Source organism: Aeromonas sp. DSM 116730, assembly GCF_046581335.1.
In the GTDB taxonomy this organism is placed as follows: Bacteria; Pseudomonadota; Gammaproteobacteria; order Enterobacterales; family Aeromonadaceae; genus Aeromonas; species Aeromonas rivipollensis.
In genome coordinates this window covers 632,926-689,245 of record NZ_CP144265.1, presented here as the reverse complement: position 1 = coordinate 689,245, position 56,320 = coordinate 632,926, and the positions used below count along the sequence as shown (strand labels likewise).

Below are 56,320 nucleotides of genomic sequence, written 5' to 3'. Positions count from 1 at the left end.
AGCACTACCAGGATTGCGGGGATCAGATCCTGCGCAACTTCCTCATCGGCCTCACCGCCAAGTACAGGTCAGAGCCATGAGCCCGCGCGCGCACGTCACCCTCAGACAGCGCGCCTGAGCCATGGGCCAGCGCACCTGCCCCCCGTCATTCCGCCTGGGCGGCAGGCCGCGCTGGCCATCCCTTGTTTCCCCCTGGCCAAACAGATGCCGCACCATACTGCTGTCACTCTGCCTGCTGCTGGGGCTCGGCGCCTGCCAACCGGCGCCTTATCAGCTCTCCACCCGCCATGTCAGCGCCAACCAGAATGAGCGCATCGCTTTTCTGATCCTCCACTACACAGACGAGGACGACGCCCGCTCCCTGCGTCTGCTGACCGAACCCGAACACAAGGTGAGTGCCCACTACCTGATCCCCCGCGACACCGAGCAACGCCCGCTCCCCGTTTACCAGCTGGTTCCCGACAGCCAACGCGCCTGGCACGCCGGTCGCAGCCGCTGGCATCAGTATGCCGGGCTCAACGCCAGCTCGCTGGGCATTGAGATAGTCAATCTGGGTTATCCCACGGAAGACGAATCCCTGCCTGCCCACCTGAGGCGCTGGCAACCCTATACCCGGGCCCAGATCGCCGCCCTCGGCGCTCTCACCCGGGATCTGGTCGATCGCTACCACATTCCCCCCACCCAGGTGCTGGCCCACAGCGACATAGCCCCCGAACGCAAGCAGGATCCCGGCCCCCACTTCCCCTGGCGCGAGCTGGCCCTTCACCATGGCGTCGGCGCCTGGCCAGACGAGGCCAGAGTGGCCGAACTACGCCAAGCGCCACTCCCCGTCTGGGATGCGCAGCAATGGCAGCAACAGCTCGCCCGCTACGGCTATGGGGTAGCGCCAAGCGGCGCCTGGGATGAGCAGAGCCGCGCCGCCATGCGCGCATTCCAGCTCCATTTCCGCCCCGCCTTGATCACCGGGGAGCCGGATGCCGAGTGCCAGGCCATCCTCATGGCCCTGCTGGAGCGCTATTTCCCCGAGCCGGGCTGAGCCCCCTTCCCCGAAAACAACAAGGGACGCCGAGGCGTCCCTTGTTTATGCGATGCAGGCAGACCGGCATCAGATCCCCTGACGGGCTTCCTGCATCAGCAGGCGCATGTCACTGACCGCCTTGGCCAGACCGTCGAAGGCGGCACGGCCTATGATGGCGTGGCCGATATTGAGCTCATAGAGCTCGGGAATGGCGGCGATGGCCTTGACGTTGTGGTAGTGCAGGCCGTGGCCGGCATTGACCTTGAGTCCCTTGCCAGCGGCATAGGAGGCGCCGGCGGCGATGCGCTTGAACTCGGCATTGCGCTCCGCATCCGTGGTGGCATCGGCATAGCGACCGGTGTGGATCTCGATGAAGGGGGCACCACTCTCGGCGGCCGCATCTATCTGGATGGGGTCGGCGTCGATGAAGAGCGACACCTGGGCGCCGACGGCGGCGAGGCGGGTCACCGCATCGGTGATCTTGTCGAGCTGACCGGCCACATCCAGGCCGCCCTCTGTGGTCACCTCGGTACGCTTCTCCGGTACCAGGCAGACGAACTGGGGCTGGATGCGGCAGGCGATGCCGATCATCTCCTCTGTTACCGCCATCTCCAGGTTCATCCTGGTCTGGATGGTCTGGCGCAGTATCTCGACGTCGCGGTCGGTGATGTGGCGGCGATCTTCGCGCAGGTGAACCGTGATGCCATCGGCACCGGCCTGCTCGGCCACGAAGGCGGCCTGGACAGGATCGGGATACTGGGTGCCGCGGGCGTTGCGCAGAGTGGCGATATGGTCGATGTTCACACCCAGATAGATTTCACTCATTGAGGACTCCTTGAAACTCTTCATCTGTTGACTGCGCGGCTACCGCGCGAATATCCGTATATCAGCTCGTAGGTTCGATTAGCGCAGCGTAATCGGACGTCGGTAACATTCTTACCGTGTCGGGTAACGCCGCAGAGCGGTTAACCCAAGCTATTCCGGCGTTTTAAAAACAACTCCCGGCTCTTTAACTGGCGTTTACCCAGATAGGGTTGCAGCGCCAGCCTGCTGAAACGCTTGGCCGCCTGCAGCAAGGGAGGGGTATCGAAGCGCCCCTCGGCAAAGGCCAGCAAGTGGGCGCCGAGGAACAGGGTACGGGGATCCGGCGCCCGCTCGCAAGCGACAAAGCCGAGCTCCCGCTCGAAGCCGTAGAGCAGCTCGGGCTGGATCGGGGAGTCGTCGTCGGCGGTATATTCGAAGTCCACCGCATAGCCGAGCGCCTGCAGCAGCAGGAACTCGAAGCGGCGCAGGGGCAGCTCTGGCGTCTCGCCGTCCGCCAGCGCCATCAGGGCACGGGCATAGGCATCAAACACCTCGGGAAAGGGGGTATGGGCTTCGAGCAGGTAGTAGACCAGCTCGTTGAGATAGAGACCGTAGAAGAGGCGATCGCCACCGAGTCGCAGGGAGTGATCCGGGCATTCGACCTGGGCGAGGTTCTTGAGATCCCCCTTGCCACGCCAGCTCATGGTGAGCAGGGTGAAGGGTTGCAGCAGCCCCTTCAGAGGGGAGCGTGGCCCGCGAGAACCGCGAGCCACCAGGGTAAATCGGCCGCTATCCTGGGTGAAGACCTCGACCAGCTGACTGGTCTCCCGATAGGGCCGACTGTGGATGACGAAAGCCGGGTTCAGCAATCAGTCAGCGCCACTTAATCGTCACCGTAGCCAAGACTGCGCAGGGCGCGCTCGTCATCGGCCCAGCCGGACTTGACCTTGACCCAGAGCTCCAGGTGCACCTTGTTCTGGAACAGGCGTTCCATGTCGAGGCGAGCTTCGGTACCTATGGTCTTGATCTTCTCGCCCTTGTTGCCGATGACCATCTTCTTCTGGCCATCGCGCTCCACCAGGATGAGGCCGTGGATGTGGTAGAGGCCGTTCTCTTCCACCTTGAAGCGCTCGATCTCCACCGTCACCGAGTAGGGCAGCTCCTCGCCGGTGAAACGCATCAGCTTCTCACGGATGATCTCGGAGGCCATGAAGCGGGACGAGCGGTCGGTCACGTAATCTTCCGGGAAGAAGAAGTTGTTCTCCGGCAGCAGATCCTTGGCCCACTCGCGGATCTTCTCCACATTGGTGCCCTTCTCGGCACTGATGGGCAGTATGTGGGCAAAGTTCATCTGCTGACCCAGCCACTCCAGGTGGGGCAGCAAGTCTTCTTTCTCTTTGACGTTGTCTACCTTGTTGACCGCCAGCACCACGGGGCAAGGCAGGTGGCGCAACTTGCCGAGCACCATCTCGTCGTCCTTGGTCCAGTGGGTACCGTCGACCATGAAGACCACCATGGCCACATCACCCAGGGAACTGGTGGCGGCGCGGTTCATCAGGCGGTTGATGGCCCGCTTCTCTTCGATGTGCAGACCCGGGGTATCCACATAGATGGTCTGGTAGTTCTCCTCGGTGTCTATCCCCAAAATCCGGTGACGGGTGGTCTGGGGTTTCTTCGAGGTGATGCTGACCTTCTGGCCAAGCAGCTTGTTGAGCAGGGTAGACTTGCCCACGTTGGGGCGGCCCACTATGGCGACAAAGCCGCAATAGGTAGTATCTGTATCCGTCATGACAGTTTTTCCAGTGCCTGTTGTGTTGAAAGACCGCGGCCTCTTGCATCAATAGCAGTCATGACAGTCTTTCCAGTGCTTGCTGCGCCGCTGCCTGTTCGGCCTTGCGGCGGCTGGTGCCGACCCCGACCAGCGGACCATCCAGGCCATCCACGTCACACTGGACGGTGAACTCCTGGTTGTGGGCTTCGCCCTTGACGTTGGTCACTGTGTAGGTCGGCAGGGATTTGCGGCTTCCCTGCAAAATTTCCTGCAGCCGGGTCTTGGGATCCTTCTGCTCTATGCCTGGTTTGATCTCGTCCAGGCGGCTGGCGTACCAACCGAGCAACAGAGTCCGCACCCGCTCCAGATCGGTATCCAGATAGACGGCGCCGATCACCGCCTCGACAGTGTCGGCCAGGATAGACTCGCGACGGAACCCGCCGCTTTTCAGCTCGCCGGGCCCCAGGATCAGGTGATCCCCGAGGTCGAACTCCCGGCCGAGTTCGGCCAGGGTCTTCTCCCGCACCAGGGTGGCGCGCATTCGGCTGAGATCCCCTTCCGCCGCTTGCGGGAAGCGGTGGAAGAGGTCATCGGCAATCACCAGACTCAGGATGGAGTCCCCCAGAAATTCCAGTCGCTCGTTGTGACGGGAACCGGCGCTGCGGTGGGTCAGCGCCCGGGTCAGCAGCTCTTGATCCTGAAAGACATGCCCGAGACGGGACTGCAGTCTGTTCATCTTGATATTCATTTACTTGATTCCGCCAATGCGGTTGAAGCGCACACCGGTCGGCACCCAGCTTGGCAAGCTGGATCCTTCCTCGCGCTCAAATTCGAAACTGATCCAGATGGCAACCGCCTTGCCCACCAGGTTCTGCTCGGGCACGAAGCCCCAGAAACGACTGTCGGTACTGTTGTCGCGGTTGTCACCCATCACGAAATAGTGGCCTTCCGGCACCACCCACTCATCCGGGTAGGTCCCCGGCTGGCGGTAATAACGGTCGACCAGGTCCGGCATCAGGGGGTTACGCAGGGTCTCGTGAGAAACTGTGCCCAGCTGCTCGGTGTAGCGATCCAGCGGGATCCCCATCTGGCTGAACTCCCCCCGTTGCTCGAACTTGACCTCGAGCTTCTTGAAGCCCGGGCACGTTTTCCCTTCCTGCTCCTCGCACTTGGGCCGGATCATCAGCTCCTTGTTGCGATAGATCACCCGATCGCCGGGCATGCCGACCACCCGCTTGATGTAGTCCACCCGGGTATCCAGCGGATACTTGAACACCACCACATCGCCACGCTCGGGAGAACCCGTCTCGAGGAACTTGGTGTTGGTCACGGGATCACGCAGGCCGTAGGCGAACTTCTCCACCAGGATGAAGTCGCCCACCAGCAGGGTGGGCATCATGGAACCAGAGGGGATCTGGAACGGCTCGAAGATGAAGGAACGCAGGATCAGCACCAGCGCTATGACCGGGAAGACACCACCGGTCTGCTCGATCCAGACCGGCATGGGAGCCACCTTGGCCAGCGTCTTCTCATCGATGTTCGGGCCAGCGTTGGCACGGGCAGCCGCAATCTTGGCCGCCCGCTGCTTGGACCAGACCAGCTTGTCGACTGTCCAGATGATGCCGGTCAGCAGGGTGACTATGGCCAGGATCAGGGAAAAGGTGCTTGCCATCTATTAATCCTTTCCGACGTGGAGAATGGCGAGGAAGGCCTCTTGCGGCACGTCGACACGGCCCAGGGACTTCATCCGCTTCTTGCCTTCTTTCTGCTTGTTCAGCAGCTTTTTCTTACGGCTCACGTCACCGCCGTAGCACTTGGCGGTTACGTCCTTGCGCAGGGCCTTGACCGTGCTGCGGGCGATGATCTGGTTGCCGATGGACGCCTGAATGGCGATGTCGAACATCTGGCGCGGGATCAGCTCGCGCATCTTCTCCACCACCTGGCGACCGCGATACTGGGCGTTCTCCTTGTGGGTGATGATGGCCAGGGCATCGACGCGCTCACCGTTGATCATGATGTCGAGGCGGACCATCTCGGAGGTTTCGAAGCGCTTGAAGCCGTAATCCAGGGAGGCGTAGCCGCGACTGGTGGATTTGAGGCGGTCGAAGAAGTCGAGCACCACTTCCGCCATCGGGATCTCGTAGGTCAGCGCCACCTGCTTGCCGTGATAGACCATGTTGGTCTGCACACCACGCTTTTCGATACAGAGGGTGATCACGTTGCCCATGTACTCCTGCGGCAACAAGATGTTGCACTCGGCGATGGGCTCGCGCATCTCTTTGATATTGTTGACCGGAGGCATAGCCGCCGGGCTGTCGATGTGGATGGTCTCGCCGTTGTTCAGCTCGATTTCATACACTACGGTCGGTGCCGTGGTGATGAGATCCAGATCGTATTCCCGCTCCAGACGCTCCTGGATGATCTCCATGTGCAGCATGCCGAGGAAGCCACAACGGAAGCCGAAGCCCAGTGCGGTGGAGCTTTCCGGCTCGAAGAACAGGGAGGCATCGTTCAGGGAGAGCTTGTCCAGCGCATCGCGGAACGACTCGTAGTCATCGCTGGAGATGGGGAACAGACCCGCATAGACCTGCGGCTTCACCTTCTTGAAGCCAGCCAGCGCCTTGTCGGCACCGTTCTTGGCTTGCGTCAGGGTATCGCCCACAGGGGCGCCGTGGATGTCCTTGATGCCGCAGACGACCCAACCTACCTCGCCACAACCCAGGCCCATGGTGTCCACTTGCTTGGGGGTGAAGATACCGATGCGATCCACGCCCCACACCTGACCGGTGCTCATCACCTTGATCTTGTCGTTCTTCTTGAGCGAACCGTTCTTGATGCGCACCAGGGAGACGACGCCCAGGTAGGAGTCGAACCAGGAGTCGATGATCAGCGCCTGCAGCGGGGCATCCGGATCACCTTCCGGTGACGGGATACGGGCCACTATCTCTTCCAGCACCAGATCGACACCCAGGCCGGTCTTGGCGGAGCAACGCACCGCATCGATGGCGTCTATGCCGACTATGTCCTCGATCTCTTCCGCAACCCGCTCGGGTTCTGCGGCAGGCAGATCGATCTTGTTCAGGATGGGCACCACTTCCAGCTCCATCTCCATGGCGGTGTAGCAGTTGGCCAGAGTCTGTGCCTCAACCCCCTGACCGGCATCCACCACCAGCAGAGCCCCTTCACAGGCCGCCAGGGAGCGAGAAACCTCGTAGGAGAAATCCACGTGGCCCGGGGTGTCGATAAAGTTCAGCTGATAGGTGTTACCGTCTTGTGCCTGGTAGTTCAGGGTCACACTCTGTGCTTTGATGGTAATGCCGCGCTCGCGCTCCAGATCCATGGAGTCAAGCACCTGAGCCTGCATCTCGCGGTCGGACAGGCCGCCACAAGTCTGGATCAGACGGTCCGACAGGGTCGATTTACCGTGGTCGATGTGCGCAATAATCGAAAAGTTACGAATGTGTTTCATCGAGCAAGAATCACTCAAAATTAAGTTAGGGTCGGATATGAGGGCAGGATTTTACTGGATAACCAGGTCGACGGCCAATCTTTAGTCGGCGGGCACCAGAAATAGCGCCTTGTCTGGCGGGCCCTCGGCACCAAAACGGCGGCGACGGGGCCAGAAAAGGGTAGCGCCGCTCAGGAGAGGTGGCGGGTATTGAGTACCACACCGAGCATGCGGGGACCATATTCCCCTTGCTCGAGCCGGGCAGAAAAGTAACGAACCAGTAAAAATCCGACTGTGCCCCCCAGCAGGCAGCTGAGGATGGTGACGCCCTCCCCCGCCGACAGCTGCGGCGCCAGCCAGAGCTGACCGAGCAGGGCACCGAGCAGCAGGCAGAACAGCGGCAGCACATAGACCAGGGCAGCACCGCGCAGGATACTCGCCTGGGGAATACCGAGCCTGATTTGCTGGCCAACCAGGACCTCGGCGGTCAGCGCCACCCGCAGTCGCTGCGACTTCAGGGGAAAGGCCTTGGCGACTGTGCCGGTACCGCAGTTGGACTGCTGATGGCAGCCGCTGCAGGCGGAGCGCCGTTCGCACTCCACCCAGGCATAAGCCCCCTCGACAGCCACCACTGTTGCCAGCTCTTCGCTCATGTTACTCACAGGATGACTCCAGACGAACGGCTATGGATTTACCTGATCTCAGCACGGTCGTCCCGGTTCGGCAAGTGGCAGCATGCCGCCTCACTGTACCGCCTCGTTGCGGGCCAGCGGCTGCACCGACTCGGCGATGCGCTTGGCCGTCTCGGTGGGGACTTCCCCAACCACGGTGATCTCCACCCCGACCTCGTTGACGAAACTCACCAGCGAGGTGGCTCCCTGGCGGATCAACTGCTGGCGCACCGCCTGCTTGGGATCGACCCGGGAGACATAGACGGAGAGATCCACCACACCGTCCGACAACATCATGTAGTCCACCGGCAGACTGGTGCTGACCAGCTGATGCCTGTCCTGAGAGAGTACCTTGAATCCACCCGGCAGCCAGGTCAGGTGCCAGCTCAGGGTCTGCTGGGGGGCGGGATAGGCGTCTTCCAATGCCAGCGCATCGGGCAGCTTGCTGCGGGCCAGGGTGACAAGCCAGGGCGCCGGCGCCGGCTGCCTGTCCAGATCCACCCCCAGCACCTGTTCGACCAGGTTGCCTTCCTTGTCCACCATGTCCACCCGCAACAGCAGATGACTCTGCTCGTCGACCCAGAGCACAAAGCCGTACTTGTCCGCCTCCTTGGGCACCAGTCTCACGACCTGAGCCACCAGGCCGGCCACCCGGCTGCGACCGGCCAGCACGGGATCATAGCTCTCCAGCACCCGGGGCAGCGGCATCTTCACCAGGCTCGACCAGACGCCCGGGAAACGCGCTCCCTTGAGGGTGTAAGGTTCGTGAGTGTTTTCAAAGAAGGTGTATTCGTTCTGGCGTTGCAGGTACTCCACCGCCTTACCGTCGAGATAACTCAGATGAGCGACCTCTTTGCCATCGATCACCCCGTGGCTGAAGCGAATGGGCTCGAGGCGTCCCTGACGGGCCTTGACCATGGACAACTCAAAATTTTGTTGCGAAACGGCACTCTGCATCTGCTGCAACAAGGCCTCGGCCGACAGATCGTCGGCCGAGGCCTTGGCACAAATCAGCAGGAGAGAGGCCAGCAGAATGAGGCTGGACTGGCGCACGGTCTGATCCCTAAAGATGCGTTATTCCTGAATCTGCTTGTCTTGCAGCAGACGCTGTTGCAATTGATGGTCTCGCAGGAAGGCGTTGATACGCTCGCGCTGCTCCTGCATCTGTTGCTCGTTCAAGCCTTGCTGGCGAGGAGTGGCACGGTTGCCCTCCTGGGGATAGTGCACGCTCACTGGCGTCGCACTGCCACCGACCGGTATGGTGTTGAGCACAGGGTTGGCCGGCATGCCGTCGTTGCCCTGATACTGCTGCACCCCGAAGATGACGGCGGCAGCCACAGAGGCAGCAATGGCATACTGCCCCATTTGCTGGCCAAAGCGACGGATCAGAGGCACCACCTTGCCAGCAGGCTTCACCTGGGGCGCAACAGGTTGCACCGGCTTGGGCGCCAGTATGACGGGTTCGTCTTCCAGTGCCAGCATGATGCTGTCACTGAGATCCAGTTGCAGATTGACCGGCAGGTCTCCCCGCATGGCATCACCGATCAGATGGTAACGAGCCCAGGTATCTTGCAGAGCGGGATCCGTTCCCAGCTCGTTCAGAACCTCCATGTCGCTGAGGTCACCATCCATCAGGGCTGAAAGTTGCTCTTTATTTGCCATAAGTTTGCCTGTCTTTCCCCAGTTTAATTCTCGATCAGAGGTTGCAGCTTTTTGTCGATTGCTTCCCTCGCCCGAAAGATACGGGATCTCACCGTACCCACAGGGCAATCCATGATCTCCGCAATCTCTTCGTAGCTCAGCCCTTCCATTTCACGAAGGGTGATCGCTGTTCTCAAGTCTTCTGGCAAGGCTTCTATGGCGGCAAACACAGTGCGCTTGATCTCGTCGGTCAGCGCCAGGTTTTCGGGGGTGGCCACTTCTTGCAGGGCTTCACCACCACCATAATATTCAGCCTCGTCCGCTTCGACATCACTGCTGGGCGGTCTGCGCCCCTGTGAGGTCAGGTAATTTTTGGCCGTGTTCACGGCGATCCGATACAACCAGGTGTAAAACGCGCTCTCGCCACGGAATGTCGGCAACGCACGGTAAGCCTTGATAAAGGCCTCCTGCGCCACATCCGGCACATCGCCCGGATTGTTGACATACCTGGCCACCAGGTTGACCACCTTATGCTGGTATTTTTTTACCAACAGGTTGAATGCATTTTTATCGCCACGCTGGACCCGTTCAACCAGCTGTTCGTCCAGTAGATTCTGGTCGCTCATCAGAGCCGTAAAACCCCCATCAGGTTATCGTTCTTCTTTTCCGGCCCCTTCTAAGCGCACAAGTTCAGACAGGGAGAATCAGAGAAAGTTCGCTTGCATTGAAAAAAATGTGATGCGGGCTGCATCACAACCCCCCTTGGGCTACCATGGGGCCAGTTCTTAATCCAGGCCAATGATACTTATGAAAGCAAGTGTTGAATACCTTTGCGACGTACTGATCATTGGCAGCGGTGCCGCCGGTCTGTCCCTCGCGTTGCGATTGGCAGACCAGGCCAAAGTCCTGGTTCTGAGCAAGGGGCCCATCAGTGAGGGGGCCACTCTCTATGCGCAAGGAGGCATCGCTGCCGTGTTCGACGAGACCGACAGCATCGAATCCCATGTGAGCGACACGCTCAACGCCGGCGCCGGGTTGTGTGACCCGGCGGTGGTGGAGTTCACCGCTCGCAACGCCCGCGACTCCATCCAGTGGCTGATCCAGCAGGGCGTTCCCTTCGATCAGGAAGAGGATGCCGAGGGGGAATCCCACTATCACCTGACCCGGGAAGGGGGTCACAGCCATCGCCGCATCTTCCACGCGGCGGACGCCACCGGCAAGGCGGTGCAGCTCACCCTGATCGATCAGGTCCGCTCCCACCCCAATATCCAGCTGATGGAGCGCTTCAACGCGGTCGACCTCATCACCACCCGCAAGCTGGATCTGCCGGGCAACAGGGTGCTCGGCGCCTACGTCTGGAACCGCAATGTCGAGCAGGTCGAGGTGATCCGCGCCCGCTTCGTGGCGCTGGCCACCGGCGGTGCCTCCAAGGTGTATCAGTACACCTCCAACCCGGACGTGAGCTCGGGGGACGGCATCGCCATGGCGTGGCGTGCCGGCTGCAGGGTGGCAAACCTGGAGTTCAACCAGTTCCACCCCACCAGCCTGTTCCACCCCGATGACCCCAACTTCCTGCTGACCGAAGCCCTGCGTGGCGAGGGTGCCTATCTGCGCCGTCCCGACGGCAGCCGCTTCATGCCAGACTTCGACGAGCGGGCCGAACTGGCGCCGCGGGATATAGTCGCCCGCGCCATCGACCACGAGATGAAACGCCTCGGCGCCGACTGCATGTATCTGGACATCAGCCACAAGCCGGCGGATTTCATCATCAAGCACTTCCCGACCATCTTTGAGCGCTGCCTCGCGGTCGGCATCGACATCACCAAGGAGGCCATGCCCATCGTCCCGGCGGCGCACTACACCTGTGGCGGCGTGATGATAGACAACAACGGCCAGACCGACATCCCGGGTCTCTACGCCATCGGCGAGGTGACCTACACCGGGCTGCACGGCGCCAACCGCATGGCGTCCAACTCCCTGCTCGAATGCGTGGTCTATGCCCATCAGGCGGGGGCCGACATCCTGGCCAAGCTGCCCATGAGCGTGGAGCCGCCGAGCCTGCCCGCCTGGGACGAGAGCCAGGTGGATGACTCGGACGAACAGGTGGTGATCCAGCACAACTGGCACGAGCTGCGGCTGATGATGTGGGATTACGTGGGGATAGTGCGCACCAACAAGCGCCTGGCCCGCGCCAAGCGCCGCATCGACCTGCTCAAGCAGGAGGTCCAGGAGTACTATGCGAACTTCCGCGTCTCCAACAACCTGCTGGAGCTGCGCAACCTGTTGCAGGTGGCCGAGCTCATCGTCAACTGTGCCCTGGAGCGCAAGGAGTCCCGCGGACTGCACTATAACCTCGACTACCCGGACATGCAGCCGAACCCCAAGCCGACAGTGCTGACACCGGATCGGGAGTGATCCGGCACAAGCCAGAGGCGTGCTGCGGATTGCACTGCCTGCACCCGGACTACCCGGACAAGCAGCCGAACCTCAGGCAGACAGTGCTGACACCGGATCGGGAATGATCCGGCACAAGCCAGCGGCGTGCTGCGGATTGCACTGCCTGCCCCCGGACTACCCGGACAGGCAGCCGAACCTCAGGCAGACAGTGCTGACGCCGGATCGGGAGTAAACGACGCCCACCGCCGTCCCTCAGATGACCCCGCCCCGGCGGGGTCATCTGTTATGGGGTGAAGCAGAAGGTTTGGACGGGGCCAGGTGGATGGCGCGAGCCAGGGCGCGGTAGTGCTCGGGTGCCAGGGCGTCGGAGAAGAGCCAGAGGTGGCGCTCGACCCCCTCTTCTGTCACCAGCCTCAGCCAGAGCACCCCGGGCAGGATCCGGCTGCGGTCATCCAGTCGATGACGTCGCCCTTGCCACTCCAGCCACTCTCCGTCCCAGAGCAGCGGGTCACGCCCCTGGGTGACGGGGCGCCAGGCCAGCCAGAGCCCCAGCAACCAGCAGGGGAGAAACAGCCCCCATTGCCAGCCATGGATCAAGGCGGCAACCGGCCAGAGCAACAGCAGAAACAGGGCAAGCAGCAGTACGCGCTGCCGCCGGGAGGGGATGACGGGCATCAGGACCCGCATCGGGGATCAGCTCAGACGATCGTGACGGGCCTGATTGCGCTCCAGGATCAGGGGGATCATGGCGGCGAAATCGGGGTCGCTCGGCACACCGTGGCCCATGCTCCAGCGGAACAGCTCGGGATCCTCGCACGCCAGCAGACGGATGAATGTCTGCTGCTCGGCCTCGCTCAGGGAGTCGAACTCGTGCTCGAAAAAGGGCATAAAGATCACATCCAGCTCGAGCATGCCGCGACGGCAGGCCCACTTCAGGCGGGACTTTTCAATTGGGCTCAACATGGAACTCTCCTTACAAAGACCCGAGGATGGTAGCAGCTGGATTTTCCGGCTGACAAACATTCCTTACGTCTTTACCATGCAGGTCACATACTTTCTGTCTCTGGAATACCATCGTGAGCCTGCCGACCCCTGTTCTTCCTGCCGAGCCAACCCTGTTTCCCCTGACCGATCTGGCCATCACCCGCCTCACCGGCAACGATCGCGTGAAATATCTGCAAGGCCAGGTCACCTGCGACGTCAACGCCCTGCAACCTGGTCAGAGCACCCTCGGCGGCCACTGTGATCCCAAGGGCAAGCTGTGGAGCGATTTTCGCCTGCTCTGCCTCGACGAGAGTCTGCTGCTGCTGACCAAGCCGTCGGTGCTGGCGCGCCAGTTGCCCGAACTCAAGAAGTTTGCGGTGTTCGCCAAGGTGGAGATCGGCGAATTCCAGGGCCAGGTGGTCGGTCTGGCCGGTCAGGGCACTGATGCCTGGATCGCAAGGCAATACGGCCTTCAGGAAACCGGCCTTGTCGAGGGCGGCATGGCGGTCAGGGTGGAAGCCAATCGCTGGCTGCTAGCAAGCGAGTCGCCGCTGGCACCGGATCTGCCTGCCGGCGACGAAGCGCTCTGGTGGGGTCTGGACATCAAGGCGGGGATCCCGCACCTGGAGACGGTCCATCAGGGTGAGTACATTCCCCAGATGCTGAACCTGCAGGCCCTGGATGGCATCAGCTTCACCAAGGGCTGCTACATGGGGCAGGAGATAGTGGCCCGCGCCAAGTACCGCGGCGCCAACAACCGCGCCCTCTTCGTGCTGGCCGGGCAGGCCAGTGGCCCCGTTGCCAGCGGCGATACCCTGGAGATCCAGCTCGGTGACAACTGGCGGCGCAGCGGCATGGTGCTGAACGCCTGGCAGCAGGATGGCCAGCTGTGGCTCACCGCCGTGCTGCCAAAAGACACCGAGGCCGACGCCAGCTTCCGCCTCAAGCAGGAGGAAGGCTCCCGCCTCGCCCTGCAGCCTCTGCCCTACTCCCTGACCGAGTAAGGTCGGCTAACGAGGCACCCGCGCCAGCAGGGCCTCCTTCAGCCAGCGCCCCGCCTGCCCGAGCGGGCGGGCGCGATACCACTGCAACTCCAGCTCCAGCTCGGCCTGGGGAATGAAATCCGGCTTGAGCACCACCAGCTCACCCCGCGCCAGCGGCCGGTGCAGCAGAAACTCGGGCACCGCAGACCACCCCAGCCCCAGCTTGACCAGCTCCAGGATCCCGAGATCCCCCTCGACCCACCACACCTGGGACGAGAGGCGGAAGCGATGGCGCTCAGTCCCCTCCCGCCGTCCCGTCACCATCAGCTGGCGGGCCCCTTGCAGATCGCTCTCGTGCAGCGGCGTCTTGTGGGCCAGGGGGTGATCCGGGGAGACCACCAGGGGCATGGCGACGCTCCCCAGGGAGCGGGAGACCAGCTCCCGCTCCGGATGCGCCTTCTGATAGCTGATGCCGAGCTGGGCCCGCCCGCTCTTGAGCAGCTCGGTCACATCCTCCATCAGCGGGAACAGCAGCTCCAGCTCCACAGTCGGATAGCGGCCGGCGAACTCCTCCAGCAGGGCACCGAGCCAGGGCAGATGGGAGTCATCGTCGATGGCCAGGGTGAGGCGCGACTCTATGCCGCTGGCCAGCTCCCCGGCGATGGCCTGCAGCCGCTCGCTCTGGGCCAACAGCACCCCCGCCTCCTGACTGATGCGGGCCCCCGCCTCGGTCAGCACAGGGTAGCGGCCGCTGCGATCAAACAGCTCGAGGCCAAGATCTATCTCCAGGTTGGCGATGGCGGTGCTCACCACCGACTGCGCCTTGCCCAGGCGGCGCGCCGCCGCCGAGAAGGATCCCGTCTCGGCCGCCGCCAGCAACGCCTTGAATTGTTCCAGTGAAGGGGTCATCCGCCTGCTCCTGCCCTGTTATTGCACCCAAATCCATCTATTTTAGCGATAGATACCAACGTGAACCTATCGAAAAATAGCGATAAATTGGCCGCCATACACACCCGAAAAGAGAAATAGAGAGACAGACCATGCGTAATACCCGTGATCGCCTGCGCCACGCCATCGGCTTCGAATTGATTGGCCTGCTGATCGCCGCCCCCCTGGCAAGCTGGGTCACCGGCGTCGGTCTCAACCACATGGGCCCCCTGGCCCTGTTCTTCTCGGTGGTCGCCACCGTCTGGAACTATGTCTACAACATAGGGGTGGACAGGCTGCTGCTGCGGCTGCAGGGCCACACCCACAAGACCCTGTGGCAACGGGTACTGCATACTTTCGGTTTCGAGGGGGGCTTGCTGATCGTCGCCCTGCCGGTAATGTCCTGGTGGCTCGACATCGGCCTGCTGGAGGCGCTGGTGCTGGATCTGGGCTTCGTGCTGTTCTACCTGGTCTATGCCTTCGTCTACAACTGGAGCTATGACAAGGTGTTCCCCATCCCGGGCCAGGGGGCGCAGCGGGTCACGGGTTGACAAGAGAAGGGATAAAACGAGGCACCATCATGCGACTGGCATGATGGTGCTGATCTGGATCCTCGAGGGCTCGAGGGGCAGGTATTCAGGCTTGCGCCTTCACCTCGTCGGCAGGGGCCTCGGTCTGGGCCGCTTCCTGGTTCAGCATGGCCTCGAGGTCGCTCTGATACTGGTTCAGCATGCGCTGGGCCGCGACCATGTCTCCCTTGTGCAGACGCTCGAACAGATGGTGTTGCACCACGCCGTTGAGGTACTCCACAGTGATGGGTTGCTCCAGGGCAGACAGCAACTCTTCTTTTTCCAGCTCCGCATTGATTTCATCGACACTGGTACGCAGCAGACCGGCCAGTTGCACCAACATGCGGCGCTCGCCTTCACGCAACAGGCTCAACATGCGGTTTCTCTGCTGCTCATTCTGTTGGGTCATACATTTCCTTACGTAGAGTGGGAACAAGCCCGCTCATTCTGCCCTGTCCTTTTCACAGCGTCTATCTCGGGCGCATCACTAATTGAGCGCCCCGCCAGCCGGGCGCGGGCCGGGTGCTATTTGCCCCTTTGCCCGGTATAGTAACCGCTGTTCCAGAGGGCCTTTGCGCCCCCGCTGACGAGACTGCCAACCCCATGACCGACGCCATTCTGGTGCTCTGCACCTGCCCGGATGAAGCCAGTGCCGACCTCCTCTGCGAGCAACTGCTCAACCAGCGCCTCGCCGCCTGCATCAATCAGTTGCCGGGGCTCACCTCCGTCTATCGCTGGCAGGGGAAGATGGAGCGGGCAAGGGAGATCCAGCTCATCATCAAATCCCGCCAGCCGCTCTTTGCCGAGCTAGAGCGGTGCATCCTGGCTCACCACCCCTACCAGGTGCCGGAGATCCTGGCGATCCCCGCCAGCCAGGGTCATCAAGCCTACCTCGACTGGTTGACACAGGAGACCTCATGACTCTGCGATCCCTGCTTTCCCCCCTGTTACTCCTGCTGAGCCTGCTCGCGGCCCCCGCCCAGGCCAGCAGCCAGGATCTGCTAAGCAGCCTCGGCATCGAGGCCAGTGCCCAGCCCAAGTTTCTGAAAGTGGACGAGGCCTTCGTCCTCGAGAGCGAGCAGCAGGGAAACAAGCTGCTGCTGACCCTGCGCCTCGCCGACGGTTACTACCTCTATCGCCACAGCATCAGCGTCAAGGGGGAGAACCTCGTCTTCGAGCCCCCAGTGCTGCCTGCGGGCACAGAGCATGAGGATGACTTCTTCGGCAAGACCCGGGTCTTCTATCAGGAGCTGCAGATCCCCGTCACCTTGACCCAGGTGGGGGACTCCGCCAGCCTGCAGATAAGCTATCAGGGGTGCACCGAGGGCCTCTGCTATCCCCCCACCGACAAGCGGATCCCGGTGCAGCTCCTCGCGGCCACTGGCGACGCCGGGCAAACAGACCCCGCAGATGCCACAGAGGCGCCGACCGGCAGTCAGCAGGATAGGCTGGCGGCCGCCCTCGGCAGCCAGGGCTTCTGGCTCAGCATCGCCGCCTTCTTTGCGCTGGGACTGGGGCTCGCCTTCACCCCCTGCGTCTTCCCCATGTACCCCATTTTGACCGGCATCATCGCCGGTGCCGGCCAGCATCTCTCCACCCGCCGCGCCTTCCTGCTCTCCTTCGTCTATGTGCAGGGGATGGCGGTCACCTACACCCTGCTCGGGCTGGTGGTCGCCTCGGCTGGCTTGAAGTTCCAGGCGGCGCTGCAGCACCCCTATGTGCTGATCGGCCTCTCCGTGATGTTCGTGCTGCTGGCCCTCTCCATGTTCGGGCTCTATACCCTGCAACTGCCGAGCAGCCTGCAAACCCGGCTGTCCGGCCTCTCCAACCGCCAGCAGGGCGGCTCCGTGGTCGGGGTCGCCATCATGGGGATGATCTCCGGCCTGGTCTGCTCCCCCTGCACCACGGCGCCGCTCTCCGGGGCGCTCATCTACGTGGCCCAGAGCGGCGATCTCTGGCTCGGCGGGGCGGCCCTCTATGCCCTGTCGCTGGGCATGGGGCTGCCGCTGCTGCTGCTCGGCACCTCGGGGGGCAAGTTGCTGCCCAAGGCGGGCGCCTGGATGGATGTGATCAAGCAACTCTTTGGCTTTGCGCTGCTGGCGGTGCCGATCCTGCTGCTGTCACGGCTCTTGAGCGACCAGGTCGCCACCCTGCTCTGGCTCGGCTGGGCACTGCTGCTGTGTGGCTATCTCTATCATCACAACCAGCATCGCCCCCACTCGGTGGGCAAGAGCCTCGGCGGCTTCGTTCTTCTGCTGGCGATGATGAGCCTGGTGGTGGTGAGCAAGGATCTGCTGCTGCCCGAACCCGGCGTCAAGGCCAGCGCCGGGACCCAGGCCCCCCAGTTTATCCGCATCAAGACCCTGGATGACCTCAAGACCCGGCTCGAGGCCGCTCGTGGCAAGCCGGTGCTGCTGGACCTCTACGCCGACTGGTGCGTGGCCTGCAAGGAGTTCGAACACAAGACCTTCAGCGATCCCGCCGTGCGGGCGCGCTTCAATGACATGGTGCTGCTGCAGGCGGACGTCACCGCCAACGACGATGCCGACGTGGATCTGCTCAACGGCCTGAACGTGCTGGGGCTGCCGACCCTGATCTTCTTCGATGCCGCAGGCAACGAGGTGAGCGGGCAGCGGGTGACCGGCTTCATGGGACCCGCCGAGTTCCTCGGTCAGCTGGACAAGCTGCGCTGAACCATGGCGGCCCGCCTTGCCGCGCGGGCCGCCCTCTCCTCTGCGCGCTGATTTTTCTGGCCATCCCTTGTATATGACAGGCGCCATGGCAGAATTTGCCCTTTCCCGTCTCGCATCGTCCGGAGTTTTGATGAAAAAGTGGTTCATCCCCCTGCTGGCCTGCTGGCTCTATGGCTGCAACTCAGGTCCAGGTGAAGAGGCGATCCAGAGCCAGGTCACCGCCAGGCTGCAGGCCGACACGGATCCCGCCCTGTTCGAGATCAGCGACTTCGCCGTGCTCGGCAAGGAGGAGCGGATGGAGGGGGTCTATCTGGTCAAGGTGAGCTATCGGCTCCACTTCAAGCAGGGGCTGGATCAGTTGCAGGTGCTGCACGATGAGGATCTGGTCTATGACAGGGTCGGCCCCTTCCAGCAGGAGATGGCCCTGATGGAGCTGGAGCGCAAATACGGCGAGTTCGAGGCAGGCCAGGCACTGGCGCAGGAGAGCCAGGTCTGGATGATGAAGACAGAACAGGGCTGGCGCCTGGCAGAGCCGGATCCGGCGCAGCAGGGATGAGCCTTCTCCTCCCTGCCGCCAGCCACCGAAATACCCCTTAGAGCAGATCCTTCATTCTGTGCCACAGCATCCCGAGCGCCAGCAAGGGAGAGCGCAGGGCAGGCCCGCCTGGGAAGGTCATGTGAGGCACGCGACTGAAGAGAGCGAAGCCACGGCTCTCCCCCCTGATCGCCTCGGCCACCAGCTTGCCCGCCATATGAGTGGCGTTGAGGCCGTGCCCCGAGTAAGCCTGGGCATAGAACACGTTGGGGTACTCTTTGAGGCGCCCTATCTGCGGCAGCCGGTTGGCGCCTATGCCTATCATGCCCCCCCACTGAAACTCGATGGCAGTACCCGCCAGCTCAGGGAAGACCCGCAGCAGCTTGGGCAGCATAAACGCCTTGATGTCCTTGGGATCGCGCCCCGAGTAGTTGCAGGCCCCGCCAAACAGCAGACGGCCATCGGCCGATAGCCGGTAGTAGTCGAGCGCCACGTTCTGATCGCACACCGCCATGTTTTTCGGCAGCAGCCGCTGGCGCAGCCGTTTCTCCAGCACCTGGGTGGCGAGTATGTAGGAACCCGCCGGCAGCACCTTGCCCCCGAGTTCGGGATTGAGCTCGTTGAGGTAGGCGTTGCAGCCGATCACCAGGTAGCTGGCGCGGCAACGGCCGTGGGCCGTGGTCACCTCGACCCGATCGCCATACTCGATGTGAGTCACCCTGGACTGCTCGAACAGGGCGACGCCCAGGCTGGCCGCCGCGCGTGCCTCACCCAGGGCCAGGTTGAGGGGATGCAGGTGGCCTGAGCCCATGTCGATCATGCCGCCGATATAGCGATCCGACCCCACCACTGACCTTATCTCCCCCTTGGGGACCAGCTTGAGTTCATGGCTGTAGCCCAGGCTGGCCAAGTGCTCGGCATCCTCCTCAAATCCCTTGAGGTGGCGCGGCTTGGTGGCGAGATCGCAGTAGCCCCAGGTCAGGTCGCAGTCGATGTTGAAGCGCGCGACCCGCTCGCGTACCAGCTGCACCGCCTCCAGCCCCAGCAGATCCAGCTCACGTACCCCTTGCTCGCCAATCCAGCGGGCAAACTGGCTGGTGTCGTGACCTATGCCACGAATGAGCTGGCCGCCGTTGCGGCCCGAGGCCCCCCAACCGATGCGGTTGGCCTCAAGCAAGACCACCTTGTAACCGGCCTCGGCCAGATTGATGGCGGTGTTGAGGCCGGTGAAGCCGCCGCCTATGATGCAGACGTCGGCATCCAGCTCACCGCTGAGCTCGGGCCACTGCTGATGGTCGTTGCGGGTGGCCGCGTAATAGGAGGCCACGTGCTCCTGGTGTCCGTTGTGTCTTCCTGTCTGCATGCTCAGCGTCCTGCCTTGGTTGCACTTGTTTACTAAATTAAACGGAGTGTCATCGATAATACCCAGCCCAGGGTCACCAATCCAGCCTGTCAGGATCACAGAAATGCAAAAGGTGTCCCGAAGGACACCTTTTGAGGGGCCAGCCAAGGCGGCCACAATGAAAGAGGCGCCCCGCAGGGCGCCTCTTCAGCAATCAAGATACGGTAACGAATTACAGTACGTTGATGGCGTTCAGGTCGGAGAAGGCTTTCTCCAGACGGGCGATCATGGAAGTCTGACCGGCACGCAGCCATACGCGCGGATCGTAGAACTTCTTGTTCGGCTTGTCAGCGCCTTCCGGGTTGCCCAGCTGGCCTTGCAGGTAGGCTTCGTTGGTCTTGTAGAAGTTCAACAGACCTTCCCAGGTAGCCCACTGGGTGTCGGTGTCGATGTTCATCTTCACGACGCCGTAGGAGATGGATTCGCGGATCTCTTCCAGGGTGGAACCTGAGCCACCGTGGAACACGAAGTCCAGGGACTTGGCAGGCAGACCAAACTTCTCGGAAACGAACTTCTGGGAAGCGTCCAGGATGGACGGGGTCAGCTTGACGTTACCCGGCTTGTAGACACCGTGCACGTTGCCGAAGGAGGCAGCGATGGTGAAACGCGGGCTGATCTTGGACAGACGCTCGTAGGCGTAAGCCACGTCTTCCGGCTGGGTGTACAGGGCGGATTGATCCATGTGGCTGTTGTCCACACCGTCTTCTTCGCCACCGGTGCAACCCAGTTCCAGCTCCAGAGTCATGTTCATCTTGGCCATGCGGGTCAGGTACTCGCAGCAGATGTCGATGTTCTCTTCCAGAGACTCTTCGGACAGATCCAGCATGTGGGAGGAGAACAGCGGCTTGCCGGTTTCAGCGAAGTGCTTCTCGCCCGCTTCCAGCAGACCGTCGATCCACGGCAGCAGCTTCTTGGCGGCGTGGTCGGTGTGCAGGATCACGGGAACACCGTAAGCTTCGGCAACGGCGTGCACGTGCTTGGCACCGGAGATGGCACCGATGATGGCAGCCTGCTGGCCTTCCAGCTTCAGACCCTTGCCGGCGGTGAACACGGCACCACCGTTGGAGAACTGAACGATGACCGGGGCTTTGACCTTGGCGGCAGCTTCCAGCACGGCGTTGACGGAGTCGGTACCCACGCAGTTCACGGCAGGCAGAGCGAAGCCGTTCTCTTTAGCGATGGCGAACACTTTCTGAACGTCATCACCAGTGATCACGCCGGGTTTTACGAAGTCGAAAATTTTCTTAGACATGTTTAATCGTCCTGTTCTCGTATGCCGTTAATAAAAAATGGGGGGTTCATCATGAACCGGCACAGCGGCCACATGATAAACGAAACGGGAGGCTTTTGCCCCCCGTCCCGGGTCAATTAGGCTTTGGCGCGTTCTTCAAGAATCGCGACAGCCGGCAGTACCTTGCCTTCTACGAACTCCAGGAAGGCGCCGCCGCCGGTGGAGATGTAGGAGACCTTGTCGGCGATGCCGAACTTGTCGATGGCAGCCAGGGTGTCACCACCGCCAGCGATGGAGAAGGCCGGGGAAGCGGCGATGGCTTCGGCGATCACCTTGGTGCCTTCGGCGAACTGGTCGAACTCGAACACGCCGACCGGGCCGTTCCACAGTATGGTCTTGGCGTTCATGATGATGTCGGCCAGGGCCTTGGCAGAGTCAGGGCCGATGTCGAAGATCATGTCACCGTCGGTCACGTCAGCGACGGACTTGATGGTGGCCGGAGTGGACTCGGAGAACTCGGTACCCACGACCACATCTGTGGTCACCGGAATGTTGGTCTCGGCAGCCAGCTTCTTGGCGGTGTCGATCAGGTCGTGCTCGCACAGGGACTTGCCGACGTTGTGACCGGCAGCGGCGATGAAGGTGTTGGCGATGCCACCACCGACCACCAGCTGGTCAGCGATCTTGGAGAGGGATTCCAGCACGGTCAGCTTGGTGGAGACCTTGGAGCCGCCAACGATGGCAACCATGGGGCGCTCGGGCTTCAGCATGGCCTTGCCCAGGGCATCCAGTTCACCGGCCAGCAGGGGACCTGCACAGGCAACGGGGGCGAACTGGGCCACACCGTAGGTGGAACCTTCGGCGCGGTGAGCAGTACCGAACGCATCCATTACAAAGACGTCACACAGGGCGGCGTATTTTTTGGCCAGCTCTTCGGTGTTCTTCTTCTCGCCTTTGTTGAAACGGCAGTTTTCCAGCACAACCAGCTCACCGGCGGCGACATCTACGCCATCCAGGTAATCCTTGGCCAGGCGCACCGGGCAGGACAGAGCGTCTTTCAGATAGTTGACTACCGGGGCCAGGGAGAATTCTTCGTTGTATTCACCCTCGGTCGGACGACCCAGGTGGGAGGTGATCATCAGCTTGGCGCCCTTTTCCAGAGCCAGCTTGATGGTCGGCAGGGTAGCCACGATACGTGCGTCGGAGGTGACCTTGCCGTCTTTTACCGGCACGTTCAGGTCAGCACGGATCAGAACGCGTTTACCCGCCAGATCCAGGTCGGTCATCTTGATAACAGACATATTCAGTCCTCTATATATTTTCAGGTAATGTTAAAAAAACAGTAACCTTGCGCCCGGTGCAGGCTCTCAGCCTGCGGCCATCATGGCCCGGGTGGTATCCAGCATGCGGTTGGCGAAGCCCCATTCGTTATCACACCACATCAACATCTTGACGAGGTTGGCATCGCTCACCCGGGTCTGGGTACCATCAATGATGCAGGAGTGTGCATCATGATTAAAGTCTACGGAGACCAGCGGCTCTTCCGTGTAGTCCAGGATACCCTGTAATGTACCTCTGGATGCCCGTTGCAGGGCTTGATTTACGTCACTAACTGTCACTTTTTTACGAACAGTAATGCTCAGATCCATGGCGGTGACGTTGATGGTCGGCACCCGCACCGCGATCGCCTCGAACTTGCCGGCGAAGTGGGGGAGGATTCGCTCCAACCCCTTGGCCAGCTTGGTATCCACCGGGATGATGGACTGGCTGGCGGCCCGGGTTCGACGCAAGTCGCTGTGATAGGCATCGATGACTTGCTGATCGTGCATGGCCGAATGAATTGTCGTAATAGTACCACAATTTATCTCGAATTCTCGATGCAATGTTTCGATGACGGGCACCACGCAGTTGGTGGTACAGGAGGCATTGGAGACAATCCGCTCCCGTCCCGTCAGCACCTGATGGTTCACCCCGTAGACTATGGTCGCATCCACATCCGCATCCGCTGGATGGGAGAACAAGACTTTGCCCGCCCCCGCTCCCAGGTGCAGTTCGGCATCGGCCCGGGAGCCGAATACCCCGGTGCAGTCCAGCACCACATCCACCCCCAGCGCCCGCCAGGGCAAGCGCGACGGATCCCGTTCGGCAAACAGGGAGATGAGATCCTCCCCCACCAGCATGCTGTTGCCGGCGAGCTGCACCGGGTAGCCGAAGCGACCGTGGCTGGTGTCGAAACGGGTGAGGTGCACCATGGCTTCGGGGGCCGCCAGTTCGTTGATGGCGACTATCTTAAGCTGGTTATCGCGGCCGCTCTCGTAGAGGGCCCGCAACACGTTGCGACCGATGCGCCCGTATCCGTTGATGGCAATCTTGATCATGAAAAATCTGTGTCCTTACCTGCGACAAAGTGACGGGCCCCTGACTGCTTCAAGACAGCAGGGCCTCCCGGAAGACGCCCCTGGCCAGCAGCGCTGCCCCAAACACACCGGCACTGTCGCCCAGGGCCGGGGCAATGATGGGGGTGGCGAAGCGGGGATTGAACAGAAATGGCAGCACTGTCTGCCGACCGACGCTGTAGAGACTCTGCACGTTGCCCACACCACCGCCGATGACGATGACGTCCGGATCCAGGATGTTGACCACGTTGGCCAGGGCCTGGCCAAACAGCAGGTGCAGCCGGTCGATGGTGAGTTTGGCCACATGATCGTGGGCCGTCGCCGCCACTATCTGGGCCAGGGACAGATGGCGCCTGGCCTTGGCTTCATACCAGGCCTCCAGCGCCGGGCCGCTGATGAAGGTCTCGACGCAGCCGCGCTTTCCGCAGTAGCACTCGGGACCGTCAGGGGAGAGCACGTTGTGGCCCCACTCCCCGGCGATGCCGTGATGGCCGTTGAGGATCTGGCCATTGATGACGATGCCGGACCCAACCCCTGTGCCCATGATGATGCCGAACACCACTTTCGCATCGGGATGGTGCTGGCGCACCGCACCGAGATGGGTTTCCGCCAGGGCGAAGCAGTTGGCGTCGTTGGCGATCAGCACAGGAATGCCTAGCCGGCGCTCCAGATCTTCCTTGAACGGCTTGCCGTTGAGCTCTGTGGTGTTGCAGTTCTTCATCAGCCCGGTCTGGGGATCCCGCGCCCCGGGCGTGCCCATGCCGAGGATGGCGGGACGCTGGCCGAGCCGCTCGGCGCACTCGTCCACCAGCTTGGCGATCTGGCCTATCATGTGCTCGTAACCGCCACGGCGCTCGGTGGGAATGCGATGGCGCAGCAGCACCTCGTCACCCTCCAGCACCACGCACTCGCACTTGGTTCCGCCAAGGTCGATTCCCCAGTCCCATGCACTCTTGCCCATCCTGCCTCCTGCCATGTTCAACGACGCCCTCACCCAGTCGTCAGGAGGCGTACTCGCCCATCCTGTCCGCGACTGTGTTCAGTGGTGGTGCAGTGTAACCCGAGCGGTGACCAGGATGCAGCCCCCGCGAGGCCGGGCAGCAAAACGGGGCCCGCAGGCCCCGTTCTCATTATGCAGTCTGCCGCGCTCAGCGGCCGTGGTACTGAGCCGACAGCTCGTGCACCGCATTGACAAACACCCCGGCGTGCTCCGGGTCCACATCCTGATGGATGCCGTGACCCAGGTTGAAGACGTGGCCGTTGCCGCTGCCAAAGCCCGCCAAGATGGTGGCGACCTCTTCGCGGATGCGCTCAGGGGCGGCGTAGAGCATGGAAGGATCCATGTTGCCCTGCAGCGCCACCTTGTCGCCGACCCGACGCTTGGCATCAGCTATGTCTGTGGTCCAGTCCAGACCCAGGGCATCGCAGCCGGTGGCGGCGATCTGCTCCAGCCACTGGCCGCCGTTCTTGGTGAACAGAGTGACCGGCACGCGGCGCCCCTCATTCTCACGGATCAAGCCATCGACGATCTTGTGCATGTACTGCAGGGAGAAGTCGCGATAATCCCGCGGGGTCAGCACGCCGCCCCAGGTGTCGAACACCATGACGGACTGGGCACCCGCCTTGATCTGGGCGTTGAGATAGGCGATCACGCTGTCCGCCAGCTTGTCCAGCAGCAGGTGCAGGGTCTGCGGCTCTGCGTACATCATCTGCTTGATCTTGGTGAACGCCTTGGAGCTGCCCCCCTCCACCATGTAGGTGGCCAGGGTCCAGGGGCTGCCGGAGAAGCCGATCAGCGGCACTTCGCCCTTGAGCTCGCGGCGAATGGTGCGCACCGCGTTCATCACGTAGCCGAGCTCGTCTTCCGGATCCGGGATGGGCAGCGCCTGCACGTCGGCCATGGACTTGATGGGGCGCTCGAAGCGCGGGCCTTCCCCGTGCTCGAAGTAGAGGCCCAGCCCCATGGCGTCGGGCACGGTCAGGATGTCGGAGAAGAGGATGGCGGCATCGAGGGGATAGCGGCGCAGGGGCTGCAGAGTGACTTCACAGGCCAGCTCGGCGTTGCGGCACAGGGACATGAAGTCCCCCGCGACGGCGCGGGTCGCCTTGTATTCCGGCAGGTAGCGGCCAGCCTGACGCATCATCCACACCGGGGTCATGTCCACATCCTGGCGCAGCAGGGCACGCAGGTATCGATCGTTCTTCAGCTCTTTCATCCCAGTTCCTGAGTTCATATCCAGCATAAAATGGCGGATATGATACCACTTTGTGCGAGGCTAAGGGCGGCACAAACGCGCAGCCGGGTCGCCGGAGTGCAAAGATGTGAGGGGGCGCAAACCAGGGCCCCGCTTTTCAGGGCCTCGCCCTCACCGCTTCTCTGCGAGGCTCTGCTCGATCAGCCGCCGCGCTATGGTGCCGTAGGGGGGCAGCCGTGGCAGTTGGTCCGCCTCGAAGAAACCGGCGGCCACCAGCTCGTCGTCCTGCACCTTGATCTCGCCGCTCTGGTAGTCGGCGGTGAAGCCCATCATCAGGCTGTGGGGGAAGGGCCAGGGCTGGCTCGCCACATAGCGCACGTTGCATACCCGGATGCCGCTCTCCTCGAACACCTCCCGCGCCACGCACTGCTCCAGGTTCTCCCCCGCCTCCACGAAGCCCGCCAGCACCGTATACATGGGATCATCGGCCTGATAGTGACGGCGATGGGCCGCCAGCAGGATCGCCGGGCCCTTGCGCACCGCCACTATGATGCAGGGGGAGATGCGCGGATAGACGACATGGCCCTGCCGACACACCTGTGCCCACTCCCCGCTCTTGGGGGCCATGGGGGTGCCACACTCACCGCAGAAGCGATGGCTGCGGCGGAAGGTGGCCAGTTGCCAGGCGCGTCCGGCGAGGCGAAAACCCTCTTCGTCCCCCGCCACCATCAGCTGGCGCAGGCCCACCAGGGGGCAGCTCCCGGTATCCGGTCCCAGATCCAGCAGCTGGCAGGGCAGTCCGTCCCACTCGTCGAAATGCTCGAAATGGGCGGAGTGCAGATGGGCGGGCAGGCAGGCCTTGGGGCCCTGGGGGATCTGCCCCCGTTCATCCAGCAGGACGAGGTGATCGCCCCCCAGCACGAACCAGCGGGCCTGTTCGGTTGATGACATATGTTGAAGGCTCTTGTTGAGAAGGGTGCGCAGGGCACGGGATAGTTCGGCTCATCTTACGGCTGCAGAGGCCCCCTGGCGACCCCCGACCTGGTCAAGATCCCGCCCAGCTGCGCGCCCATGAAAAAAGGTCGCCGTGGCGACCTTTCTCGTTGCGACCGCCCGGGCGATCAATTCATCCAACGCTCGCTGCTCTTGCGACGACGGGGCAGCATGGGGAGCAAAATACCGAGCAGTATGCCCCCCAGCACCATGGCACCACCGCGGATGAACCAGTCCATCTGCATGTCGTGCTCCTGGTTGTCATAGCTCTGGGTCAGGGCGTCGTTCTGTTCCTTGAGGCTGCTCATCTCTGTGCTCTGGCTGGCGAGCTGGGCCTTCAGGCTGGCGATCTCCTTACTCTGCTCGGTGATCTGGCCATCCTTCTCGGCGAAGCGTCGCTCGTTGTCGCCATTGAGGTTCAGCAGGCGGGCCTTGGCCTCATCCAGCTCTTTCTGAACCTGGGGCAGACGCTCGCGCAGGCTGATCTCCGCCTGCAGTTCGCTGTTCTTGATCCAGCCTTCACGACCACGGCCGTCCACCACCTGGGTGAAACCGGCGTCGTTGTTCACCGCCTTGACCTCCAGCGGTTCACCGGCCTTGACGCTGCCGAGGATCCGGTACTGGGTGCCAGGACCGTTGTGGATATAGGTAAAGATGTTGTCTGAGACATAACGGGTATCGGCCAGTACCTGTTGGGCACACAAGCAGATCAAGATCCCGAGAAGGGCGCGCATGGTCGATCGATTCTCTTCGTTGAATTAGGTTGCAGGCCGAATGTTAAGCCGCCAGCGGGTCAAAGGACAAGCAAAGAAAAACGGCGCCCCCCTGACTGAGAGGCGTCTCACGGCTTCTCCGGTTTGCCACGCGACCATTCCAGACGCCGCAGGCTACTTCTGTTGCAATGCCTTCACCTCGGCGCGCAGGGCCTTCAGCTCCTGCAGCAGTTGCGCCTGCTGCTCGCTCTGCTGACGCCGCCACAGTGTGGTGTCGTCGTTGGTCTTGCCGGGATGGACGAACAGGCTGGCCATGAAACCGCTGAGGGCACCGAACAGACCCACACCGAACAGGATCAGCAGGCTGGCGACGAAGCGCCCCTCCTCCGTCCTGGGTACCAGATCCCCGTAGCCCACGGTCGAGAGCGTCACGAGCGTCCACCAGAAGGCATCGTAAGGCGTCTGGATCAGGCTCCCTGGCTGGCCCGTCTCCAGCCAGTACATGACGCCCGAGCCCACCCCCAGCAGCAGGAAGAAGAGGAAGAGGATGCCGGACAAGGTGGTCTCGTTGCGCTCCCGGCGAAACATGACCAGCAGGTCCGGCCTGTCTCGCAGCAGCTGATAGACCCGCCACAGCTGGATGAGCCGCGCCCAGCGCAGCTGCTCCACCATGGGCAGGCTGCCCGGGAGATAGAACCAGTTGGCCTTGAAGAAGGCCATGCGATCGGGGGCCCTCACCCAGCCGTAGGCGAAGTGGGCGAGGAAGAAATAGCAGATCAGGCTGTCGACGTCATAGAAGAGTTGCAGGGTCTGCGGGCTCCACTCGCGGTGACCCCACCAGCGGGCGCAGACCAGACAAACGGAGATCACCGACAGAAACGCCATCAGCAGATCCATGGATCTCAGGCCAGAAGAGTGATGTCGCATACATTTTCCTACTTTAGGCACAGTGCGAATTAATAAAACGGAAGATAATGCCGATAGTCCTGAGGACAAAGGAAAAATGGCCATTAAGAAGGAGAAAGGTTATGCAGTTAAACTCGCTGGAGAGGCGAATGAGCAACATCCGACTGGTGCCCAAAGTGGTACTGCTCATGGTGTTCAGCACGCTGCTCTTGCTGGCCAAGCTCTGGTTCGATGCCAGCAACCTGGAAGCCACCCTGCTCGGCGAGGGCATAGACGCCGCCAAGGCCAATGCCATTGCCGATCGCCTGCTCTGGACCGGTCTGATGGAGACGGCGCTGATGGGGGTCGTCTTCGTGGTGCTGCTGCTGACCGGCTCACGCCTCATGGTCAAACAGGTGCATTACCTGGTGGGTCTGCTGGAGCGCTTCGCCCGCAAGGATCTCAGCCACAGCGTGCTGCTCAAGTCCCGGGACGAGTTCGGTGACATCGCCAAGGCGGTCGCCCACTCCCAGGAGAACCTCAAGGAGGTGTTCGGCACCCAGCGCGCCGCCTGCAAGGAGCTCAACGACATCGCCTCCCAGGTGACTCTGTGCATGGATGAGGCCAACGAGGCGATCAACGAAGAGTTCACCCAGATAGAACAGCTCGCCAGCGCCATGAGCCAGATGGTGGGTGCCATTCGCGAGGTGGCCAACCATGCGGAGCAAGCCTCCCACGCCACCGCCGACGCCAGCGCCCTGGCCGAGGAAGGCAGCCGCTGCGTGGCCGCCACCGTCAGCACCATAGACACCCTCTCCGGCAACATCCAGCGCTCCTCCGCCGTGGTCAACGAGGTGGAGCACGGGGTCGATCGCATCGGCTCCGTGGTGGACACCATCCGCAGCATCTCGGAGCAGACCAACCTGCTGGCCCTGAACGCCGCCATCGAGGCCGCCCGCGCCGGCGAGGCGGGACGCGGCTTCGCCGTGGTCGCCTCAGAGGTGCGCGAACTCGCGAACCGGGCCCAGGCCGCCACCGTCGAGATCCAGAAGATGATCGAGCTGCTGCAGGGCAATGCCCGCCAGGCCGTCGGCCTGATGGCCGAGAGCGTGCAGCAGGCGGACAAGGGGGTCGAGCAGGTGACCCAGGCTGGCACCCAGCTCGCCACCATAGTGCAGCGGGTACAGGGGGTGGCCGACATGAACCGCCAGATCGCCGCCGCCTCCGAGCAGCAGAGCTCGGTGGCCGAAGAGATGAACGCCAACCTGGAGCAGGTCAAGCAGGTGGTGGAAGGCTCGGTGGTGGTGCTGCGGGAGCTGAAAGATGCCTCCGAACTGGTGGAGCACCACAGCCAGACCCTGGATACCCATATCCAGGCCTTCAAGCTGGCCTGATGGCATCAACCTGGTACGTACAAGGGCCCCGTCAGGGGCCTTTGTTATTGATATCACAGCAAGGTGTCAGACACAGCCAGACCCTGGACATCCATGCCACCCAGGCCTTCAAGCTGGCCTGAAGCCGTGATTTGAGTAAACTGGAGGGCCCCGCGAGGGGCCTTTTTTATTGATATCACAGCAAGGTGTCAGACACAGCCAGACCCTGGACATCCATGCCACCCAGGCCTTCAAGCTGGCCTGAAGCCGTGATTTGAGTAAACTGGAAGGCCCCGCGAGGGGCCTTTTTCATCTCATGTCACGGCAAGGAGCCAGGATGCAGCACACCCAATCCCCACTGGAGATCAGCGACGACAAGGGACGGCTCGATGTCCCCCTCATTCACCGTTTCCTGTCCGAGGAGGCCTACTGGAGCCTCGGCATTCCCCTCTCCACAGTGCAGCGGGCCATCAATCATTCGCTGTGCTTCGGCGGCTATGTCGACGGCCAGCAGGTGGCCTTCGCCCGGGTCATCACAGACAAAGCCACCTTCGGCTATCTGTCCGATGTGTTCGTGCTGCCCGCCCATCGCGGTCAGGGCCACAGCAAGGCCCTGATGGCCGCCATCCTGGCCCATCCCGCCTTGCAGGGGCTGCGCCGCCTCATGCTGGCCACCTCGGATGCCCAGGGGCTCTATGCCGGTTTTGGCTTCGCGCCGCCCCGCGCCCCTGGCAGCCTGATGGAAAAATACGACCCCGAGATCTATCAGCGCCCCTGAGCATGCGCCGGCGGCCCATTTTCCCCGCCGGCTCATGCTTCTCTCTCCCGGGCTGTGACGCAGGCGCGGGACAATGCTAGATTGGCTGCCGGTGTTTTCATTCCCTCTGCAGACCCGTTAATCACAAGGACGGCAACCGTGGCCCAGCATTCCTCTTCTCTCCCCCCATCTCCGGCATCCCTCTCTGCTCTGTCACCCCTGCTGCAGGATCAGGCCGGGCGCCAGTGGCAACGGCTGCTGGCGCTGGCCCCCGACTATGGCGATTTGCCCGCGCTGGAGCAGCAGACCCTGCTGACCCTGTTTGGCCTCTCGGATTTCGTCGCAGACTCCCTCATCAAGCAGCCCGAGCTGCTGGCGCAGACCCTGGCCTCCGGGGATCTGGCGCTGTCCGAGCGCTGGCCCGCCTACGAGGGCGATCTGGCGGCCCTGCTCGCCGAAGTCCATGACGAGGAGGCGCTCAAGCGAGTGCTGCGCCAGTTCAGACGCAACCGCATGCTGGTGATCGCCTGGCGCGAGCTGCTGGGTCAGGCCCAGGTCGAAGAGAGTTTCATCCATCTCACCAGGCTCGCGGACGCGCTGATCTGCGGCGCCCGGGACTGGCTCTACGCCAAACAGTGCGCCGAGCTCGGCACCCCCATGGACGGCAACGGCGACCCTCAGCCCCTGCTCATCCTCGGCATGGGCAAGCTGGGTGGCGGCGAGCTGAACTTTTCCTCGGACATCGACCTCATCTTCACCTTCCCCGACAACGGCTACACGGTCGGCGGGCGGCGCGAACTCGCCAACCAGCAGTTCTTCATCAAGCTGGGCCAGCGCCTGATCAACGCCCTGCACCAGCCCACCCAGGATGGTCAGGTGTTCAGAGTCGACATGCGGCTGCGTCCCTTCGGCGAGGCGGGGCCGCTCGCCATCTCCTTTGCCGCCATGGAGGATTACTACCAGCACCATGGCCGCAACTGGGAGCGCTACGCCATGGTCAAGGCCCGGGTGCTGGGGCCCCAGTGCGAACACGCCCAGGCCCTCACCGAGCTGCTGCGCCCCTTCGTGTTCCGCCGCTACATCGACTTTGGCGTCATCGACGGCCTGCGCCAGATGAAGGCGATGATAGCCGCCGAGGTACGCCGCAAGGGGCTGGAGGGCAACATCAAGCTGGGGGCCGGGGGCATCCGCGAGGTGGAGTTCATCGCCCAGGCGCTGCAGCTCATCCGTGGCGGTCGCGAGCCCGCCCTGCGGGTACGCCACCTGCCCGAGGCCCTGGCGGCCATAGCCCAAAGCGGCGCCCTCGATGAGGAGCGCTGCGCGCGCTTGCTCCAGGCCTATCGCTTCCTGCGCCGGGTCGAGAACATATTGCAGGAGATAGGGGATCAGCAGACCCAGACCCTGCCCACCGAGGAGCGGGATCGCCAGCGGCTGATCGCCGCCACCGGCTTCGCCGACTGGGCCGCCTTCATGACGCACCTCGACGAGGAGATGGCCATAGTTCATCAGGAGTTCGTCGCCGTGGTGGGGGAAGAGAAAGAGGCCCCCGCCCACCTGGAGCAACTCTGGCTCGATCTCTGGCGCACCGAGCTCGATGCCGCCGAGCTGGAGAAACTGCTCACTACACAGGGAGTTAGCGATCCGGCTCCCCTCTGCGCCGCCCTGCTGCGCTTCAAGGAGGAGTACAAACGTCGCCAGGTCGGCCCCCAGGGGCGCATCGCCCTGGACTGGCTGATGCCTGAGCTGCTGCGACTGGTGGTGGCGAGCCGTGAGCCCGCCCGCCTGTTCGAGCGGGTCTGCACCCTGCTGACCCGCATCTTCACCCGCAGCGCCTACCTGCAGCTGCTGGCGGAGAACCCCGCCGCCCTGCGCCAGCTGGTGCGCCTGTGCGACGAGAGCAACCTGGTGAGCGAGCAGCTCGCCCGCTACCCCATACTGCTGGACGAGCTGCTGGATCCCCAGCACCTCTACCACCCCACCCCGCTGGATCAGTACAAGCCCCAGCTGCGTCAGTTCCTGCTGCGCATCCCCGAAGAGGACGTGGAGCAGCAGATGGAGGCGCTGCGCCAGTTCAAGCAGGTACAGCTGCTGCGCATCGTCGCCGCCGACATTGCCGGCGCCCTGCCGCTGATGAAGGTGAGCGACCACCTCACCTGGCTGGCGGAGGCCATCACCGAAGAGGTGGTCAATCAGGCCTGGGCCCAGATGAGCGAGCGCTACGGGGTGCCCCCCGAGGTGGCACTGAGCGGCCAGCGCGGCTTCGCCGTGGTGGCCTACGGCAAGCTGGGCGGCATAGAGCTGGGTTACGGCTCGGATCTCGATCTCGTCTTCCTGCACGGCGGTGACCCCAACGGCTACACCGATGGGCGCAAGCCCATCGACAGCCGCCAGTTCTACCTGCGCCTGGCCCAGCGGATCCTGCACCTGTTCAGCACCCGCACCCCCTCGGGGATCCTCTACGAGATCGACATGCGGCTGCGCCCCTCCGGCGACGCCGGCCTGCTGGTCTCCTCTCTCGCCGCCTATGAGCAGTACCAGCAGCACGAGGCCTGGACCTGGGAGCATCAGGCCCTGGTGCGGGCCCGCCCCATCTATGGGGACGAGGGGGTCATCGCCGACTTTGCCCGCATCCGCCGCGCCGTGCTGGCCAAGGAGCGCGACCTCCCTACCCTGGCCCGCGAGGTGCGCGAGATGCGCCACAAGATGCGGGATCACCTGCTCAAGGCGGGCGAGGGGGAGTTCGATCTCAAGCAGTCCCCGGGCGGCATGGTGGACATAGAGTTCATCGCCCAGTACCTGGTGCTGGCCCACGCCTGTGGCGAGCCTGAGGCCCTGACCCGCTGGTCGGACAACGTGCGCATCTTCGACGAGTGCGTGATGGCGGGGGTATTGACCCTGGAGCAGGCGGAGGGGCTGAAACACGCCTATCTGGAGATCCGCAACCAGGGCCATCGTCTCAACCTCTCGGAGATCTCCCGCAAGGTGGGGGACGATCAGCTGCTGACCGAGCGGGGCCATGTGCTGGCGGTCTGGCAACAACTGCTGGGGGAGTAAGACTCTCGCCGCATCAGCAACAAGGGGCGCCACGGCGCCCCTTGTTGTATTAAGGCCCGCTCGAACAGAACCCCTCGATTTATTTCATATACAGCTCAATAGCGGTGAGCTGGATCCTGTTTCAGGCATTCACATCTTGGCATCGTATGGCGCTTTGCTGAATATGGTCAGAGATATGGGTATCTGGGTCACAGGCATACCGTTAATCCAGAGAGAAGCATCCAACCCCTACTGAACAGTACCAACACAATGCGTCGATGCAGAGAGGAAATAATGGATTTTTCAGAACAGCTACAGAGCCTAGCCAAAAAGATCACTCAGCAGTCATCCATGATCGCAACCGAAGAGGCAACAAAGAACGCCTTTGTCATGCCATTTCTCAACCGCGTACTCGGTTATGATGTGTTCGACCCCACTGAAGTCATCCCCGAGTTCACCGCAGACACGGGCATCAAGAAAGGCGAAAAGGTTGACTACGCCATTCTCAAGGATGGTCAGGTGCAAATATTGGTGGAGTGTAAGAAATACAGTGAGAAACTCTCTGCCAAACATTCAGGACAACTGTTCAGGTATTTTTCCGTCACCAATGCCCGTATCGGCATACTGACCAATGGTGCTCAATACGAGTTCTATACCGACCTTGATGCCCCGAACAAGATGGATGAAAAGCCATTTCTGACGCTGGATCTGGAGGATATCGATGAGCATGTAGTACCCGAGGTACTGAAGCTGACCAAGACTGCCTTTGATGTAGAATCCGTGGTCGACGCGGCGGGAGAACTGAAATATCTCAGTCAGATCAAGAAATTGCTTGCCGAGCAATTTGGCTCGCCAGAAGAAGACTTTGTGAAATTCTTTGCATCCCGTATTTATGACGGCGTCCTTACTGCACGAGTGAAACAGTCTTTTACCGACATAACCAAGAAAGCCCTCAGCCAGTTCCTCAATGACAGCATCAATGCCAGATTGAAATCGGCGATAGGTAGCACTGTCAATGCCTCAACAATTCAGCCCGCCTTTGACAGTAGTGGCTCAAACGATAGCAATGAGGTTGAGAGTAATAATGAAGAAAAATCGAAGATAGACACCAGCATTGAAGAGGTTGAAGGCTTCAACGTCGTCAAAGCCATCCTGAGGCAGCGGTTTGATGTAACCAGGATAGCGGCAAGGGATACCCAGAGTTATTTTGGTATCTTGCTCGACGACAATAATCGCAAGCCTCTGTGCCGATTACATTTCAATTCGAAGCAGAAATATCTTGGTTTATTTGATGCCGACAAGAAAGAAACCCGACATCCTATTGGCTCCGTTGATGAAATATTTACCTTTGCCGATCAGTTGCTGACTGCAACAGCCGTCTACGAATAACCCTGATCCAGGGGGAGCGACGCCTCCCCCTTTTCCCTCCAGAAAAAGCCCTAGCGCCCCCCGGCCAGATCGATAAAGGTGCCTGTGGCATAGGAGGCTTGGTCCGACAGCAGCCAGGCGATGGCGGCGGCCACCTCCACCGGCTGGCCGCCCCGCTGCAGCGGAATATTGCCCTTGATCCTGTCCACCCGACCGGGCTCGCCGCCATCGGCGTGCATCTCGGTATAGATAAAGCCCGGGCGCACCCCGTTGACCCGGATCCCCTGGGCCGCCACCTCCAGGGACAGCCCCCTGGTCAGTACGTCTATGGCCCCCTTGGAGGCGGCGTAATCCACATACTCCCCCGCCGAGCCGAGGCGGGCGGCGGCCGAGGAGACGTTGACGATGGCGCCCCCGCTCGTCATGCGGCGAACCGCCTCCCGGCAGCAGAGGAAGTAGCCGGTCACATTGGTGGTCAGGGTCTTGTTGATGCGCTCGGCGCTCATCTCCAGCACCTTCATCTGGGGCTGGAGTATGCCTGCGTTGTTCACCAGATGGGTGATCACCCCGAGCCGCGCGTCCATCTCCTCGAACAGGCGCACCACCTCGGCCTCCACGCTGACATCCGCCTGCACCGCTATGCAGGAGACCGGATGGCGGGCCCGGATCTCGGCCACCAGCGCCTCGGCGGACGCCCTGTCATGGCGATAGTTGAGGCAGAGGTGATACCCCTGCCCCGCCAGATAGCGGGCCGTCGCCGCCCCTATCCCCCTGCTGCCACCTGTGATCAGCACCTGCTTGTTCATGGACGCTCCCTGTTCCTTGTCTCTCGTCTCGACCCGGATATTACCCCATCCTCGGGGCCAACGCCTGGCCCCATGGCGCTATGTTCGGCAACAAAGAGCCCGCACTGGGCGGGCTCTTTATGGCGATAGGACGCGGGGCCAGGGTTATTTGAACAACCCCTTGAGCAGCTGATCCGCCACCCCCTTGATCTGCTCGTCGTCGGCCTTGTCTCCCAGCAATTTCTTGAGGCCGCGCTCTGCCTCCTTGCGGGCCTTCTCCTCCAGCACCTTGTTGTTGCTAAGCAGCTCCTTCACGTCGAGCCGGTAGCTCGGGGCCTGCCAGTGGCCGCCGATGCGCACCGGTATGGTGACGTCCTTGAGCTCATCTACGCTCTTACCCCCCTGGCCCTTGCTGCTCTCCACCACAGAGGTGAGGAACAGGAAGTCGAGGGTCTCCGGCACCAGGGCACTCTGGCCCTGGCCCTTCACCCGCAGGGCGGGCGCGAGCAGCTGGATGTCATCGCTGCGAGCCACGCCATTGGCGATCTGGAAGTTGGCGGTCAGGGCGCTGAAGTCGGTCTTGCGTGCCTCCTTGACCTGATCCGCCCCCTTGCCGGTCAGGGTGGCCCGCGCCTCGCGGATCATCTCCGCCAGGTTGATGCCGTGCAGGGCGCCGTCGCTCAGCCTGAGGCTCAGCTTGCCCTGCATCTGGCTGCGCAGGGCCTGCTCGGACAGGCCTGTGCCCTGCACCTGCACCTCGAGATCCCCCTTGCCTTCCAGTCGATCGTTCTGGGCCAGGGTCTGCAACAGGGGCCGCACATCGACACCCTGCACCCGCTTGTGCACCTGATAGCGGGCGGGTTGCTGGCGGGCATCGAGCACGCCGCTCGCCGTCACCTGACCACCAGCCACCCCGGCGCTGAACTGCTTGAGGTTGAGCTGGCCACCGGCCAGGGCGAGCTGCAGATCCACTGTGCCGAAATCCAGCCCCTTCACCCGCAGGCTGCCCAGTTGCAGCCGACCGGCCAGGTCCACCGACTTGAGGACGGCGAGATCGGGTTCCATGGTGGAGAGCGCCTTGGCGGCGGGGGCGGCCCCCTTGTCTCCCCCTGTCGCAGGGGCGGCGGGCGCGGCGGCCGCCTTGGCCGGGGCAGCTTGACCTAGCCAGGCGTCGAGATCGAGTTTCTCCCCCTTGAGGTCGAAGTCCACTTTGGGGACGGCCCCCAGGTGGACGGCACCGCTGCCGCTCAGCAGGGCGTCATCGGCCCCCATCACCAGGTTGCTGAGGGTGACGGTCTGCTTGTCCAGCTCGGCACGGGCAAAGCCCGCGAGCTTGAGGTTCATCTGCGGGCGCGGCAGGCTGTCGCCGCTCAGCCTGGCGGCCAGCACGGCATCCGATACCTCCACCAGTTGCAGCCCCTGATCGAGCCGCGCCTTGAGGGTCCCCTCCAGGGTGCCCGCCAGGGTCTGTTGGTCCGCAGCCCCCTGTGCGCCGCTCAGGCTCAGTTCCAGGCTGCTCCACTGCCCCAGCGCCAGCCGGTCGGCCTTGAGGGAGAAGGCATCGAGCCGCTGTGTCGGCTCGCTCAGGCTGCCGCCCAGGTTGAGATCCTTGAGCTCGCTGGCCTTGACCTCCCGGGCCAGCTTGAGCTGGGCCTGTCCCTTGAGATCGAAGGCCCTCTCCCCCTGCGCCCCCTTGGCGGCCAGGGTCACCGGCACCCACTCACCCGGGGTCAGCTGACCCAGATCCAGATCCAGCCTGTCGAGCCGCGAGACGGCGCCACTGCGATCGTCCCGCACCAGGGCGCTGGCCTCGACAAGTGCCACCCCTTGCAGGCTGATCTGCCAGGGTTTCTCTTCACTGGCGGCAGGGGCGGCAGGCTGGCTCTCGCCAGCAGGGGATTGAGTGCCATCGCCCTTGTCGGCAGCAGAGGTCTTGACCAGACCGCTCAGGTTGGAGCTGCCATCGGCCCTGGTCTGGATGAAGAGATGGGCGCCACTGAGCGTCACCTTGCCAATCTCCAGCCGGTGGGAGAGCAGCGGCAACAGTGCGACAGAGGCGTCACCCTGCGCGAACCGGAGCAGGTCCGGCTCGGCAAAGCCGGCGGGGTTGCGAAGTTGCACCTTCTCGAGGGAGAGGCCGAGACTCGGCCAGAAGCGCCAGCCGATATCCCCTTCCATCACCAGCTCGCGGCCCGTGCTCTTGCGCACCTGCTCCGCCAGCTGGGGCTTGAACTGGTTGGGGTCAACCAGCGACACCAGGGCGGCGATGGCCACCACGGCGGCCAGCGCCAACCCCAGCAGTATGTAGATGATCTTCTTCACGACGAACTCCTCAATGCAGATCCTGTGGCTGACTATACCACCGGGGGCGCGGCGCAGGCTGTACAGGCCCCAAAACGGGCAAATGGCGAGACAGGGATGGTCGCGCCCGCCTGCCCCACCACAGAAAAGGGCCCCGCAGGGCCCTGGTCTCACTGGATGGTCGGCAGTTGCCGGTAACCCATCTCGTACAGGGTGAAGGCATAGATATCCGCGCTCTGCTCGATCAGCTTGGCCACAGGCGTGCCCGCCCCGTGCCCGGCATTGGTCTCGATGCGGATGAGCTGGGGATGGGGGCCGGCGTCGTCGGCCTGCAGGGTGGCGGCGAACTTGAAGGAGTGGGCCGGCACCACCCGATCGTCGTGATCCGCCGTGGTCACCAGGGTCGAGGGGTAGCTGACCCCGGGCCGGACGTTGTGCAGGGGCGAGTAGCTCTTCAGGTAGTCGAACATGGCCTCGCTGTCGGCGCTGGTACCGTAGTCATAGGCCCAGCCCGCCCCGGCGGTGAAGCTGTGATAGCGCAGCATGTCGAGTACCCCCACCGCAGGCAAGGCAACACGCATCAGATCCGGCCGCTGGGTCATCACCGCCCCCACCAGCAGACCGCCGTTGGAACCACCCCGCACAGCCAGCCTGTCGCTGGAGGTATAGCCTTCGGCCTTCAGGTATTCGGCCGCCGCGATAAAGTCGTCGAACACCTTCTGCTTGTTCATCTGGGTGCCCGCCAGGTGCCAGGCCTGACCATACTCGCCGCCGCCGCGCAGGTTGGCCACCGCATAGACGCCTCCCAGATCCAGCCAGTTGGCGACCGCCACGCTGAAGCTCGGGGTCAGGCTCACGTCAAAACCGCCATAGCCATAGAGGATGGTGGGATTGCTGCCATCGAGCTTGAGCCCCTTGCGGTAGCTGATGATGAGCGGCACCCGGGTGCCATCCTTGCTCCGGTAGAAGCGCTGCTCTGATACGTACTCCTCGGGCTTGAAGGGGGCCGCCGAGGCGCGATAGAGGCTGATGGCCCCGCTCTTTGGCTCGAACTGGTAGAGGGTTGGCGGCTGGGCGTAGTTCTCGAAGCCGAAGTAGAGCGCGGGATCATCCTGCTTGCCGCCAAAACCGCTGACACTGCCGAGCCCCGGCAGCACCACCTCGCGCACAAGCTTGCCTTCGTAGTCGAACTGCTCGACCCGGGCGGTGGCGTCCACCATGTACTCGGCGAACAGGTAGCCGCTGCCGCTGTGCACCCTCAGCACCTGCTGGCGCTCGGGGATAAGGTCGCGCCAGTGCTCGGGGCCCGGGTTGTCGGCCTCCACCCTCACCAGACGGCGGTTGGGGGCATCACGGTTGGTCAGCAGGTAAAGGGTGCTGCCCCTGTTGTCCACCAGGCTCACGTCCGCCTCCAGATCTCCCTGCACCGTCAGCAGCGGCGCGTTCTCCTGGCCCAGATCCTTCACATAGAGGCGGTTGCCCGAGGTGGAGTTCGCCGCCGAGATGAGCAGGAAGCGGTCATCCTCGGTGACGCTGGCCCCCACGTAGCGGTGGTGCTGGGCCGGGATGGCGCCGAACACCAGCCGATCATCCTGCTGCGCCGTGCCGAGCCGGTGGAAATAGAGCTTGTGCAGATCGGTCTTGGCCGACAGCTCGCTGCCGTCGGGTTTATCGTAGCTCGAGTAGAAGAAGCCCTCGTTGCCGAGCCAGCTGATGCCGCTGAATTTCACGTCCTTGAGGGGCGCCTCCAGCGGCTCTTTGCTCTCCACGTCCATCAGGTGGATCTCGCGCCAGTCGCTGCCGGCCAGGGACAGGGAGTAGGCCAGGATGCGGCCATCCCGGGAGAAGCTCAGCTGATCCAGCGCCGTGGTGCCATCGGGGCTCAAGCGGTTGGGATCGAGGAACACCTCCGCCGGCTTGCCCGGCAGCTGGCGCCACAGCACGTTCTGGTTCTGCAGGCCGTCGTTCTTGAAGAAGTAGTGGTAGCGCCCCTCGCGAAACGGCGCCCCCTCCTTGGCGTAGTTCCAGGAAGAGGCCAGCTTCTCCTTGATGGCGGCGCGAAACGTAATGCGGGCGAGGTATTCCTGAGTCACGGCGTTCTGGGCCTTTACCCAGGCCTCGGTCTCGGGGCTGCGGTCATCCTCCAGCCAGCGATAGGGATCGCCCACGGCCTGACCGAAGTAGTGGTCCACCTGCTCGCTCTGGCGGGTGGCGGGGTAGTGAAGGCGCGCTTTCCCTGACATGGCATCCTCTTTGGTTGGCTGGCCGCTGCAGCCACTCAGCAGTGACAGGGCCAGCAGGCTGACAATGGCTCGCATCGAGGCGGCTCCCTGCAGTGTGGGTGAAGCGGGCAGGGTAACAAAGAGTGCCAGGTGGCCCAACCCCCCAGGGGGGCCCCTCGCCTGTGCAGCCAAAGCCTGCGCCCGCTCTGTGAGCCAGCTCCCCCTGCTGGCGCACCGTCTGTGCCATCCTGACAGGGAGAGCAATGAGAGGAGAACCCCATGTGGATCGAGGCGGAACCCGTCTACGGCGCCCTGGTGTCACTGGCCATAGGGCTCATCATAGGACTGGAGCGGGGCTGGCAGGTGCGCCAGCTGGGGGACAACCAGCGCATCGCCGGGATGCGGACCTATGGCCTCATCGGCCTGCTCGGCGGCGTATGCGCCCTGTTGCTGCCAACCCTGGGTTCCTGGCTGGCACTGCTCGGCCTGCTGGCTGTGGTGGCTGGCTGCGGCCTCTCGGTCTGGCTGGCCCAGCGCTGGCAGGGGGAATTTGGCCTCACCAGCTCGGTGGCCATGGTGCTCACCTACCTGCTGGGGCTGATGTCTGTGCTGCAGAGCCCGAGCGAGGCGGTGGCCTGCGCCGTGCTGGCGGCGCTTTTGATGGGGCTCAAGGGCCAGATCCAGCAGGGCATGCTGTTTTTGAGCGAGACAGAATTTCACGCCACCCTGCGCTTCCTGCTCATCTCCCTGGTGCTGCTGCCGGTGCTCCCCGACGTCGAGATGGGCCCCCTCAACGCCTTCAACCCCTTCAAGATCTGGCTGATGGTGGTGGTGATCGCCGGCATCTCCTTCTCGGGCCACTTCGCGGTGCGCCTGCTCGGCACCCGCGCCGGCCTGGTGCTCACCAGCATGCTGGCGGGGCTCGCCTCCTCCACCGCCCTCACCCTGCAGTTTGCCCGCCTCAACAAGGAGCAGCCGGGGCTGGAGCGGCTGCTGGCCACCGGCATACTGCTGGCGGGCGCCACCATGTGGTTGCGACTGCTGGTGCTGGTGCTGCTCATTCACAACGAGCTGGCCATGCGCCTGGCCCTCCCCCTGCTGCTGCTGGCGGCCATCGTATATGGCTTCGCCTTCTGGTTCTGGCGCCAGCGCGAAGAAATGACCGACAACCCGGTGCAGCCCGAAACCCGCAATCCGCTGGATCTCGCCACCGCCATCAAGTTCGGCCTGCTGCTGGCGCTGATCGGCTTCATGGCGACATTGCTGCAGAGCAAGGTGGGCAACTCCGGGGTCTATCTGCTGGCGCTGGTCTCCGGCATCACGGACGTGGACGCCATCACCTTGTCTCTCTCCCAGCTCTCCCACAAGGAGCTGGCCCTGGAGGTGGCGGCCCGGGCCATTCTGCTGGCCGGGCTGGTCAACTCCCTGGTGAAGGGGCTGCTGGCCCTGGTGATCGGCGGCCGCCGCCTGGGGCTGAGGGTCATGCTGCCCTACCTCCTCTCAGTTCTGCTGATCCTGCCCCTCCTCTGGCTGGGCTGACCTGGTCATCAGGGATCCCCTGACGCAGCCCTGCCCGTGACGTATACTGGCGCCTCTTGGCACATGAGAGGAGGTGAGCATGGCAAGCGACTGGGACAAGGTACTGGCGGGAGGCGCCCTGAACAGCCAGAGCGAGGAGATAGCGAACGACCGCATTCGCGGCCAGGCGCTGCTGGCGAGACTCAACGCCACACCGGCGGGGGATCACCAGGGGCGCCAGAGCCTGTGCGCCGAGCTGTTCGGCCACTGCCCCGACTCCTGCTGGATAAGCTCCCCCTTCATCTGCGAATTTGGCCGCAACATCCATCTGGGGGAGAAGACCTTCTTCAACTTCAACGTCACCATACTGGACGTGGGCGAGGTTCACATCGGCAGCCATGTGCTGCTGGCCCCCAACGTGCAGATCTACACAGCCACCCACACCATGGACTATCTGGAGCGCCGCAACTGGACCGCCTACAACAAGCCGGTGCGCATCGGCGATGACTGCTGGATTGGCGGCGGCGCCATCATCTGCCCCGGCGTCACCATAGGGCCGCGCTCCATCATAGGGGCAGGCGCCGTAGTGACTCGGGACATACCGGCGGACTCATTGGCCGTGGGCAACCCGGCCCGGGTGATCCGCACCCTCAGCCCTGACGAGCCCCGGGATCCGGCGCTGCTGTCATGATGGCCCTGGCCCTGCTGCCCCTGATCTGGACCGCCTGGCTCGGCATTGAGGGGGCCAACTGGTGGCCGCTGGCCCTGGTCACCACCATGAGCCTGCTCACAGTGCTGGCCTACGCCCACGACAAGCGCCAGGCCATTCGCGGCGGCTGGCGCGTCCCGGAATCCCGCCTGCACCTGCTGGAGCTGCTCGGCGGCTGGCCCGGCGCCCTGGTGGCCCGCCACTGGTTACGCCACAAGACCCAGAAGGGGAGCTACCGCCTGGTGTTCTGGTTTATCGTGCTACTGCACCTCAGCCTGTGGGGGCTCTGGGTCAGCCGGCCGCTCTGGCAGGCCTGACCCCCTTTTCCCCGCACGACAAACACAGAGAGGGCCCAACCATGGGGTTGGGCCCTCTCGTCATTGCGAATGCATTAACACCCGCCGACCGCCCGGGCCTCTCGGCCCTGGCAGGGTCGGCGCGGCAACCACATTCACACCGCCAGCGCCGCCGACATCTCGGTCTTGATGTTGTCGGATCGAGTGCCGAAGATGGCCTGCAGGTTGTTGCCCACCACCAGTACGTCGATGGCGCCAAGGGCCTTGATGCGCGGAATATCCGCCAGCTTGATGTCATGCAGGCTGACCCGCAGCCGGGTGATGCAGGCATCCAGATGAACTATGTTCGCCGCCCCGCCCATAGCCTCGACCAGATCCAGCGCCAACTCGTCTTGCTCCTTGATGTCCACCGCCTGCAGCGGCTGGCTCTCCCGCCCCGGGGTCTTGAGGTCGAATTTGCGGATGAGGAAGCTGAACAGGCTGAAATAGAGCAGCGCCCAGAGCGGCCCAATGATCAGGAACCACCAGGTGTTGTGGGTCTGGGGCAGGTTCAGGTAGAGGAAGAACTGCAAGGCGCCATGGGCGAAGTCGGTGCTGTGCACTATCCCCAAATAGTTGGTCAGCGCGAAGGCCACCCCGGTCAGCAGGGTGTGGATCACATAGAGCATGGGAGCCACGAACAGGAAGGCGAACTCCACCGGTTCGGTGATCCCGGTCAACCAGGAGGTGAAGGCCGCAGACAGCATCAGCCCCCCCACCAGCTTGCGTTTCTCCGGGCTGGCGCAGCGATAGATCGCCAAAGCTGCGGCAGGCAGAGCCCACATGGAGTACATGTAACCACCGGCCAGACCACCTGCACTGGGATCCCCCTTGAAGAAGCGCACCAGCTCCCCGGTCACCACCTCCCCGGTCTGGGGATTGGTCCAGCTGCCCAGCTCGTTGAAGAAGAAGGCATTCCAGATATGGTGCAGGCCGGTCGGGATCAGGGCGCGTTCCACCAAGCCATAGAGGCCGAAGGTGACCGACTTGTTCAAGGTGCCCAGGTAGGCGGTGAACTCGAAGATGGCGCTGCCCACCACGGGCCAGATGAAGCCGAGCATTACCCCGAGGAAGATGCCGCTAAAGCCGGTGATGATGGGCACGAAACGCTTGCCGGCGAAGAAGCCCAGGTATTCGGGCAACTTCAGGGTGTGGAAGCGATTGAAGAAGTAGGCCGCCAGGGATCCCATCAAGATGCTGCCGAGGATCCCCATGTTGAGGGTCGGAATGCTCAGCACCTCTGTGTTGGTCTCCAGGCCGCGCAACACTACCGTCTTGCCGAGGGCCGCATTCATGGTGATGAAGCCCACCACGGCGGCCAGGGCGGCGGTGCCGTCGTTGTTGCGGGCAAGGCCGATGGCGATGCCGATCAGAAACAGCAGCGGCATGTTGCCGAAGATCCAGTCCCCCGACACCATGAGCACGCTCCAGAAGGAGGGGGGCAGGAAGAGGTGCCCCTGGGCACCGAAGTTGCCTATCCCCAGCATCAGGCCGGCGGCAGGCAGGGTCGCCACGGGGAGCATCAGGCTGCGCCCGACCCGCTGCGCCTGGGAAAAAAATGATCCGGACATGTCTCAATTCCTCTTTGATGGTTGTCCAGAACAGGGTATAGGGTCGGCGCCAGCCATGAGTATCAATAGGCTATGGGATTGTAATCAAACGCTTACAAAAGGGATGCCTCATCCCTTGGAGGAGGCGCTGCGCGCCACGGCGCCGAGGCGTCGGATCACTCCCTCCCTGTCGAGATCGGGCTGATTGAAGAAGCGATAGAGCTCGCTCTCCACCGCCTTCTGGTAGAGGGGATGCAGGGCCATGGAGTCCGCCACGCTAGGCATCAGGTTGCCGGCGGCCTCCGCCCTGTCGTAGTCGATGCGCGACAGCTGGGCACAGGGGTTGAAGTCAGCCAAGGAGAGATCCCGGCGCACCGGGATAGACCCCTTGGCGCGGTTGAAGGCGAGCTGGAAATCCGGGCTGGCCAGCGCCCTGGCAATCCCGAGATGGTCTTTGGGCAGGTTGGCGTTGAACATCACGAAGCTGTCCATGTTGTAGACATAGAGCCCCTGGGTGCCAGGGGCAGGCAGGCACTGCACCTGCTCGGGCACGGCCACGCCACGGGCCAGCAGATCCCCCAGCACCCAGTCCCCCATCAACTGGAAAGCTGCCCTGCCCTCGGCGAGATCGGCGGTGGCCTGATCCCAGCTCTGGCCGCTCAGGGTGGGCAGCACCAGCTCGCTCAGCTCGCGAAAGCGGTCCAGGATCTGACGACTGGTGTCGCTGCCGAGCGCCACCGGATCCAGCTCGACGAAGGCCTTCTGGTAATACTCCTTGCCCCCCATCCCCAGCGCCAGGCTCTCGAACAGCAGGGCCACCTGCCAGGGGTCGTTGCCGAGCGCCAGCGGTTTGATGCCCTTGGCCCTGAGGGCTCGCACCGCATCGAGAAAGCCGGGCCAGTCGGTGGGGGGATCCATGTCGAGGCGGGCCAGCAGGGCACGGTTGACCCACATCCAGTTGAGACGATGCACGTTGACCGGGATCCCCATGTAGTGCCCCCCTATCTTGTTGACCCTGGGGGCCACCCCCAACAGTTGCCGATCCCACTCCTGCTCACCCGCCACCTCGTCCTGGGGCTGGATGAAGCCGAGCATAGTCCAGGAGGCGATGGCCTGCCCCTCCAGCTGAGCCAGGGCCGGGGGATTGCCCGCGATGGCTCTGGCCTGCAGCACCTCCATGGCGCTGTTGCCCCCGCCGCCGAGGATGGCGGCATTCTTGAGCTCCACTCCGGCCCCTTGCAACTGGGTCGTCACCACGGCGAAGGCGGCCTGCTCCCCCGGGGAAGTCCACCAGTGCAACATCTCCACCTCGCCGGCCAGGGCGTCATGGAGCGGCAGGGCCAGCAACCAGGCCAGGGCGCGCAGGGAATCAGTCAAGGTTGAGCTCCAGTACCAGGGTCAGACCATGGGGTTGATGATTGTGAAGATGAATGTCGCCGCCGTGGATACGGGCGATGGTGAGCTGCCGGGCAGGGCCCGCAGGGAATCAGTCAAGGTTGAGCTCCAGTACCAGGGTCAGACCATGGGGTTGATGATTGTGAAGATGAGTGTCACCGCCGTGGATGCGGGCGATGGTGAGCTGCCGGCCAGGGCGCGCAGGGAATTAGTCAAGGTTGAGCTCCAGTACCAGGGTCAGACCATGGGGTTGATGATTGTGAAGATGAATGTCGCCGCCGTGGATACGGGCGATGTGGCGGGCTATGGTGAGGCCGAGTCCGCTGCCGGGCAGGGCCTTGGTCGACGCGACTCGAAAATAGGGATCAAATACTCGCTCCATCAGCGCCGGACTGATGCCCGGCCCCTGATCGCTGAACGCGATCCTCACCTTGTCCCCCTGATGCGTCACTTGCACCCGCAGGCGCTCTCCGTACTTGATGCCGTTATCTATGATGTTTTGCAGACAGCGCTTGATGGCCAGCGGCTTGCCGACCAGCATCAGGCTGGGGGGCCCTTGCAGCGTCATCCTCAGCTCATCGTGGTTATGGAGCTCGCCGCAGCGGCGCAAGGTCTGCATCAGATCCAGCGCCTCTATCTCCTCGTGAATGTGGGTCTCTTTCATGCACTGCAGGGCGCCCTTCACCATCAGTTCCATCTCGTCCAGGTGGGCGGCAAACTTGCTCTGCTCCACTGGGTCCGCCAGCATCTCGGTGCGCAGCTTGAGACAGGCCAGCGGGGTCTTGAGATCATGGGACATGGCGCTGAACAGCAGGTCCCGCTCGTGCAGATGGCTGCGGATGCGTCGCTGCATCTTATTGAAGGCATGGATGGCAGCCCGGGTCTCGCTGCTCCCCTCCTCCTGCACCTCGGGCACCTCGCGCTTGCTGTCGAGCAGGGTGGCAGCCCGCGCCAGGTTGCGGATGGGCCTTATCTCCTTGCGCACCACCCACCAGGTGGCGATCAGGATGATCAGCGCCGACCCCAGCATGAAACCCAGCTGGCTCGGAGTAAAGAAACGGGGATCCAGGCTCTCGTAAGGGGCAGGCAGGGCCGCCGCCAGATAGAACCAGGCGCCGGGTGCGACGGCAATCTGGATCACCAGGATCGGCGGATTTAGCTCACCCAGGGCCAGGCTGTAGTGAGCCCAGTTCAGGGGCAGATCGTCGATGGGGATTTCTGTATTGAATACCCGCAGCTCGGCGCGACTGGTGAAGTCGACCCGGGTGGTCACCTCCCGCCCCAGCTCCTGTTGCAGCACCCGCTCCACCTCCCCCACCATCTGCGCCCGGCGGGACGATCCCGAGATGGGGGTCACTGGCAGCGGGTGGTTGTTGAGGGAGACGAAGAAGCGGGTGCCCCCCATGTTGCGTAACTGCTCTAGCACCAGATGACGATAATCCTGGGGCAGCTTGCGAAAGAAGGCGATGGTGGAGGAGGCGCTCAGGGCCATGCTGCGCACAGTGCTGATCAAGCCCTGCTCCTGTGCCTGGTTGCTGTGGCGATACCAGAAAAAACCGGCGCACAGTTCGGCCGCCAGTATGACGCACAGCAGAAACAGACTGGTACGACTGGCCAGGGAGCGGGGCCCCCAGCCCCGGTTAGGCCTCATAGACGGTCTCGGTCGCCAGCATGTAACCCTTGTTGCGCACCGTCATTATCAGGGTGCGATCCTTGTCATCCAGGGCCTGGCGCAGCCGGGAGACTTGCACGTCTATGCCCCGCTCGAAGGGGTCGCTCTCCCGCCCCCAGATCTCCTGGGAGATGAGATCCCGGCTGAGCAACTCGTTGGGGTGGCGAATGAAGAGGCCGAGCAGGGTGTAGTCTGCCCCCGACAACTGCCGTGGCGCCTCTCCCGCCCGGGAGAGCTGGCGGGTCACGCTGTCCAGAGTCCAGGGGCCGAAGCTGATGCGCCTGGCGGTCGCCGCCTGCTGGGTGAGGCGACTGCGCCGCAGCAGTGCCTTGATCCGGGCCAGCAGCTCGCGGGGATTGAAACTCTTGGTGAGGTAATCATCCGCCCCTATCTCGAGCCCGGCGATGCGATCGGCATCCTCGGTCACGGCGGTCAGCATCATGATGGGCACGTTGGAGAGGCGGCGCAGCTGGGAACAGAGGGTGAAGCCGTCATCCCCCGGCAGCATCACGTCCAGGATCACCAGATCCGGCATGCCCTGGCGCACCTGCTGCCACATGGCCTCGCCATCGCAGGCGGTGCGCACCTCGAAGCCCGCACGGCCCAGATACTCGGTGAGGGTATCGGTCAGCGCCTGGCTGTCATCGACGATGAGAATGACTTTACTGTCCATGGCATTATCAATCTGGCTACGAAGATCGGCCCTAAGTTACCAGCAGAGGCGCGCCAGGGTCGAGGCAATTGGCGGGCTTTTTGTAACCAGATGCTTACAAATCGCCGTCACCCCGACCGGTCACTGGGCAAGGTTCCCCCAGGGTGACAAAATGGCTCTACTCACCCCGACGGGGAGCAGATGACAGGGAGGCAATATGAGTCTGTGGACAGGCATAGTCCTGATCGTCTTTATCAGCGTGCTGTTCGGCTATCTTGGCAAACGCGCCCGCTACCAGCTGGGGGATGCCCGCATCACGGATCGCCTCGGCAAGCAGGATCTCATCATCAGGGAGTTGCAGGAGCGGGTCGCCAACCTGGAGGCCATAGTGCTGGAGCAGGAGAAGCGCAAGCCGTTCAGGGATCTGTGAGCCCGAGAGGCTGATGATATCCGGCCAAGAGACAGAGAATATATTACGCAAGCGGCAACCCATGGGTTGCCGTTTTGTTTCGTAAGGTGATATGACCCTCCTCAATTATTCATTCGAAAGACAGGGAGCCAATGGCCTGACTATAAAGGAGATATACACCATATCAGGAATGCTAATGCCAGGATGGCAAGCACAAATCCCAAGTTGTGAGAGGGTGGATTTTTGGCAAGTGTTTGTAACAGCTCAAGCATAAGGTCCTCCAAATCTTGATCACGCTTTGTTAGTGTTCTCTTCTAATTAACGCGTTTTGATGAGAACCCTTACAACCAACGACGGCGACTCTTCCATCACGATCCGAGAGATGTGCAGATCTGCAGTTCGTGCTGGTACCACCATGATGAGGGAGATATCCAAATAGTTTGTAATGACGGTTTTCGCTTAAAAACTGACATCGCCCTCGGCAAACAAATAGACGCAGCATCGTGGATCTCTTTCTCGTGCGAAAAACGGCAACCCATGGGTTGCCGTTTTCGTTTTATGACGGGGTGAGATAGCGCTACACAGACGAGGGGGGATCCTGCATCGCCGCTGCCAGCGCCGTCTGGCCCTTGGCCTGCAAAGCATCGACGGCCCCCAGCCGGTCCCCCTCCTCCTTGTTCTGACTCAGCTTGAACTTGCCGACCAACTGATGGATCTCGATCTCTATGCCCACCACAGCCTGCACCATGGCCTCGATATAGTCTCTCGGTGCATCCGCCATCTTCCAGGGAGCGGGCTCGGCGGCCTCATGTACCCGCGTCAGGCCCGCCAGCAACCGGCGCACGAAGCGGGCATCGTCCCGCACCCGGATGCGGCCGTGGGCATGCACCACGGCATAGTTCCAGGTGGGCACCTGTTTGTGGTGCGCCTGCTTGCTCGGATACCAGCTGGGGGAGATATAGCCCTCGACGGCCCTGAAGATCACCAGCACCTCCTGCCCTTCCTTCACCTCCTGCCAGAGCGGATTGTTGCGCGCCACATGGGCCCGCAAGATCCCATGCACCCCCTCATCGGCATCGAACTCGAACGGCAGGTGGTTGGCATCCAGCCCCAGCTCGCCCTGGGTGACCAGGGCCCCCAGGGGATAAGCGCGCATCAGCCGATGCAAAGAGGCGGGATCTGTGGCGGCGAAATGGGGTGGCAGATACATGCAGGCTCCTTTATCCGTGGTGGTGTGTCCGTACTAAACCCGTCGAGATGATCCCATGGCGGGAAAGCATCATCTCGAGTTTGCCTTCCGAGCGCCACCGAAGAAAGCCTTGGCCGCCACCGGATATCCGCTGTCACCCGTTCAGGACAAAGAGCTCCCTTTGGCCAGATAGCCGATGTGATAGGCATCGGCCCCTGCCGGTATCGCCTGTGGGAGCGACGCCAGGAGATCCACCTCCAGCCACTGCCAGCGGGAGAGGTCCCATCCGCTCAGCATGGCCCCGGTGTGCCGCTCGGCCAGGCTGGAATGGGGGATAATGGGAGTGCGCCGCAAGATGGCCACCCTGGCCTGCTCGAGATCCTCCATCTGCGGGGCGGTCAGCAGATGCCAGGTCTCGATATGGGGCCAGCCAAACTGCTTGGTGAGCGCCGCGAAGCCCTCGCTGACAATGAAACTGCGCATCGCCTCGGCGCTTTGCCACACATAGAAGGGGGCATAGCGATTCTCCCGGCATGGCAGCGCGGCCTCGTCATGGCGGCCATAGAGATAGGCCTTGAACAGCAAGCCGGGGAAGCCGTCGAGTCTGGCGCCATTGCTGGCGATCCGCTGCTCGATCAGCGCCATGTCGTAGTCCGCCGGCAGGGTGAATCTGTAGTGCATGGCGATCATAAGCTCACCTCCTGCCGAAACATCAGACCCCGTCCGAAGCTCCACTCCTCGCTGCCGTTCAGCTGGATCACCACCATAAGGTTGTCGGGATGGATGCCCAAATCCGCATGCAGGCGCTCGGCGAGCCGCTCATAGAGCCGCTGCTTGACCGCAGTGCTGCGGGGCTTTCCCGCCAGGATCTGGAACAGGATGAAGTCGCCGTCCCGGCGGCCAGTCTGATAGTGGGGATGATAAACAAGCGCCTTGGCTGGCAAGGCCTCCAGGATCTGGAACTTGTCCTCCCGCGGTACATCAAACACCTCCACCAGAGTCTGGTGATAGAGATCGGAGAGCTGTTGCAGGCGCGCGTCACTCATCCCCTCGCGCACCGTGATACGGGTCAGCGGCATGGGTTGGCCTCCTCGCGGGCGGGCAGCAGACTAACGGCGGTGACAGCGGCGGGCAAGCCGGCGTAGAAGGCGAGATGGGTGAACAACTCCTCCAGCTGATCCCGTGTCAGGCCGTTTTGCTGGGCGAACGCTATGTGCCAGGGCAGCTGTTGCACCCGGCCCAGCGACGCCAGTATGGCCAGGGTGATCAGACTGCGCTCGCTGGCTGACAGGGCGGGCCGCTGCCAGATATCGCCAAACAGCGTCTCTTCCGCTAGCTGGGACAGTCTCGGCGCTGTCAGCGCCAGGTCGTCACGATCAAGAACAGAATGGGTCATGGCAATCTCCTTGGATGGTGAAGCCACTCTCTCCCACTGCTACAATTTATAAAATCGAAATATCAAAGACCAATAATCCCGATTATCAGGACAATTATGACGCCCCTTCCCCTGAACCTGGATCTCGATGCCCTGCGCAGCTATGTCGTCGGCATGGAGTGCGGCAACTTTGCACTGGCGGCGCAGCGGCTGTGCCGTTCCACCTCGGCAGTCAGCGCCCAGTTGAAAAAACTCGAGCAGCAATGCGGCACGGCGCTGGTCGCTCGCAGCGGGCGCCACCTGATCCCGACAGCCCAGGGCGAGCTGCTGCTGGGGTATGGGAAACGGCTGCTGGATCTCAATGACGAGGCCATGCGCGCCCTGAAGGGGGAGTTGCTGCAAGGAGAGATCAGGCTGGGAGTACAGGAGGACTTTGGCGAGTCTTTGCTGCCGGCCGTGCTGGGGCCCTTCTGTCGCCTGCACCCTGGGCTTCGCATGACGACCCGCATCGATCGCAATGGGCCGCTGACGAAAGGGATCAGGGAGGGCAGCCTCGACATTGCCATGACCTGGCAGCCACAAGATGAGGGGATGGATGCCAAGCTCATCGACCTGGTGCCACTGCAATGGATAGCGCACCCGGACTGGGAGCTCGCCCCTCTGCTGGCTCGGGGGGAGCCTCTGCCCCTGGTGGTCTTCGATGCCCCCTGCCTGATGCGATCACGGGCCACCCGGGCCCTCGACGAGGCAGGGATCCCCTGGCGCATCGCCTTCACCAGCCAGAGTCTGGCGGGCATCTGGGCGGCCTTGCAGGCAGGGCTCGGGCTCACTGTGCGCTCCACCCTAGGCATGCCGGCCACCCTATCCCCCTTGACCTATGTGCTGCCGTCACCGGGCCCCCTGGGGATCGCCCTGCTGAGGGCGGGCAATGAACCCAATGAGGCCGAGCGCCAGTTGCAGACCCTGCTCACCGATGCCGTGCATCAGGCCAGTGCCAGCAAGGGCTGAGGACCCTCGCTGACATAGCCGCAGACCTGCCCGCACAATAGGGCACATAAAAAAACGGCAACCCCGAGGTTGCCGTTTTCTGCTCATGGGACCCTGGCCGCTGCAATTCAGCCAGCGCGCTTGGCCAGCCACTGTTCGGCGGCGACCAGCGCAGCGTCTATCTGCTCGCGGGCGACGCCGCCCTTGGCGACCCGCTTGGCCAGGGTGGCTTCCAGCTCCAGGTTCGGATAGACATCCTCCCCCACCACAGGGCTGAAACGCTGGAACTCAGACAAAGAGAGCTCCTCCAGGGGTTTCTTCACCTGGATCGCGTAGACCACAGTCTCACCGACTATATGGTGCGCCTCGCGGAAGGGGATCCCCTTGGCCACCAGATAGTCCGCCAGCTCGGTGGCATTGGCGTAACCGCCCTGGGCCGCCGCCTTGGTGCGCTCGCCGTTCACTTTCAGATCGATCAGCACCAGAGCCGCCATGTCGAGGCAGTCGTGCCAGGTGTCGAGGGCGTCGAACAGCCCTTCCTTGTCTTCCTGCATGTCCTTGTTGTAGGCCAGCGGCAGCGCCTTCAGGCTCATCAGCATGCCCATCTGGGCGCCCACCACCCGGCCTGTCTTGCCACGAATAAGCTCAAGCGCATCCGGGTTCTTCTTCTGGGGCATCAAGGAAGAGCCGGAGGTGACCGCATCGGAGAGCTCCACGAAGCCCGCCTCGCCGGTGTTGTAGAAGATAAGATCTTCCGCAAAACGCGACAGGTGGGTCATGGAGAGGGACGCCACGTGCATCAGCTCCACCACGTGATCCCGATCGGAGACCGAATCCAGACTGTTGCGGGTGGCGCCGCTAAAGCCCATATCGAGCGCCAGCGCTTCCCGGTCGATGGCGTACGCCGTACCCGCCAGGGCGCCGCAGCCGAGCGGGCTGGTGTCGAGGCGCTTGAGGGCATCCTGCAGACGGGAGTGATCCCGCTCCAGCATCTCCACATAGGCCAGCGCCCAGTGGGCGAAGGTGACCGGTTGGGCACGCTGCAGGTGGGTGTAACCGGGCAGCACCGCGGCCTGGTTGGCACGGGCGGAAGCGACCAGCCCCTGTTGCAGCGCCGTGATGGAGCCGAGCAGCAGCTCACCCTGGGCCTTGCACCAGAGCTTGAGATCGGTGGCGACCTGATCGTTGCGCGAGCGGCCGGTGTGCAGCTTCTTGCCCAGGGTGCCGACGGCATCGATGAGCTTGCCCTCGACCCAGGAGTGGATGTCTTCGGCATCCGAGCTCAGGATCTGCTGGGGATCCTGCTGCACCGAGGCCAGCAGCACTTCCATCGCCTGCTGCAGTTTGCCTTGCTCATCGCTGGTCAATACGCCCACCTTGACCAGCGCCTTGGCCCAGGCCATGGAGCCCTGGATATCCTGCTCCGCCAGGCGGTAATCGAACCGCAGCGAATCGTTGAACTGCTTGAACCTGCTATCGGCTCCCTGACTGAAGCGTCCACCCCAAAGTGCCATACTGCTCTCCTTGAATTCGTTGTCGGCAGCGCCTGCGCCTGCCCTACTCGCGCGGCCCCTTGGCCTGCGCGCTGAAATCTTGCCCTGTATTTTTCTGCATAACAGTGCGGTGGTGATCGATGCGGTTACAGTTACCGCCCCTCATCCCCAACCCTTCTCCCGCGAGGGGAGAAGGGAGCAAGACGGTGATCTACGGGTAAATCGTGGTTAATCTGCCAACAAAAAATGAGCTGCCACCACACCTAACCTCGATCGGTTCCCTCTCCCTCTGGGAGAGGGCTAGGGTGAGGGCAATCCCTCATCCCCGCCCCTTCTCCCCTCGTTTCTCAAGTAAGCGGGAGAAGGGAGAAAATGCTTCAGCACCATATTCACACTGCCCCTGTTATCTCACAGAAGCGGCCAGGGCGCTGCCGCTCTTGTCACAGCTCACCGGTTATCCACCATGCCGCCGCTTATAAGTGAGGGGGCCAAGCCCCCTCACCGGTATCAACGGATCATGTCTTCAGATCAACCGTGGGTGTGGTCACCGCCGATGGCCTGATGCTGCTCCTTCATGGCGCGGATCCGGCTCGCCAGGGTGTAGAGACGGATAAAGCCTTCTGCGTGGCTCTGGTCGTACACCTCGTCGGCGCCGAAGGTGGCGAAGTCTTCGGAGTAGAGGCTGTTCGGCGACTTCTTCTGCACCGCAGTGACCTGACCCTTGTACATCTTCAGCACCACTTCACCGTCGAGATCCTCGGCGATGGCGTTGGCGGAGGCGACAATGGCCTTGCACAGCGGAGTGAACCAGCGGCCGTCATAGACCAGGTGGGAGAACTCGGCACCCAGCTTCTCGCGCCAGGCGCGGGTCGGTCTGTCCAGTACCAGCTCTTCCACGGCGCGCAGTGCCGCCACCATGACGGTGCCACCCGGGGTCTCGTAGCAGCCACGGGACTTCATGCCCACCATGCGGTTCTCGGTGATGTCGATGCGGCCCACGCCGTGCTTGCCGGCACGCTCGTTCAGGGTCATCAGGATCTGGTGCGGGGTCAGCGGCTGGTCGTCAACGGCCACCACTTCGCCCTGGGCCACGGTCAGCTTGACGTATTCCGGCTCGTTCGGAGCCTGCTCGGCCGGCACAGTCCACTGCCAGACCGCTTCGGACGGCTCGTTCCAGGTGCTCTCCAGCTCGCCACCCTCGGTGGAGATGTGCCAGGCGTTGGCGTCGCGGCTGTAGATCTTCTTCAGGGTTGCCTTGCAGGGGATGTCGCGGGCTTCCAGATAGGCCAGCAGATCTTCCCGGGAGCGCATGTCCCACAGACGCCAGGGGGCGATCACTTTCAGCTGGGGCGCCAGTGCGGCGACCGCACCTTCGAAACGCACCTGATCATTGCCCTTGCCGGTACAACCGTGGGAGATGGCGTCTGCGCCTTCCGCCAGGGCCGCTTCCACCATCGCCTTGGCGATGATGGGACGGGCCATGGAGGTGCCCAGCAGGTAGGTGCCTTCGTAAACGGCGCCTGTCTTCAGGGTCGGATAGACGTACTCCTTGACGAACTCTTCCCGCAGGTCCTTGACGATGCACTTGGTGGCGCCGGAGGCGATGGCTTTTTGCTCGATCCCTTCCAGATCGTCACGCTCCTGACCGACGTCGGCGACGAAGGCGATGATCTCCGCATCGTAGTTCTCCTTCAGCCAGGGAATGATGGCCGAGGTATCCAGTCCGCCCGAGTAAGCCAGTACGATCTTGTTGATTCCGCTCATTTACTTCTCTCCGTGATGATTCGATAAGGTTGTGATTCAGGGTCGGTTGCCGCGTTACTTGTGCCCGAACAGGGTCAGCAGCACGGCATTCTGGATATGCATCCGGTTTTCTGCCTCATCCATGATGAGGGAGGCTGGTCCGTCCATGACCTCCGAGGTGATCTCCAGCTCCCGGTGCGCCGGCTGACAATGCAGCACGTGGGCGATGCCGGTGCGATCGAGCAGGGCCTGGTTGATCTGATAAGGCATGAAGATATCTTTTACCTGCTCCATTGGTGTGTTGTCACCCATGGAGACCCAGGTGTCGGTATAAACCACGTCAAAGCCTTCGATGGCGCCCACGTCATCGCTGATGTGGATCTGCGCGCCAGATTGCGCCGCCAGCGCCTGGGCCTGCAGGAAGAGCTGGGTATCCGGGCCATGGCCCTTGGGGCAGACCAGAGTCACATCGGTGCCGAGTGTCGCCCCCAGCAGCAGCAGGGAGTGGCTGACGTTGTTGCCATCGCCGAGGTAGGCCAGCTTCACCTTGGAGAGATCGCTGTAGTGCTCGCTGATGGTCATGAAGTCCGCCAGCCCCTGACAGGGGTGGTAGAGGTTGCACAGGCTGTTCACCACCGGCACAGAGCCATGCTCCGCCAGCTCGACCAGGGTCTGGTGATCGAACACCCGGGCGACTATGGCGTCACACCAGCGGGACAGGTTGGCGGCGAAATCCTTCACCGATTCCCGCTTGCCGAGCGCGCCGTTCTGCTGATCCAGGTAGACGCTGTGACCCCCGAGCCGGGCGATGCCGATGTCGAAGGTGACCCGGGTGCGCAGGGAGGGTTTCTCGAACAGGGTGACCACGCTCTTGCCCGCCAGGGCCTGGCTGTATTTCTTCGGATCGGCCTTGACCGATTTGCCCAGGGCTATCAGCGCCTCTATCTGGGCCTTGCTCAAGTCGCTGTCTTTCAGAAGATGTTGCATCGGATGTTCCTTTTTCCGGCCAGGGTTAGAGGGTGACTTGGGTGCCGACGGCGCCGCCCGCCAGCAGCTTGAGCAGTTGGTCCGGGTAGCGCCAGCTGGCGACACAGACTGGCTTGCCCAGGGTCTCGGCGGCATGCAGGGCAGCCTTCACCTTGACCGCCATGCCGTCCGTAATAACGCCCTTCTCCATCAGGTCCAGCGCGCTCTGCTT

55 protein-coding genes (2 of these 55 running past the window's edge) are annotated in these 56,320 nt (G+C 62.7%); 17 read left to right on the top strand and 38 right to left on the bottom strand.

The features are described from left to right. Together Aeroheme_RS03365 and Aeroheme_RS03360 are read left to right on the top strand one after the other, a co-directional pair. Positions 1-80: the 3' end of a DUF1456 family protein gene (locus Aeroheme_RS03365; protein ID WP_025328253.1), read on the top strand. 406 nt of this gene lie to the left of the window's left edge; 80 of the gene's 486 nt are visible here — the last part of the coding sequence; the start codon falls outside the window, past its left edge; its stop codon occupies positions 78-80. A 41-nt stretch (positions 81-121) separates the two neighbouring features. Next, positions 122-1,036, top strand: coding sequence for an N-acetylmuramoyl-L-alanine amidase (locus tag Aeroheme_RS03360; RefSeq protein ID WP_411166680.1), 915 nt, complete (start codon positions 122-124; stop codon positions 1,034-1,036). 69 nt (positions 1,037-1,105) lie between these two features. On the opposite strand, the gene pdxJ is transcribed toward Aeroheme_RS03360, so the two are convergent. From pdxJ to rpoE, 10 genes are all read right to left on the bottom strand, one after another. Continuing rightward, the gene (pdxJ, locus tag Aeroheme_RS03355) at positions 1,106-1,843 is read right to left on the bottom strand and encodes a pyridoxine 5'-phosphate synthase (protein ID WP_111910478.1); all 738 of its coding nucleotides are present in this window, start codon (positions 1,841-1,843) and stop codon (positions 1,106-1,108) included. A 140-nt stretch (positions 1,844-1,983) separates the two neighbouring features. Further along, on the bottom strand, positions 1,984-2,691 hold the full coding sequence (gene recO, locus Aeroheme_RS03350) for a DNA repair protein RecO (protein WP_411166679.1): 708 nt from the start codon (positions 2,689-2,691) through the stop codon (positions 1,984-1,986). A 14-nt stretch (positions 2,692-2,705) separates the two neighbouring features. Then, positions 2,706-3,611 carry a GTPase Era gene (gene era / locus Aeroheme_RS03345; protein ID WP_163137650.1) on the bottom strand — a complete coding sequence of 302 codons (906 nt, stop codon included), beginning with the start codon at positions 3,609-3,611 and terminating at the stop codon, positions 2,706-2,708. Positions 3,612-3,669: 58 nt separating this feature from the next. After that, positions 3,670-4,341 carry a ribonuclease III gene (gene rnc, locus Aeroheme_RS03340; protein ID WP_042648730.1) on the bottom strand — a complete coding sequence of 224 codons (672 nt, stop codon included), beginning with the start codon at positions 4,339-4,341 and terminating at the stop codon, positions 3,670-3,672. Further along, positions 4,342-5,265, bottom strand: coding sequence for a signal peptidase I (gene lepB / locus Aeroheme_RS03335; protein ID WP_411166678.1), 924 nt, complete (start codon positions 5,263-5,265; stop codon positions 4,342-4,344). Positions 5,266-5,268: 3 nt separating this feature from the next. Further along, positions 5,269-7,062 carry a translation elongation factor 4 gene (gene lepA / locus Aeroheme_RS03330; protein WP_042648728.1) on the bottom strand — a complete coding sequence of 598 codons (1,794 nt, stop codon included), beginning with the start codon at positions 7,060-7,062 and terminating at the stop codon, positions 5,269-5,271. A gap of 170 nt (positions 7,063-7,232) precedes the next feature. Beyond that, entirely contained in the window at positions 7,233-7,694 is a 462-nt protein-coding gene (locus tag Aeroheme_RS03325) for a SoxR reducing system RseC family protein (protein ID WP_411167216.1), read from the bottom strand. Positions 7,695-7,784: 90 nt separating this feature from the next. Further along, positions 7,785-8,765 carry a MucB/RseB C-terminal domain-containing protein gene (locus Aeroheme_RS03320; RefSeq protein WP_106885822.1) on the bottom strand — a complete coding sequence of 327 codons (981 nt, stop codon included), beginning with the start codon at positions 8,763-8,765 and terminating at the stop codon, positions 7,785-7,787. Positions 8,766-8,786: 21 nt separating this feature from the next. Then, positions 8,787-9,374, bottom strand: coding sequence for a sigma-E factor negative regulatory protein (locus Aeroheme_RS03315; RefSeq protein WP_106885821.1), 588 nt, complete (start codon positions 9,372-9,374; stop codon positions 8,787-8,789). 23 nt (positions 9,375-9,397) lie between these two features. After that, the gene (gene rpoE, locus Aeroheme_RS03310) at positions 9,398-9,979 is read right to left on the bottom strand and encodes an RNA polymerase sigma factor RpoE (RefSeq protein ID WP_106885820.1); all 582 of its coding nucleotides are present in this window, start codon (positions 9,977-9,979) and stop codon (positions 9,398-9,400) included. 181 nt (positions 9,980-10,160) lie between these two features. Here rpoE and nadB point away from each other — a divergent pair, with 181 nt between their 5' ends. Then, entirely contained in the window at positions 10,161-11,768 is a 1,608-nt protein-coding gene (gene nadB / locus Aeroheme_RS03305) for an L-aspartate oxidase (RefSeq protein WP_106885819.1), read from the top strand. 258 nt (positions 11,769-12,026) lie between these two features. Here nadB and Aeroheme_RS03300 read toward each other — a convergent pair whose 3' ends face one another. Beyond that, entirely contained in the window at positions 12,027-12,425 is a 399-nt protein-coding gene (locus tag Aeroheme_RS03300; protein ID WP_411167215.1) for a protein YgfX, read from the bottom strand. Between the two features lie 18 nt (positions 12,426-12,443). Beyond that, a complete protein-coding gene (locus tag Aeroheme_RS03295; RefSeq protein ID WP_106885818.1) occupies positions 12,444-12,713 on the bottom strand; it encodes a succinate dehydrogenase assembly factor 2 in 270 nt (89 codons plus the stop codon). Positions 12,714-12,832: 119 nt separating this feature from the next. On the opposite strand from Aeroheme_RS03295, the gene ygfZ reads away from it, so the two are divergent. Further along, positions 12,833-13,738, top strand: a complete 906-nt coding sequence (ygfZ, locus tag Aeroheme_RS03290; RefSeq protein ID WP_411167214.1) for a tRNA-modifying protein YgfZ — start codon at positions 12,833-12,835, stop codon at positions 13,736-13,738. A gap of 6 nt (positions 13,739-13,744) precedes the next feature. Here the strand turns inward: ygfZ and Aeroheme_RS03285 are convergent, their stop codons facing one another. Then, entirely contained in the window at positions 13,745-14,626 is an 882-nt protein-coding gene (locus Aeroheme_RS03285; protein ID WP_111910484.1) for a LysR family transcriptional regulator, read from the bottom strand. Positions 14,627-14,757: 131 nt separating this feature from the next. Here Aeroheme_RS03285 and Aeroheme_RS03280 point away from each other — a divergent pair, with 131 nt between their 5' ends. Then, positions 14,758-15,195, top strand: a complete 438-nt coding sequence (locus Aeroheme_RS03280) for a PACE efflux transporter (RefSeq protein WP_106885816.1) — start codon at positions 14,758-14,760, stop codon at positions 15,193-15,195. 85 nt (positions 15,196-15,280) lie between these two features. Here the strand turns inward: Aeroheme_RS03280 and Aeroheme_RS03275 are convergent, their stop codons facing one another. Next, positions 15,281-15,622: a hypothetical protein gene (locus tag Aeroheme_RS03275; RefSeq protein WP_025328270.1), complete on the bottom strand. Its 342-nt coding sequence runs from the start codon at positions 15,620-15,622 to the stop codon at positions 15,281-15,283. Between the two features lie 194 nt (positions 15,623-15,816). On the opposite strand from Aeroheme_RS03275, the gene cutA reads away from it, so the two are divergent. The 3 genes from cutA to Aeroheme_RS03260 all read left to right on the top strand — a co-directional run bounded on the left by cutA (position 15,817) and on the right by Aeroheme_RS03260 (position 18,462). After that, positions 15,817-16,134 (top strand): divalent-cation tolerance protein CutA, encoded by a 318-nt coding sequence (gene cutA / locus Aeroheme_RS03270; RefSeq protein ID WP_408863572.1) that lies wholly within the window; start codon positions 15,817-15,819, stop codon positions 16,132-16,134. Then, the gene (locus tag Aeroheme_RS03265) at positions 16,131-17,906 is read left to right on the top strand and encodes a protein-disulfide reductase DsbD (protein ID WP_411166677.1); all 1,776 of its coding nucleotides are present in this window, start codon (positions 16,131-16,133) and stop codon (positions 17,904-17,906) included. The genes cutA and Aeroheme_RS03265 overlap by 4 nt, the downstream gene beginning before the upstream one ends. Positions 17,907-18,036: 130 nt before the next feature. Then, on the top strand, positions 18,037-18,462 hold the full coding sequence (locus Aeroheme_RS03260) for a hypothetical protein (RefSeq protein ID WP_303808243.1): 426 nt from the start codon (positions 18,037-18,039) through the stop codon (positions 18,460-18,462). Between the two features lie 37 nt (positions 18,463-18,499). Here Aeroheme_RS03260 and Aeroheme_RS03255 read toward each other — a convergent pair whose 3' ends face one another. The 9 genes from Aeroheme_RS03255 to Aeroheme_RS03215 all read right to left on the bottom strand — a co-directional run bounded on the left by Aeroheme_RS03255 (position 18,500) and on the right by Aeroheme_RS03215 (position 28,367). Next, complete coding sequence (locus Aeroheme_RS03255; RefSeq protein ID WP_411166676.1) at positions 18,500-19,804, bottom strand: NAD(P)/FAD-dependent oxidoreductase; 1,305 nt, start codon at positions 19,802-19,804, stop codon at positions 18,500-18,502. A gap of 211 nt (positions 19,805-20,015) precedes the next feature. Beyond that, complete coding sequence (gene fbaA / locus Aeroheme_RS03250; RefSeq protein ID WP_025328275.1) at positions 20,016-21,095, bottom strand: class II fructose-bisphosphate aldolase; 1,080 nt, start codon at positions 21,093-21,095, stop codon at positions 20,016-20,018. A gap of 116 nt (positions 21,096-21,211) precedes the next feature. Further along, positions 21,212-22,375: a phosphoglycerate kinase gene (locus Aeroheme_RS03245; protein ID WP_106885810.1), complete on the bottom strand. Its 1,164-nt coding sequence runs from the start codon at positions 22,373-22,375 to the stop codon at positions 21,212-21,214. A 66-nt stretch (positions 22,376-22,441) separates the two neighbouring features. Then, complete coding sequence (gene epd, locus Aeroheme_RS03240) at positions 22,442-23,452, bottom strand: erythrose-4-phosphate dehydrogenase (RefSeq protein ID WP_111910490.1); 1,011 nt, start codon at positions 23,450-23,452, stop codon at positions 22,442-22,444. 49 nt (positions 23,453-23,501) lie between these two features. Then, entirely contained in the window at positions 23,502-24,431 is a 930-nt protein-coding gene (locus Aeroheme_RS03235; protein ID WP_411166675.1) for an ROK family protein, read from the bottom strand. A gap of 187 nt (positions 24,432-24,618) precedes the next feature. Then, positions 24,619-25,686, bottom strand: coding sequence for a uroporphyrinogen decarboxylase (gene hemE, locus Aeroheme_RS03230; RefSeq protein WP_411166674.1), 1,068 nt, complete (start codon positions 25,684-25,686; stop codon positions 24,619-24,621). A 150-nt stretch (positions 25,687-25,836) separates the two neighbouring features. Then, complete coding sequence (gene nudC / locus Aeroheme_RS03225; protein ID WP_411166673.1) at positions 25,837-26,616, bottom strand: NAD(+) diphosphatase; 780 nt, start codon at positions 26,614-26,616, stop codon at positions 25,837-25,839. A 170-nt stretch (positions 26,617-26,786) separates the two neighbouring features. Beyond that, a complete protein-coding gene (locus Aeroheme_RS03220; protein WP_025328281.1) occupies positions 26,787-27,392 on the bottom strand; it encodes a TIGR04211 family SH3 domain-containing protein in 606 nt (201 codons plus the stop codon). A gap of 153 nt (positions 27,393-27,545) precedes the next feature. Next, positions 27,546-28,367, bottom strand: coding sequence for a potassium channel family protein (locus Aeroheme_RS03215; protein WP_106885805.1), 822 nt, complete (start codon positions 28,365-28,367; stop codon positions 27,546-27,548). Between the two features lie 32 nt (positions 28,368-28,399). Here Aeroheme_RS03215 and Aeroheme_RS03210 point away from each other — a divergent pair, with 32 nt between their 5' ends. From Aeroheme_RS03210 to Aeroheme_RS03195, 4 genes are all read left to right on the top strand, one after another. Further along, the gene (locus Aeroheme_RS03210) at positions 28,400-29,650 is read left to right on the top strand and encodes a methyl-accepting chemotaxis protein (RefSeq protein WP_111910493.1); all 1,251 of its coding nucleotides are present in this window, start codon (positions 28,400-28,402) and stop codon (positions 29,648-29,650) included. Positions 29,651-29,966: 316 nt separating this feature from the next. After that, positions 29,967-30,407 (top strand): GNAT family N-acetyltransferase, encoded by a 441-nt coding sequence (locus Aeroheme_RS03205; RefSeq protein WP_163137642.1) that lies wholly within the window; start codon positions 29,967-29,969, stop codon positions 30,405-30,407. Positions 30,408-30,545: 138 nt separating this feature from the next. Beyond that, entirely contained in the window at positions 30,546-33,440 is a 2,895-nt protein-coding gene (glnE, locus tag Aeroheme_RS03200; RefSeq protein WP_411166672.1) for a bifunctional [glutamate--ammonia ligase]-adenylyl-L-tyrosine phosphorylase/[glutamate--ammonia-ligase] adenylyltransferase, read from the top strand. 273 nt (positions 33,441-33,713) lie between these two features. Then, entirely contained in the window at positions 33,714-34,808 is a 1,095-nt protein-coding gene (locus Aeroheme_RS03195) for a type I restriction endonuclease (protein WP_168235816.1), read from the top strand. Between the two features lie 50 nt (positions 34,809-34,858). Here the strand turns inward: Aeroheme_RS03195 and Aeroheme_RS03190 are convergent, their stop codons facing one another. The 3 genes from Aeroheme_RS03190 to Aeroheme_RS03180 all read right to left on the bottom strand — a co-directional run bounded on the left by Aeroheme_RS03190 (position 34,859) and on the right by Aeroheme_RS03180 (position 40,191). After that, positions 34,859-35,593, bottom strand: a complete 735-nt coding sequence (locus Aeroheme_RS03190) for an SDR family oxidoreductase (RefSeq protein WP_111910496.1) — start codon at positions 35,591-35,593, stop codon at positions 34,859-34,861. Between the two features lie 144 nt (positions 35,594-35,737). Next, positions 35,738-37,894 carry an AsmA family protein gene (locus tag Aeroheme_RS03185; RefSeq protein ID WP_411166671.1) on the bottom strand — a complete coding sequence of 719 codons (2,157 nt, stop codon included), beginning with the start codon at positions 37,892-37,894 and terminating at the stop codon, positions 35,738-35,740. 149 nt (positions 37,895-38,043) lie between these two features. Further along, complete coding sequence (locus Aeroheme_RS03180; protein ID WP_411166670.1) at positions 38,044-40,191, bottom strand: prolyl oligopeptidase family serine peptidase; 2,148 nt, start codon at positions 40,189-40,191, stop codon at positions 38,044-38,046. 183 nt (positions 40,192-40,374) lie between these two features. On the opposite strand from Aeroheme_RS03180, the gene Aeroheme_RS03175 reads away from it, so the two are divergent. The 3 genes from Aeroheme_RS03175 to Aeroheme_RS03165 all read left to right on the top strand — a co-directional run bounded on the left by Aeroheme_RS03175 (position 40,375) and on the right by Aeroheme_RS03165 (position 42,639). After that, on the top strand, positions 40,375-41,634 hold the full coding sequence (locus Aeroheme_RS03175; RefSeq protein ID WP_163137637.1) for an MgtC/SapB family protein: 1,260 nt from the start codon (positions 40,375-40,377) through the stop codon (positions 41,632-41,634). A 79-nt stretch (positions 41,635-41,713) separates the two neighbouring features. Further along, the gene (locus Aeroheme_RS03170) at positions 41,714-42,304 is read left to right on the top strand and encodes a sugar O-acetyltransferase (protein ID WP_111910500.1); all 591 of its coding nucleotides are present in this window, start codon (positions 41,714-41,716) and stop codon (positions 42,302-42,304) included. Continuing rightward, on the top strand, positions 42,301-42,639 hold the full coding sequence (locus Aeroheme_RS03165; protein ID WP_404839494.1) for a DUF1294 domain-containing protein: 339 nt from the start codon (positions 42,301-42,303) through the stop codon (positions 42,637-42,639). Before Aeroheme_RS03170 ends, Aeroheme_RS03165 begins: the two co-directional genes overlap by 4 nt. A gap of 134 nt (positions 42,640-42,773) precedes the next feature. Here the strand turns inward: Aeroheme_RS03165 and ptsG are convergent, their stop codons facing one another. The 4 genes from ptsG to Aeroheme_RS03145 form a co-directional block, all read right to left on the bottom strand. Beyond that, positions 42,774-44,228, bottom strand: coding sequence for a glucose-specific PTS transporter subunit IIBC (gene ptsG / locus Aeroheme_RS03160; RefSeq protein ID WP_106885789.1), 1,455 nt, complete (start codon positions 44,226-44,228; stop codon positions 42,774-42,776). A gap of 108 nt (positions 44,229-44,336) precedes the next feature. Continuing rightward, on the bottom strand, positions 44,337-45,584 hold the full coding sequence (locus tag Aeroheme_RS03155; RefSeq protein WP_411166669.1) for an ABC transporter substrate-binding protein: 1,248 nt from the start codon (positions 45,582-45,584) through the stop codon (positions 44,337-44,339). Between the two features lie 226 nt (positions 45,585-45,810). Beyond that, complete coding sequence (locus Aeroheme_RS03150; RefSeq protein ID WP_404835851.1) at positions 45,811-47,253, bottom strand: sensor histidine kinase; 1,443 nt, start codon at positions 47,251-47,253, stop codon at positions 45,811-45,813. Beyond that, positions 47,243-47,947 carry a response regulator gene (locus tag Aeroheme_RS03145; protein ID WP_005891778.1) on the bottom strand — a complete coding sequence of 235 codons (705 nt, stop codon included), beginning with the start codon at positions 47,945-47,947 and terminating at the stop codon, positions 47,243-47,245. The genes Aeroheme_RS03150 and Aeroheme_RS03145 overlap by 11 nt, the downstream gene beginning before the upstream one ends. Before the next feature lie 196 nt (positions 47,948-48,143). Here Aeroheme_RS03145 and Aeroheme_RS03140 point away from each other — a divergent pair, with 196 nt between their 5' ends. After that, positions 48,144-48,356, top strand: a complete 213-nt coding sequence (locus Aeroheme_RS03140) for a hypothetical protein (protein WP_106885786.1) — start codon at positions 48,144-48,146, stop codon at positions 48,354-48,356. Between the two features lie 556 nt (positions 48,357-48,912). Here Aeroheme_RS03140 and Aeroheme_RS03135 read toward each other — a convergent pair. The 4 genes from Aeroheme_RS03135 to Aeroheme_RS03120 form a co-directional block, all read right to left on the bottom strand. Further along, entirely contained in the window at positions 48,913-49,545 is a 633-nt protein-coding gene (locus Aeroheme_RS03135) for an FMN-binding negative transcriptional regulator (protein WP_411166668.1), read from the bottom strand. 141 nt (positions 49,546-49,686) lie between these two features. Continuing rightward, positions 49,687-50,214: a DUF4865 family protein gene (locus Aeroheme_RS03130; protein ID WP_289976482.1), complete on the bottom strand. Its 528-nt coding sequence runs from the start codon at positions 50,212-50,214 to the stop codon at positions 49,687-49,689. Then, complete coding sequence (locus tag Aeroheme_RS03125) at positions 50,211-50,603, bottom strand: tautomerase family protein (protein ID WP_111910505.1); 393 nt, start codon at positions 50,601-50,603, stop codon at positions 50,211-50,213. The genes Aeroheme_RS03130 and Aeroheme_RS03125 overlap by 4 nt, the downstream gene beginning before the upstream one ends. After that, positions 50,594-50,920 carry a carboxymuconolactone decarboxylase family protein gene (locus Aeroheme_RS03120; RefSeq protein WP_404835849.1) on the bottom strand — a complete coding sequence of 109 codons (327 nt, stop codon included), beginning with the start codon at positions 50,918-50,920 and terminating at the stop codon, positions 50,594-50,596. Before Aeroheme_RS03120 ends, Aeroheme_RS03125 begins: the two co-directional genes overlap by 10 nt. Before the next feature lie 96 nt (positions 50,921-51,016). On the opposite strand from Aeroheme_RS03120, the gene Aeroheme_RS03115 reads away from it, so the two are divergent. Next, complete coding sequence (locus tag Aeroheme_RS03115) at positions 51,017-51,907, top strand: LysR substrate-binding domain-containing protein (RefSeq protein ID WP_404835848.1); 891 nt, start codon at positions 51,017-51,019, stop codon at positions 51,905-51,907. 107 nt (positions 51,908-52,014) lie between these two features. Here the strand turns inward: Aeroheme_RS03115 and argH are convergent, their stop codons facing one another. The 4 genes from argH to argB all read right to left on the bottom strand — a co-directional run. Then, positions 52,015-53,400, bottom strand: a complete 1,386-nt coding sequence (gene argH / locus Aeroheme_RS03110; protein WP_404835847.1) for an argininosuccinate lyase — start codon at positions 53,398-53,400, stop codon at positions 52,015-52,017. Between the two features lie 507 nt (positions 53,401-53,907). Continuing rightward, positions 53,908-55,143, bottom strand: coding sequence for an argininosuccinate synthase (locus Aeroheme_RS03105; RefSeq protein WP_408837157.1), 1,236 nt, complete (start codon positions 55,141-55,143; stop codon positions 53,908-53,910). A 54-nt stretch (positions 55,144-55,197) separates the two neighbouring features. Then, complete coding sequence (locus tag Aeroheme_RS03100; RefSeq protein WP_411166667.1) at positions 55,198-56,109, bottom strand: ornithine carbamoyltransferase; 912 nt, start codon at positions 56,107-56,109, stop codon at positions 55,198-55,200. Positions 56,110-56,134: 25 nt separating this feature from the next. Continuing rightward, on the bottom strand, positions 56,135-56,320 hold the final stretch of the coding sequence (argB, locus tag Aeroheme_RS03095; protein ID WP_106885778.1) for an acetylglutamate kinase. Its footprint extends 594 nt past the window's final position; 186 of the gene's 780 nt are visible here — the last part of the coding sequence; its start codon lies off the right edge, out of view; the stop codon is at positions 56,135-56,137.

Coding starts and splice junctions, on each gene's coding strand:
- Aeroheme_RS03360 (WP_411166680.1), top strand. CDS start 122: ATGGGCCAGCGCACCTGCCCCCCGTCATTCCGCCTGGGCGGCAGGCCG.
- pdxJ (WP_111910478.1), bottom strand. CDS start 1,843: ATGAGTGAAATCTATCTGGGTGTGAACATCGACCATATCGCCACTCTG.
- era (WP_163137650.1), bottom strand. CDS start 3,611: ATGACGGATACAGATACTACCTATTGCGGCTTTGTCGCCATAGTGGGC.
- rnc (WP_042648730.1), bottom strand. CDS start 4,341: ATGAATATCAAGATGAACAGACTGCAGTCCCGTCTCGGGCATGTCTTT.
- lepB (WP_411166678.1), bottom strand. CDS start 5,265: ATGGCAAGCACCTTTTCCCTGATCCTGGCCATAGTCACCCTGCTGACC.
- lepA (WP_042648728.1), bottom strand. CDS start 7,062: ATGAAACACATTCGTAACTTTTCGATTATTGCGCACATCGACCACGGT.
- Aeroheme_RS03325 (WP_411167216.1), bottom strand. CDS start 7,694: ATGAGCGAAGAGCTGGCAACAGTGGTGGCTGTCGAGGGGGCTTATGCC.
- Aeroheme_RS03315 (WP_106885821.1), bottom strand. CDS start 9,374: ATGGCAAATAAAGAGCAACTTTCAGCCCTGATGGATGGTGACCTCAGC.
- rpoE (WP_106885820.1), bottom strand. CDS start 9,979: ATGAGCGACCAGAATCTACTGGACGAACAGCTGGTTGAACGGGTCCAG.
- nadB (WP_106885819.1), top strand. CDS start 10,161: ATGAAAGCAAGTGTTGAATACCTTTGCGACGTACTGATCATTGGCAGC.
- Aeroheme_RS03300 (WP_411167215.1), bottom strand. CDS start 12,425: ATGCCCGTCATCCCCTCCCGGCGGCAGCGCGTACTGCTGCTTGCCCTG.
- Aeroheme_RS03295 (WP_106885818.1), bottom strand. CDS start 12,713: ATGTTGAGCCCAATTGAAAAGTCCCGCCTGAAGTGGGCCTGCCGTCGC.
- Aeroheme_RS03285 (WP_111910484.1), bottom strand. CDS start 14,626: ATGACCCCTTCACTGGAACAATTCAAGGCGTTGCTGGCGGCGGCCGAG.
- Aeroheme_RS03280 (WP_106885816.1), top strand. CDS start 14,758: ATGCGTAATACCCGTGATCGCCTGCGCCACGCCATCGGCTTCGAATTG.
- Aeroheme_RS03275 (WP_025328270.1), bottom strand. CDS start 15,622: ATGACCCAACAGAATGAGCAGCAGAGAAACCGCATGTTGAGCCTGTTG.
- cutA (WP_408863572.1), top strand. CDS start 15,817: ATGACCGACGCCATTCTGGTGCTCTGCACCTGCCCGGATGAAGCCAGT.
- Aeroheme_RS03265 (WP_411166677.1), top strand. CDS start 16,131: ATGACTCTGCGATCCCTGCTTTCCCCCCTGTTACTCCTGCTGAGCCTG.
- Aeroheme_RS03260 (WP_303808243.1), top strand. CDS start 18,037: ATGAAAAAGTGGTTCATCCCCCTGCTGGCCTGCTGGCTCTATGGCTGC.
- Aeroheme_RS03255 (WP_411166676.1), bottom strand. CDS start 19,804: ATGCAGACAGGAAGACACAACGGACACCAGGAGCACGTGGCCTCCTAT.
- fbaA (WP_025328275.1), bottom strand. CDS start 21,095: ATGTCTAAGAAAATTTTCGACTTCGTAAAACCCGGCGTGATCACTGGT.
- Aeroheme_RS03245 (WP_106885810.1), bottom strand. CDS start 22,375: ATGTCTGTTATCAAGATGACCGACCTGGATCTGGCGGGTAAACGCGTT.
- epd (WP_111910490.1), bottom strand. CDS start 23,452: ATGATCAAGATTGCCATCAACGGATACGGGCGCATCGGTCGCAACGTG.
- Aeroheme_RS03235 (WP_411166675.1), bottom strand. CDS start 24,431: ATGGGCAAGAGTGCATGGGACTGGGGAATCGACCTTGGCGGAACCAAG.
- hemE (WP_411166674.1), bottom strand. CDS start 25,686: ATGAAAGAGCTGAAGAACGATCGATACCTGCGTGCCCTGCTGCGCCAG.
- nudC (WP_411166673.1), bottom strand. CDS start 26,616: ATGTCATCAACCGAACAGGCCCGCTGGTTCGTGCTGGGGGGCGATCAC.
- Aeroheme_RS03220 (WP_025328281.1), bottom strand. CDS start 27,392: ATGCGCGCCCTTCTCGGGATCTTGATCTGCTTGTGTGCCCAACAGGTA.
- Aeroheme_RS03210 (WP_111910493.1), top strand. CDS start 28,400: ATGCAGTTAAACTCGCTGGAGAGGCGAATGAGCAACATCCGACTGGTG.
- Aeroheme_RS03205 (WP_163137642.1), top strand. CDS start 29,967: ATGCAGCACACCCAATCCCCACTGGAGATCAGCGACGACAAGGGACGG.
- Aeroheme_RS03195 (WP_168235816.1), top strand. CDS start 33,714: ATGGATTTTTCAGAACAGCTACAGAGCCTAGCCAAAAAGATCACTCAG.
- Aeroheme_RS03190 (WP_111910496.1), bottom strand. CDS start 35,593: ATGAACAAGCAGGTGCTGATCACAGGTGGCAGCAGGGGGATAGGGGCG.
- Aeroheme_RS03180 (WP_411166670.1), bottom strand. CDS start 40,191: ATGCGAGCCATTGTCAGCCTGCTGGCCCTGTCACTGCTGAGTGGCTGC.
- Aeroheme_RS03175 (WP_163137637.1), top strand. CDS start 40,375: ATGTGGATCGAGGCGGAACCCGTCTACGGCGCCCTGGTGTCACTGGCC.
- Aeroheme_RS03170 (WP_111910500.1), top strand. CDS start 41,714: ATGGCAAGCGACTGGGACAAGGTACTGGCGGGAGGCGCCCTGAACAGC.
- Aeroheme_RS03165 (WP_404839494.1), top strand. CDS start 42,301: ATGATGGCCCTGGCCCTGCTGCCCCTGATCTGGACCGCCTGGCTCGGC.
- ptsG (WP_106885789.1), bottom strand. CDS start 44,228: ATGTCCGGATCATTTTTTTCCCAGGCGCAGCGGGTCGGGCGCAGCCTG.
- Aeroheme_RS03150 (WP_404835851.1), bottom strand. CDS start 47,253: ATGAGGCCTAACCGGGGCTGGGGGCCCCGCTCCCTGGCCAGTCGTACC.
- Aeroheme_RS03145 (WP_005891778.1), bottom strand. CDS start 47,947: ATGGACAGTAAAGTCATTCTCATCGTCGATGACAGCCAGGCGCTGACC.
- Aeroheme_RS03140 (WP_106885786.1), top strand. CDS start 48,144: ATGAGTCTGTGGACAGGCATAGTCCTGATCGTCTTTATCAGCGTGCTG.
- Aeroheme_RS03135 (WP_411166668.1), bottom strand. CDS start 49,545: ATGTATCTGCCACCCCATTTCGCCGCCACAGATCCCGCCTCTTTGCAT.
- Aeroheme_RS03130 (WP_289976482.1), bottom strand. CDS start 50,214: ATGATCGCCATGCACTACAGATTCACCCTGCCGGCGGACTACGACATG.
- Aeroheme_RS03125 (WP_111910505.1), bottom strand. CDS start 50,603: ATGCCGCTGACCCGTATCACGGTGCGCGAGGGGATGAGTGACGCGCGC.
- Aeroheme_RS03120 (WP_404835849.1), bottom strand. CDS start 50,920: ATGACCCATTCTGTTCTTGATCGTGACGACCTGGCGCTGACAGCGCCG.
- Aeroheme_RS03115 (WP_404835848.1), top strand. CDS start 51,017: ATGACGCCCCTTCCCCTGAACCTGGATCTCGATGCCCTGCGCAGCTAT.
- argH (WP_404835847.1), bottom strand. CDS start 53,400: ATGGCACTTTGGGGTGGACGCTTCAGTCAGGGAGCCGATAGCAGGTTC.
- Aeroheme_RS03105 (WP_408837157.1), bottom strand. CDS start 55,143: ATGAGCGGAATCAACAAGATCGTACTGGCTTACTCGGGCGGACTGGAT.
- Aeroheme_RS03100 (WP_411166667.1), bottom strand. CDS start 56,109: ATGCAACATCTTCTGAAAGACAGCGACTTGAGCAAGGCCCAGATAGAG.